At 53.5% G+C, this 52,379-nt stretch carries 55 protein-coding genes and 1 pseudogene; 21 read left to right on the top strand and 35 right to left on the bottom strand.

Going from position 1 to position 52,379, the window contains the following annotated elements; genetic code table 11:
- Positions 1 to 318 precede the first annotated feature (318 nt).
- The 4 genes from OCL06_RS01360 to OCL06_RS01345 all read left to right on the top strand — a co-directional run bounded on the left by OCL06_RS01360 (position 319) and on the right by OCL06_RS01345 (position 3,201).
- Positions 319 to 780 carry a copper chaperone PCu(A)C gene (locus tag OCL06_RS01360; RefSeq protein WP_262991946.1) on the top strand — a complete coding sequence of 154 codons (462 nt, stop codon included), beginning with the start codon at positions 319 to 321 and terminating at the stop codon, positions 778 to 780.
- Between the two features lie 172 nt (positions 781 to 952).
- Positions 953 to 1,426 carry a Dps family protein gene (locus OCL06_RS01355; protein ID WP_262991945.1) on the top strand — a complete coding sequence of 158 codons (474 nt, stop codon included), beginning with the start codon at positions 953 to 955 and terminating at the stop codon, positions 1,424 to 1,426.
- 10 nt (positions 1,427 to 1,436) lie between these two features.
- Positions 1,437 to 2,543 (top strand): PQQ-dependent sugar dehydrogenase, encoded by a 1,107-nt coding sequence (locus OCL06_RS01350; RefSeq protein WP_262991944.1) that lies wholly within the window; start codon positions 1,437 to 1,439, stop codon positions 2,541 to 2,543.
- Positions 2,544 to 2,694: 151 nt separating this feature from the next.
- Positions 2,695 to 3,201, top strand: a complete 507-nt coding sequence (locus tag OCL06_RS01345) for a superoxide dismutase family protein (protein WP_262991943.1) — start codon at positions 2,695 to 2,697, stop codon at positions 3,199 to 3,201.
- Positions 3,202 to 3,288: 87 nt separating this feature from the next.
- On the opposite strand, the gene OCL06_RS01340 is transcribed toward OCL06_RS01345, so the two are convergent.
- Together OCL06_RS01340 and OCL06_RS01335 are read right to left on the bottom strand one after the other, a co-directional pair.
- Complete coding sequence (locus OCL06_RS01340; protein WP_262991942.1) at positions 3,289 to 5,352, bottom strand: S9 family peptidase; 2,064 nt, start codon at positions 5,350 to 5,352, stop codon at positions 3,289 to 3,291.
- Positions 5,353 to 5,419: 67 nt separating this feature from the next.
- On the bottom strand, positions 5,420 to 5,767 hold the full coding sequence (locus OCL06_RS01335; protein WP_262991941.1) for an Mpo1-like protein: 348 nt from the start codon (positions 5,765 to 5,767) through the stop codon (positions 5,420 to 5,422).
- A 159-nt stretch (positions 5,768 to 5,926) separates the two neighbouring features.
- On the opposite strand from OCL06_RS01335, the gene trxA reads away from it, so the two are divergent.
- On the top strand, positions 5,927 to 6,796 hold the full coding sequence (trxA, locus tag OCL06_RS01330) for a thioredoxin (protein WP_262991940.1): 870 nt from the start codon (positions 5,927 to 5,929) through the stop codon (positions 6,794 to 6,796).
- Here the strand turns inward: trxA and OCL06_RS01325 are convergent.
- A complete protein-coding gene (locus OCL06_RS01325) occupies positions 6,793 to 7,227 on the bottom strand; it encodes a hypothetical protein (protein ID WP_262991939.1) in 435 nt (144 codons plus the stop codon). The two genes, trxA and OCL06_RS01325, sit on opposite strands and share 4 nt — an antisense overlap.
- Positions 7,228 to 7,498: 271 nt before the next feature.
- Between OCL06_RS01325 and OCL06_RS01320 the strand changes: the two genes are divergently transcribed.
- The 6 genes from OCL06_RS01320 to OCL06_RS01295 all read left to right on the top strand — a co-directional run bounded on the left by OCL06_RS01320 (position 7,499) and on the right by OCL06_RS01295 (position 15,284).
- Positions 7,499 to 8,659, top strand: a complete 1,161-nt coding sequence (locus tag OCL06_RS01320; protein WP_262991938.1) for an aminotransferase class V-fold PLP-dependent enzyme — start codon at positions 7,499 to 7,501, stop codon at positions 8,657 to 8,659.
- Positions 8,660 to 8,691: 32 nt separating this feature from the next.
- Positions 8,692 to 8,877: a DUF2065 domain-containing protein gene (locus tag OCL06_RS01315; protein ID WP_262991937.1), complete on the top strand. Its 186-nt coding sequence runs from the start codon at positions 8,692 to 8,694 to the stop codon at positions 8,875 to 8,877.
- 132 nt (positions 8,878 to 9,009) lie between these two features.
- Positions 9,010 to 10,308 carry an adenylosuccinate synthase gene (locus OCL06_RS01310; protein ID WP_262991935.1) on the top strand — a complete coding sequence of 433 codons (1,299 nt, stop codon included), beginning with the start codon at positions 9,010 to 9,012 and terminating at the stop codon, positions 10,306 to 10,308.
- Between the two features lie 152 nt (positions 10,309 to 10,460).
- On the top strand, positions 10,461 to 13,352 hold the full coding sequence (locus tag OCL06_RS01305; RefSeq protein ID WP_262991934.1) for an ATP-binding protein: 2,892 nt from the start codon (positions 10,461 to 10,463) through the stop codon (positions 13,350 to 13,352).
- Positions 13,353 to 13,422: 70 nt separating this feature from the next.
- A complete protein-coding gene (locus tag OCL06_RS01300; RefSeq protein WP_262991933.1) occupies positions 13,423 to 14,829 on the top strand; it encodes an aldehyde dehydrogenase family protein in 1,407 nt (468 codons plus the stop codon).
- Positions 14,830 to 14,867: 38 nt separating this feature from the next.
- Positions 14,868 to 15,284 (top strand): VOC family protein, encoded by a 417-nt coding sequence (locus OCL06_RS01295; protein WP_262991932.1) that lies wholly within the window; start codon positions 14,868 to 14,870, stop codon positions 15,282 to 15,284.
- Positions 15,285 to 15,304: 20 nt separating this feature from the next.
- Here OCL06_RS01295 and OCL06_RS01290 read toward each other — a convergent pair whose 3' ends face one another.
- Entirely contained in the window at positions 15,305 to 16,681 is a 1,377-nt protein-coding gene (locus OCL06_RS01290; RefSeq protein ID WP_262991931.1) for a Na+/H+ antiporter NhaC family protein, read from the bottom strand.
- Positions 16,682 to 16,910: 229 nt separating this feature from the next.
- Here OCL06_RS01290 and OCL06_RS01285 point away from each other — a divergent pair, with 229 nt between their 5' ends.
- Both OCL06_RS01285 and OCL06_RS01280 read left to right on the top strand, forming a co-directional pair.
- Positions 16,911 to 18,767, top strand: a complete 1,857-nt coding sequence (locus OCL06_RS01285) for a glycoside hydrolase family 3 N-terminal domain-containing protein (protein WP_262991929.1) — start codon at positions 16,911 to 16,913, stop codon at positions 18,765 to 18,767.
- A gap of 84 nt (positions 18,768 to 18,851) precedes the next feature.
- Positions 18,852 to 19,895 (top strand): mechanosensitive ion channel domain-containing protein, encoded by a 1,044-nt coding sequence (locus OCL06_RS01280; RefSeq protein WP_262991928.1) that lies wholly within the window; start codon positions 18,852 to 18,854, stop codon positions 19,893 to 19,895.
- Positions 19,896 to 19,901: 6 nt separating this feature from the next.
- On the opposite strand, the gene OCL06_RS01275 is transcribed toward OCL06_RS01280, so the two are convergent.
- Together OCL06_RS01275 and OCL06_RS01270 are read right to left on the bottom strand one after the other, a co-directional pair.
- The gene (locus OCL06_RS01275) at positions 19,902 to 21,245 is read right to left on the bottom strand and encodes a M14 family zinc carboxypeptidase (RefSeq protein WP_262991927.1); all 1,344 of its coding nucleotides are present in this window, start codon (positions 21,243 to 21,245) and stop codon (positions 19,902 to 19,904) included.
- Positions 21,242 to 24,091: an FAD-binding and (Fe-S)-binding domain-containing protein gene (locus tag OCL06_RS01270; RefSeq protein ID WP_262991926.1), complete on the bottom strand. Its 2,850-nt coding sequence runs from the start codon at positions 24,089 to 24,091 to the stop codon at positions 21,242 to 21,244. The genes OCL06_RS01275 and OCL06_RS01270 overlap by 4 nt, the downstream gene beginning before the upstream one ends.
- 103 nt (positions 24,092 to 24,194) lie before the next feature.
- On the opposite strand from OCL06_RS01270, the gene OCL06_RS01265 reads away from it, so the two are divergent.
- A complete protein-coding gene (locus tag OCL06_RS01265; protein ID WP_262991925.1) occupies positions 24,195 to 25,010 on the top strand; it encodes a MurR/RpiR family transcriptional regulator in 816 nt (271 codons plus the stop codon).
- A gap of 1 nt (position 25,011) precedes the next feature.
- On the opposite strand, the gene OCL06_RS01260 is transcribed toward OCL06_RS01265, so the two are convergent.
- Together OCL06_RS01260 and murQ are read right to left on the bottom strand one after the other, a co-directional pair.
- A complete protein-coding gene (locus tag OCL06_RS01260) occupies positions 25,012 to 26,187 on the bottom strand; it encodes an exo-beta-N-acetylmuramidase NamZ family protein (RefSeq protein WP_262991924.1) in 1,176 nt (391 codons plus the stop codon).
- Complete coding sequence (murQ, locus tag OCL06_RS01255) at positions 26,184 to 27,110, bottom strand: N-acetylmuramic acid 6-phosphate etherase (RefSeq protein ID WP_262991923.1); 927 nt, start codon at positions 27,108 to 27,110, stop codon at positions 26,184 to 26,186. The genes OCL06_RS01260 and murQ overlap by 4 nt, the downstream gene beginning before the upstream one ends.
- Before the next feature lie 177 nt (positions 27,111 to 27,287).
- Here murQ and alr point away from each other — a divergent pair, with 177 nt between their 5' ends.
- Together alr and OCL06_RS01245 are read left to right on the top strand one after the other, a co-directional pair.
- Positions 27,288 to 28,361, top strand: a complete 1,074-nt coding sequence (gene alr, locus OCL06_RS01250) for an alanine racemase (protein ID WP_262991921.1) — start codon at positions 27,288 to 27,290, stop codon at positions 28,359 to 28,361.
- Between the two features lie 78 nt (positions 28,362 to 28,439).
- Positions 28,440 to 29,222 carry a ZIP family metal transporter gene (locus tag OCL06_RS01245; RefSeq protein ID WP_262991920.1) on the top strand — a complete coding sequence of 261 codons (783 nt, stop codon included), beginning with the start codon at positions 28,440 to 28,442 and terminating at the stop codon, positions 29,220 to 29,222.
- 1 nt (position 29,223) lies between these two features.
- Here OCL06_RS01245 and OCL06_RS01240 read toward each other — a convergent pair whose 3' ends face one another.
- A complete protein-coding gene (locus tag OCL06_RS01240; protein ID WP_262991919.1) occupies positions 29,224 to 30,195 on the bottom strand; it encodes a GGDEF domain-containing protein in 972 nt (323 codons plus the stop codon).
- A gap of 294 nt (positions 30,196 to 30,489) precedes the next feature.
- Between OCL06_RS01240 and OCL06_RS01235 the strand changes: the two genes are divergently transcribed.
- Positions 30,490 to 31,383 (top strand): glucosamine kinase nucleotide-binding domain-containing protein, encoded by an 894-nt coding sequence (locus tag OCL06_RS01235; RefSeq protein ID WP_262991918.1) that lies wholly within the window; start codon positions 30,490 to 30,492, stop codon positions 31,381 to 31,383.
- Between the two features lie 27 nt (positions 31,384 to 31,410).
- On the top strand, positions 31,411 to 32,535 hold the full coding sequence (nagA, locus tag OCL06_RS01230) for an N-acetylglucosamine-6-phosphate deacetylase (protein WP_262991917.1): 1,125 nt from the start codon (positions 31,411 to 31,413) through the stop codon (positions 32,533 to 32,535).
- A 44-nt stretch (positions 32,536 to 32,579) separates the two neighbouring features.
- Here nagA and OCL06_RS01225 read toward each other — a convergent pair whose 3' ends face one another.
- From OCL06_RS01225 to OCL06_RS01215, 3 genes are all read right to left on the bottom strand, one after another.
- The gene (locus tag OCL06_RS01225) at positions 32,580 to 33,239 is read right to left on the bottom strand and encodes a YitT family protein (RefSeq protein WP_262991916.1); all 660 of its coding nucleotides are present in this window, start codon (positions 33,237 to 33,239) and stop codon (positions 32,580 to 32,582) included.
- A gap of 195 nt (positions 33,240 to 33,434) precedes the next feature.
- Entirely contained in the window at positions 33,435 to 33,962 is a 528-nt protein-coding gene (locus OCL06_RS01220; protein WP_262991915.1) for an LURP-one-related family protein, read from the bottom strand.
- 23 nt (positions 33,963 to 33,985) lie between these two features.
- On the bottom strand, positions 33,986 to 34,288 hold the full coding sequence (locus OCL06_RS01215; RefSeq protein ID WP_262991913.1) for a hypothetical protein: 303 nt from the start codon (positions 34,286 to 34,288) through the stop codon (positions 33,986 to 33,988).
- 376 nt (positions 34,289 to 34,664) lie between these two features.
- Here OCL06_RS01215 and OCL06_RS01210 point away from each other — a divergent pair, with 376 nt between their 5' ends.
- Positions 34,665 to 34,976, top strand: coding sequence for a hypothetical protein (locus tag OCL06_RS01210; RefSeq protein ID WP_262991912.1), 312 nt, complete (start codon positions 34,665 to 34,667; stop codon positions 34,974 to 34,976).
- Positions 34,977 to 35,156: 180 nt separating this feature from the next.
- On the opposite strand, the gene OCL06_RS01205 is transcribed toward OCL06_RS01210, so the two are convergent.
- Positions 35,157 to 35,465, bottom strand: a complete 309-nt coding sequence (locus tag OCL06_RS01205; protein ID WP_262991911.1) for a hypothetical protein — start codon at positions 35,463 to 35,465, stop codon at positions 35,157 to 35,159.
- Between the two features lie 237 nt (positions 35,466 to 35,702).
- Here OCL06_RS01205 and OCL06_RS01200 point away from each other — a divergent pair, with 237 nt between their 5' ends.
- Both OCL06_RS01200 and OCL06_RS01195 read left to right on the top strand, forming a co-directional pair.
- Positions 35,703 to 36,821, top strand: a complete 1,119-nt coding sequence (locus OCL06_RS01200; protein ID WP_262991910.1) for a porin — start codon at positions 35,703 to 35,705, stop codon at positions 36,819 to 36,821.
- Between the two features lie 9 nt (positions 36,822 to 36,830).
- The gene (locus OCL06_RS01195) at positions 36,831 to 37,631 is read left to right on the top strand and encodes a substrate-binding periplasmic protein (protein ID WP_262991909.1); all 801 of its coding nucleotides are present in this window, start codon (positions 36,831 to 36,833) and stop codon (positions 37,629 to 37,631) included.
- Positions 37,632 to 37,655: 24 nt separating this feature from the next.
- On the opposite strand, the gene OCL06_RS01190 is transcribed toward OCL06_RS01195, so the two are convergent.
- The 22 genes and pseudogenes from OCL06_RS01190 to OCL06_RS01085 all read right to left on the bottom strand — a co-directional run bounded on the left by OCL06_RS01190 (position 37,656) and on the right by OCL06_RS01085 (position 51,971).
- Positions 37,656 to 38,624, bottom strand: coding sequence for a calcium/sodium antiporter (locus tag OCL06_RS01190; protein WP_262991908.1), 969 nt, complete (start codon positions 38,622 to 38,624; stop codon positions 37,656 to 37,658).
- Between the two features lie 21 nt (positions 38,625 to 38,645).
- A complete protein-coding gene (locus tag OCL06_RS01185) occupies positions 38,646 to 39,059 on the bottom strand; it encodes a DUF6691 family protein (protein WP_262991907.1) in 414 nt (137 codons plus the stop codon).
- 10 nt (positions 39,060 to 39,069) lie between these two features.
- A complete protein-coding gene (locus tag OCL06_RS01180) occupies positions 39,070 to 39,489 on the bottom strand; it encodes a YeeE/YedE family protein (protein ID WP_262992331.1) in 420 nt (139 codons plus the stop codon).
- Between the two features lie 175 nt (positions 39,490 to 39,664).
- Positions 39,665 to 40,012 carry an antibiotic biosynthesis monooxygenase family protein gene (locus OCL06_RS01175; RefSeq protein ID WP_262991906.1) on the bottom strand — a complete coding sequence of 116 codons (348 nt, stop codon included), beginning with the start codon at positions 40,010 to 40,012 and terminating at the stop codon, positions 39,665 to 39,667.
- A 122-nt stretch (positions 40,013 to 40,134) separates the two neighbouring features.
- Complete coding sequence (locus OCL06_RS01170; RefSeq protein ID WP_262991905.1) at positions 40,135 to 40,599, bottom strand: GNAT family N-acetyltransferase; 465 nt, start codon at positions 40,597 to 40,599, stop codon at positions 40,135 to 40,137.
- 94 nt (positions 40,600 to 40,693) lie between these two features.
- Entirely contained in the window at positions 40,694 to 41,083 is a 390-nt protein-coding gene (locus OCL06_RS01165; RefSeq protein WP_262991904.1) for a DUF1761 domain-containing protein, read from the bottom strand.
- A 183-nt stretch (positions 41,084 to 41,266) separates the two neighbouring features.
- Positions 41,267 to 42,121, bottom strand: coding sequence for a sterol desaturase family protein (locus OCL06_RS01160; protein WP_262991903.1), 855 nt, complete (start codon positions 42,119 to 42,121; stop codon positions 41,267 to 41,269).
- 42 nt (positions 42,122 to 42,163) lie between these two features.
- On the bottom strand, positions 42,164 to 42,322 hold the full coding sequence (locus OCL06_RS01155; protein WP_262991902.1) for a PEP-CTERM sorting domain-containing protein: 159 nt from the start codon (positions 42,320 to 42,322) through the stop codon (positions 42,164 to 42,166).
- Between the two features lie 158 nt (positions 42,323 to 42,480).
- The gene (sugE, locus tag OCL06_RS01150; protein ID WP_262991901.1) at positions 42,481 to 42,798 is read right to left on the bottom strand and encodes a quaternary ammonium compound efflux SMR transporter SugE; all 318 of its coding nucleotides are present in this window, start codon (positions 42,796 to 42,798) and stop codon (positions 42,481 to 42,483) included.
- A gap of 144 nt (positions 42,799 to 42,942) precedes the next feature.
- Complete coding sequence (locus OCL06_RS01145) at positions 42,943 to 43,527, bottom strand: YceB family lipoprotein (RefSeq protein WP_262991900.1); 585 nt, start codon at positions 43,525 to 43,527, stop codon at positions 42,943 to 42,945.
- Positions 43,528 to 43,611: 84 nt separating this feature from the next.
- Positions 43,612 to 44,064 carry an ASCH domain-containing protein gene (locus tag OCL06_RS01140; protein ID WP_262991899.1) on the bottom strand — a complete coding sequence of 151 codons (453 nt, stop codon included), beginning with the start codon at positions 44,062 to 44,064 and terminating at the stop codon, positions 43,612 to 43,614.
- An 85-nt stretch (positions 44,065 to 44,149) separates the two neighbouring features.
- Positions 44,150 to 44,965 (bottom strand): DUF4198 domain-containing protein, encoded by an 816-nt coding sequence (locus OCL06_RS01135; RefSeq protein WP_262991898.1) that lies wholly within the window; start codon positions 44,963 to 44,965, stop codon positions 44,150 to 44,152.
- Positions 44,966 to 45,200: 235 nt separating this feature from the next.
- Positions 45,201 to 45,578, bottom strand: coding sequence for a DUF1428 domain-containing protein (locus OCL06_RS01130; protein ID WP_262991897.1), 378 nt, complete (start codon positions 45,576 to 45,578; stop codon positions 45,201 to 45,203).
- A gap of 153 nt (positions 45,579 to 45,731) precedes the next feature.
- The gene (locus tag OCL06_RS01125; RefSeq protein ID WP_308445985.1) at positions 45,732 to 46,313 is read right to left on the bottom strand and encodes a GNAT family N-acetyltransferase; all 582 of its coding nucleotides are present in this window, start codon (positions 46,311 to 46,313) and stop codon (positions 45,732 to 45,734) included.
- Between the two features lie 20 nt (positions 46,314 to 46,333).
- On the bottom strand, positions 46,334 to 46,837 hold the full coding sequence (locus tag OCL06_RS01120) for a hypothetical protein (protein WP_262991896.1): 504 nt from the start codon (positions 46,835 to 46,837) through the stop codon (positions 46,334 to 46,336).
- 41 nt (positions 46,838 to 46,878) lie between these two features.
- Positions 46,879 to 47,211: pseudogene (locus OCL06_RS01115) on the bottom strand (hypothetical protein); the annotation flags it as partial.
- A 442-nt stretch (positions 47,212 to 47,653) separates the two neighbouring features.
- Complete coding sequence (locus OCL06_RS01110) at positions 47,654 to 47,872, bottom strand: VF530 family protein (protein WP_262991894.1); 219 nt, start codon at positions 47,870 to 47,872, stop codon at positions 47,654 to 47,656.
- A 168-nt stretch (positions 47,873 to 48,040) separates the two neighbouring features.
- On the bottom strand, positions 48,041 to 48,790 hold the full coding sequence (locus OCL06_RS01105) for a VOC family protein (protein ID WP_262991893.1): 750 nt from the start codon (positions 48,788 to 48,790) through the stop codon (positions 48,041 to 48,043).
- A 165-nt stretch (positions 48,791 to 48,955) separates the two neighbouring features.
- On the bottom strand, positions 48,956 to 49,333 hold the full coding sequence (locus OCL06_RS01100) for a hypothetical protein (RefSeq protein ID WP_262991892.1): 378 nt from the start codon (positions 49,331 to 49,333) through the stop codon (positions 48,956 to 48,958).
- A gap of 46 nt (positions 49,334 to 49,379) precedes the next feature.
- A protein-coding gene (locus OCL06_RS01095) for an IS3 family transposase (protein ID WP_262991891.1) occupies positions 49,380 to 50,542 on the bottom strand; the annotation gives its coding sequence in 2 pieces (ribosomal slippage) (positions 49,380 to 50,287 and positions 50,287 to 50,542; 1,164 coding nt in all).
- Between the two features lie 160 nt (positions 50,543 to 50,702).
- The gene (locus tag OCL06_RS01090) at positions 50,703 to 50,966 is read right to left on the bottom strand and encodes a DUF4282 domain-containing protein (RefSeq protein WP_262991890.1); all 264 of its coding nucleotides are present in this window, start codon (positions 50,964 to 50,966) and stop codon (positions 50,703 to 50,705) included.
- Between the two features lie 606 nt (positions 50,967 to 51,572).
- Positions 51,573 to 51,971: a hypothetical protein gene (locus OCL06_RS01085; RefSeq protein ID WP_262991889.1), complete on the bottom strand. Its 399-nt coding sequence runs from the start codon at positions 51,969 to 51,971 to the stop codon at positions 51,573 to 51,575.
- Positions 51,972 to 52,379 lie beyond the last annotated feature (408 nt).

Raw genomic sequence — 52,379 nt, 5'->3', positions numbered from 1 at the left:
GCAGTTCGATTCCGGCAGTCGGCACCATTTTCCCCTATGTTTGTAAGCTAACCTTCTCCACTTTTTTCAGTGTTCCCACGAACTGCAACCTACTGATAAATCAGTAGCTACATAGCAGAGCGGGCAGTCCGATTCCGGCAGTCGGCACCATTTTTCCCCTATATTTGTAAGCTAACCTTCTCCACTTCTCACAGCCTTTTTAGAATCTTTCACAGCACCGTCAGCACGCCGCTGATACACCTATGCATTTTCTGCTTTGTTCCGTTCTTTAGCTACCGTACACTGGTTGTAATTACATTCCAGAGAAGCATAAAACCTATGATTATCCGTACCTTGCTAACCATTGCCGGATTAGTGCTGGCTACGCAGAGCTTTGCGGCATCTGTGACCGTTCATGATGCCCATGCCCGTGCCACATTTCCCATGGCTCAGTCGGGCGCGGTCTACCTTGCGCTGACGAACACCTCCGATAAACCTGTCACCGTGACTGGGGTCACGGTAGATGCTGCTGTGGCTGACGATGCACAAATTCACACCACCGACATGCAGGGTGACGTAATGCAGATGCGGGAAGTGACCGACGGTGTCACCCTGGCGCCAGGCCAGAAGGTCGCATTTGCACCAGGTGGCTATCACATTATGTTACTGGGGCTTAAGAACGGGCTGGACGAAGGTAACTCAGTGGATCTGACGCTACAATTAACCAGCGGTGAGACTGTTGACGTCACTGCTGCGATCAAAGCCATTGATAAGCAGACCGGGCACCACCATCATCATTAATGTATTCGCATTCCGTTTACGCTTCGTATTTTAGCACTTGTGCCGGGTGATATAAGTCCAAGTGCCGCAGTTTGGCGTATAGCAGTAATCCAAAACGGATGTGTTTTGGTATTGAAAAATAGATTACAAAATTAGTTTTTAATCTGTTTTTATATTGCACAAGGAGTAAGCTATGACAAAGATTGATATTGGTATTTCTGAAGGTGATCGTACCGAAGTGGCGGAAGGCCTGAAAAAGCTGCTGGCAGATTCTTATACGCTATATTTGCAAACGCATAACTTTCACTGGAATGTAACCGGTCCGCAGTTTCGCGAGTTGCATCTGATGTTTGAAGAGCACTATACCGAACTCGCGGTAGCCGTAGATGAAATTGCTGAACGTATCCGGACATTGGGTATTTACGCGCCCGGCACATACAAAGCGTTTTCAGAACTGAGCTCTATTGCTGAAGTTGACGGCGTGCCCGCAGCCTCAGAAATGGTTGGGCTGCTAACCCACGGTCATGAGCAGGTAGTTAAGACCTGTCGCCAGGCGTTGAAACTCGCTGAGCAGGCCGACGATGAATCGTCTGCAGCCCTAATTTCCGACCGCATGCGTGTTCACGAGAAAACTGCGTGGATGCTTCGTGCGACCTTGCCAAACTAAGAGTAATTAAATGAAGAACTTGCAAAAAGCAGTGGCTTTCGCCACTGCTTCGTTATGTCTGAGTGCCCCCGCAGTGGCAAATGATCATGAAAACCTGACTGTGGAAACCCTTGCCGACGGTCTAACGCATCCGTGGGGTATGGCATTTATGCCCGAAGGTGAGATGATTATTACTGAACGGGCCGGCGGAATTCGGGTGTATTCACCCCAAACCGGGCTGGGCGAACGTCTGACCAATGTGCCTGAGGTGGCGGCGAATAATCAGGGCGGCATGCTGGATATTACCCTGGACCCGGATTTCACCAACAATAACACCGTGTATTTCTGCTACAGCAAGCCTGGCGATGGTGGCAGCAGCACCAGTGTTACCAAAGCGGTGCTGGGCGACGGCGAGCTGACTAACCTGAATACGATATTCTCCGCCGAACCACTGGTTAACAACGGCTTCCATTTTGGTTGCCGGCTGGCGTTTGACGATGCCGGGATGTTATTCGTGACACTGGGCGACCGCTATAAGTACATGGATGAAGCACAAAATACTGACAACCATTTCGGTAAGATTGTGCGCATTCATGCCGATGGCAGTGTGCCGGAAGGCAACCCGTTTGTTGATGGCGATGCACCTGAGGTATATACCTATGGCCACCGTAATGTGCAGGGCTTGACGATTCACCCGGAAACCGGCGATGTGTGGGCCATGGAGCACGGGCCAAAAGGCGGTGATGAAATTAATCAGCTTGAATCGGGCGCCAATTATGGCTGGCCGAAAATTACCTACGGCATCGATTACTCGGGTGACATTATCTCAGACAAAACCGAGATGGAAGGCATGGAACAGCCCTGGCTTTACTGGGACCCGTCTATCGCGCCCAGTGGCATGGAGTTTTATCAGGGCCAACCGTTCGCCGAGTGGCAGGGTGACCTGCTGGTGGGCTCGCTAAAATTCACTCACCTGCGCCGCATTGAAATGAACGACGGCCAGCCGGGAGAACAACATGAGTATCTGCGCGCTCGTGGCGAGCGTATTCGTGATGTAGAGGTTGGGCCGGATGGCTTTATCTACCTGTTAACCGATGCACCCAACGGTAAACTACTGAAAGTATCGCCTGCACAGTAAACCGGGCACCTACAGTATTAAACGCGGACCCGGGTCCGCGTTACTGTTTCTCTGCCTGCAACATTAATTCTCCCGCATTTGCCTGCCTGTGATCTCAAGGTGTCACCCAACCGTTACCATTGCTGAACTCAGCCAGCAAGGAGCATGATCCATGAAAGCAGTTCTTACAGGTCTCATGATGGCCACCGCGGCCTTAAGCGCATCGGCCACCACCATTGATATGATGGACGCCCGCACCGGTGAACCGGCGGGAACGGTAGTCATTGAAAACAGTAGCTACGGACTGGTATTTACGCCCTCACTGACCGGCTTACAGCCCGGTGGCCATGGCTTCCACGTGCACGAAAATCCCTCATGTGAAAGTGCCGTGAAGAACGGCGATACCGTGCCGGCCGGCGCGGCTGGCAGTCACTACGATCCCCAGCAAACTGATAACCACGGTTATCCCTGGAGCGACGATGCGCACCTGGGTGATTTACCCCTGCTGTATGTCAATGAAGAAGGCGACGCCAGACATTCCGTGCTCGCCCCGCGCCTGACGGTAGAAAAAGTCACCGGTCGTGCATTGATGGTTCATGAAGAGGGTGATAACTATTCTGATGAGCCGGCCAAACTCGGTGGCGGCGGCCCGCGGGTACTGTGCGGCATTATTCGCTAGGCTTCTGAGTAGCACCACGTTTCGTCAGTCAATAAAAAACGCCGGCTTCACAGCCGGCGTTTTGCTTATCCACTTAACGCTAAACGGTTACTCTTCTGACTCACCGTCGTGGCGGTAGCGCTCAAACCAGGCCACGATATTGCCCACTTTCTGGATCAGGCGTGACGGCTTGCCAGCAATGCCGTGTGGCGCGCCTGGAATACGCACCATCGCAGACTCCACGCCCTGCAGACGCAACGCCTGATAGAACTGCTCCGATTCACTGATAGGCGTACGGTAATCCGCTTCACCCGTCAGCAACAGTGTAGGCGTGGTCACATTGCCTACCAGTGACAGTGGGGAGCGATCCCATAGCTTGTCCGCCACTTCCCAGGGCATGGCTTCCATCCAGTACTGGCTGAAATACGGGTACGCGTCCGCCGTCAGGGCGAAACTCACCCAGTTAATCACGGGCTTGGCCACGACGGCTGCAGCAAAACGATCCGTTTTACCAATCGACCAGGCCGTGAGCACACCGCCACCGGAACCGCCGGTAATAAACAGGTTTTTGCTGTCTACAAACCCTTTCGCCACCGCAGCATCGACCACATCCATCAGATCGTTGTAGTCCTCAGACGGGTAGTTGTGATGGATAAGGTTACCGAAGTCTTCCCCGTACGAGGAGCTGCCCCGCGGGTTAGACCACACCACCACATAGCCCTGTGCCGCCATTAGCTGCACTTCCATAGAAAAGTGCGGACCGTAAGCGGCATGTGGGCCACCGTGAATTTCCAAAATCATCGGGTAAGATTTGCTGGCATCAAAATCCGGCGGCAGGGCCATCCACGCATCAATCTTCCGGTCATCGACACTGGAGGTCACTGGCAGAGTTTCGACTTTCGCCAGCTTAAGGTGATCCAGTGCGTCGCTGTTTAAATCTGTCAGGGTGGTGGTATTCCCCCGGCGTGAGTACAGTGCCAAATCTGCCGGGCGCATGGTTTCAGCCGTCGTAAAGGCAATATCCCCTTTGCTGCTTACTGCGAAGCTGCCCGAGGTATACGGTCTGCCCATCGACTGGCCACCAATAGTCACATCCAGTTTGTCGATATCACCGTCCAGATCGACTCGCGCCAGACGGTTATTACCTTCATCCAGGTAGGAGAAAATCAGTTCATCGCTGTCATCATTCCACACGAAGCGGCCGATGCCACGGTCAAGGGACCCGGTTAAGCGGGTGGTGTTACCATTGTTCAGGTTCATCACCACAATATCGCCGGTCTGGTAGGACAGTTTGCGGTCATCAAGCTGCGAGAAGGCCAGCCATCTGCCGTCCGGGCTGATGAGCGGGGACGACTCCGGCCCTTTCATGTCCGTGACCTGCTCCACTTTGGCAGTGGTGGTGCTGACCCGGTATATGTCACTGCCCAACGGACGCAACGCATAGCCGTCCTGTTTGTCAGCGGTGAAATAAATCCAGTCGTCTTTTTTACTGAAGGTCAGGCTGCCACCGTGAGGATATTCCGCCGTCGTCAGCTGGCGGGGGGTGCCGCCGGTCACCGGCAAAACGTAAATTTGTGAATAACCATCAGGCAGGTAGCCGGCGCCGTCTGCGCGGTAGCGGGTTTTCTCAATATACTTAGCGGGTTCCGCCCACTTGGCGCCATCAGGTTTTTTTGGCATGCCGGTGAACAGCGAGTCGGGTTTAACCGGTGTAAACATGGTAAATGCCAGGTGCTGACCGTCATTGGACCAGGTCAGATTTCCCGGCGCGTACGACACATTGGTCAGTCTGGCGGTCTGGCCGCTGTCCATGTAGCGCACATACAGCTGGGCACTGCCCGACGCGTTGGAAATATAGGCCAGCATACTGCCGTCTTTGGATAACACGGCGTTGCGCACACTGTCATCGCCGGCCAGTAACGGGCGGTGCTGCTTTGATTTAATATCTATCTGCCAGAGACTGCTGTGGGTACTGTCAGACATAATATCCATGCTGCGACGCTCGTACACCAGTTTGTCGCCGTCTGGCAGGAAGAAGGGGGCCGCCGGGTATTCCAGGTTAAACGTATCCTTATACGTCAGTTTGTCAGGCAACGGGGCAGACTCTGCCTGTGCGCCGGCGCTGAGTACACCAAACGCTGCCGCGAGTGACGCAATTCGTAGTCGTAACATGGTCATCCTTACTTGTTGATTATTCGATTAACGCCGCCCGCCGTGCTGCGAAAACCCGGGCGGTCAGTTACTGTTTCCGGACCGTAAGCCGACCCAGTAAAATATCTTTGAACATAACCCAGTCGCCCATCAGACTGTACAGCGGGTGACTGAATGTGGCCGGCCGGTTTTTTTCAAATATAAAATGTCCCAGCCAGGCAAAACCATAGCCAATGACCGGCAGTAACCACAACAGTACCCACATTTGCAGTACTACCGACAGCCCTAATACGGCGAGTACCAGCCAGGAGCCGATAAAGTGTAGTAACCGGCAAGTGGGGTCAGCGTGTTCATTAAGGTAATACGGATAAAATTCTTTAAAGCTGCGGAAATGCACAGGTTTATCCTGTGTGGGAGGGGTGGTGTCCGGGGCCATGGCAATCTCCTGAAATGATGGGTTAACATTAACATTATATTAACCGGGCGCCAATTGAGTGCCCGGCAGATTGCGAACAGGGGGATGAACCACCACGACTTGTTTTCTCGCACAAGTCCCCCATATCACTTTGCAAATACGTTTTAACAGGCCAACGCTATGGATAATTTAGTCGCGAACACCGGCGCCACCATCGTCGATATCACCACGCAGAACTTTCAACAGGTGATCCTGCAAGACTCACAGGAAAAGCTGGTACTGGTTGATTTCTGGGCTGACTGGTGTGAACCCTGCAAAGACCTTATGCCTATTCTGGAAAAGCTCGCCAATGAGTACTCTGAACACCTGATCCTGGCGAAAGTCGACTGCGACGCCCAGCAAGAGGTGGCGGGTCAGTTTGGGATCCGCAGTTTGCCCACGGTGATGCTGGTAAAAGACGGCCAGCCCGTCGATGGCTTTGCCGGCGTGCAGCCCGAAGCGCAAATTCGTGAGATGCTGGCGAAATACCTGCCCAATCCAGAAGATGAAGCCTTACAGGAAGCCGCAAAACTGGCCGCAAGCGGCGATTATCAGGCCGCCTTTCCGCTGGTAAAGCAGGCATTTGATATTAATCCGGACAATCTGGACGCTAAGTATCTGTATATAGACTGCCTGCTGGAAACCGGTTCGGTTAGCCAGGCCAAAGAGCTATTGGAAACCATTAAAATGGTGGATCAGGACTCCCGCTACCAGGCGTTAACCGGCAAGGTTGAACTGGCTGAACAGGCGGCGGAATCACCGGAAATTAAACAATTGCAGGAGGCAGTGGCGGCCGAGCCTGACAATTTACAGCTGAAAGTGGATTTGGCCGTGCAGCTGCAACAGGCGCATAAACCTGATGAAGCGCTGGCGTTGTTATATACCGTGCTGAAAACCGAATTAAGTTTTGGTGAGGCGCGCAAAATCATGTTGGATATGATTAATGCCCTGGCCGACGGCGACCCGCTGAAATCCGAGTACCGTCGTAAGGTCTACGGCCTGCTGTACTAACGTTCAGGCTGTGAGGGAAGGGGAGAGTACCCTTCCTCATGCAGCCACTTAAGGGCATCGAAATAACTGGTGAAATATTCGCGCTGGTAGTCGGGCTCATAAGCCGCATCATCCTGATGCGGATGGGTGCGTTCCAGCTGCGCTTTTTTCACCATGCTGTTTTCCATCACATAGGCTGAACGCCGCAGGCCGTGACGAATATTGAATTTGATTTGTTCGCTGAGCGCTTGCTGGCAGTCCGGCGTGGACAATACCCAGCGACGGCCGTCCATTAGCGCCGCCCAGGGTGTATCACCAATACGATGCACCAGTTCCTGCATGTCAGAACTCAGGCTCTGCACCGTGTGCAGGTTCCAGCTACCGGTAGCAAATACCTCCATCACGTTGCCTGAAAAATCCAACGCGTAGTGGCCATATTTAGGAAATTTCACTGCTGACTCCTTGCGGTATCGGCTGTATTCGTAGTCCATGTATAGCAGATAAAGACCGCCAGGGGGAATATAAACGGTCAGTGTCCTGCTCAGTGCGCTAACGGCCTCAGTGAAGCGCCGTCAGCCCTGTTTCGCCCCGGCAGCTGACAACAAAGCACCGCGGCAGTACAGCTTCGCTGCCACTTCAGCGGAGGTAAATTATCGTGCTTGGCTCCCATCCGCCCGGGTTTTTGGTACAGTCAGCATTCTTTCAGCGTCTGTGGATTGAAACATGTACCAGCAGTATTACCAGCGGTTCCTGAAGGCCAATGCCGGCAAACAGCACTTTTCCCCGCACAGCCACTACTACTGGCCTGATGTGACCCGCCAGGCCATGCTCGACTACTGGGACGACAGCGCCAGACTGGCTGATCAAAAATGGGCGTACTTCTTTGAAGATTGCGTGCCCGGCTTGCAGCAGCACATCAGTCGCCTGCTGGGCACCCAAGACCCTGAGCAAATTGTATTTGCACCGAATACCCACGAATTATTGTTTCGCATTCTTAGCTGCAAGGACTGGACGCAGTCATTGCGCATTTTGTCTACCGACGCCGAGTTTCACAGTTTCTACAGGCAGGCGAACCGACTCGCTGAAATGGACACGGTTAGCCTGAACAAAGTGCCCGCGCAACCCTTCCAGAGCTTCAGCGACCGGTTTATAGAAGCTATTCAGGGCGGCCAATATGACGTGATTTTTCTGAGCCATGTGTTTTTCAATTCCGGTTTTGTGGTCAGCGACATCGAACGTATCGTCGATGCAGTCGCTGATCAGGAGACCCTGGTGGTGATTGACGGGTATCACCACTTTATGGCCCGGCCAACCGACATCAGCGCCATTCAGGACCGGGTGTTTTATTTGGCAGGCGGCTATAAGTACGCCCAGGGCGGGGAAGGGGCGTGTTTTGTCCATGTGCCTAAGCCCTGCAAGCAGCGGCCTTTGTATACCGGCTGGTATGCCGAATTCGGGCAACTTGACCAGCCCCGTGACGGACAGGTGCAGTATAGTGAAGACGGCATGCGCTTCGCCGGCGCAACCATGGATTTCTCGCCCCTGTACCGGTTGCGGGCCGTGCTCGACCTGTTTTCAAGGGAAGACATTACGCCCGCCAACATTAATGCCCATGTGATGAAGGTGCAGGAGGCATTTTTAAGTCAGCTCGACACACTCGCCCATCCAATGGTAAATCGCCAGGCGCTGTTGGTTGAGGATGCTACGGAGCGCGGGCACTTTCTCACCTTCGAACTACCCGATGCGCAAACTACCGCGACCATTGCCCAGAACCTGGAACGTCATCACATTATGACTGACTATCGCGGTAACCGGCTGCGCTTCGGGTTTGCCTTGTATCACAGCCCTGACCAGCTGGATATCTCTGCGCTGAGTTCATGTTAGACTGACCCGGTATCGGCAACTAAGGACACGGTATGGATTGGCTTTGGCAGGCGCTGGCACTGGTGTTAATCATTGAGGGGATCGGGCCATTATTGTTCCCGAATCGGTGGCGCCTCTATTTGCAGCAGGTCAGCCAACACCCCTCCAACAAATTACGCCAGTTAGGCGGCGTACTCGTGGTCACCGGTCTGGTCAGTTTATTCTATCTTGCCCGCTGACACCCGGTGTGACGTTCTGGGTGGTTATGAAGATGAAATATCCGCACTGCTGACTTTTTACGCATAAAAGAGGTGATCCCCGGGGTCACTTTTTGATAGAATCCACGCCTAATTTTTTTACGCATTTGATTCATGGCAAAGAACGTTGTGGTTCTCGGCACCCAGTGGGGTGACGAGGGAAAAGGTAAGGTAGTAGATCTTCTCACTGATCGCGCAAAATATGTGGTCCGTTATCAGGGTGGCCATAATGCCGGTCACACTCTGGTTATCGACGGCGAGAAAACCGTCCTGCATTTAATTCCCTCAGGCATTCTGCGTGATAACGTCACCTGCATTATCGGTAACGGCGTGGTACTTAGCCCTGACGCGCTTATGACCGAAATTACCATGCTGGAAGAGCGTGGTGTGCCGGTGAAAGAACGTCTGAAAATCAGCGAAGCCTGCCCGCTTATTCTGCCTTATCACATCGCCCTGGATGTGGCGCGTGAAAAAGCCCGCGGTAAAAAAGCAATTGGTACCACCGGACGTGGCATCGGGCCGGCATACGAAGACAAAGTATCCCGTCGCGGCCTGCGGGTAGGTGACCTGTTCAACGCAGAAGATTTCGCGGCCAAACTTAAAGAAGTGCTGGATATTCACAACTTCACGCTGACCCAGTACTACAACGAGCCTGCAGTCGATTACGAAGAAACGTTGCAAGGCGCACTGGCCGTGGCGGATATACTGAAAGCCATGGTGGTCGATGTAACTGACGAGCTGGATAAAGCCCACCATGCTGGCTTGCCTATCATGTTTGAAGGCGCGCAGGGCACGTTGCTGGATATCGATCACGGGACTTATCCTTATGTGACCTCTTCCAACACCACCGTAGGCGGCGTAGCCACCGGTGCCGGCTTCGGGCCGCTTAAGCTCGACTACGTGTTGGGGATAGTGAAAGCCTACACTACACGGGTGGGTTCAGGCCCGTTCCCTACGGAGCTGGATTGCGATGTGGGCCAGCACCTGGGAGTCAAAGGGCATGAGTTTGGTGCCACCACCGGGCGTAAACGCCGGACAGGCTGGTTTGATGCCGTGGCAATGAAACGGGCGGTGCAAATTAATTCTATCACCGGTTTCTGTTTAACCAAGCTGGATGTACTGGACGGTCTGGATACGCTGCAAATCTGTGTGGGCTATAAAGACGCCGACGGCAACGTGAAAGATGTGCCGCCCATGGCGGCAGACGGTTACGACCTGGTAACGCCAGTTTACGAAGAAATGCCTGGCTGGTCAGAAAAAACCTTCGGAGTAACCCGTTACGAAGAGCTTCCCCAGGCTGCCAAGAATTATATACAGCGGCTGGAGCGGATTACCGGCGTGCCTGTGGATATTATCTCTACCGGCCCGGACCGAAACGAAACCATTGTCCTACGGCATCCGTACGACGCGTAAGACATCGTTTATCCAAACGTTATCCACAGCCTGCGTCATGCAGGCTGTGTTGTTTATGGCCCCGGAAAAAGGACGTTAATTCCTGCTTGCCAGGGTGGCAGTGAGATTCCAGACCCGCTATCGTAGGGCCTGGCTAACAAGAGCAGAGAGACATGCAGCAGGCGCCTGACGCTCGTTCAAACATGCACTGGAAAAAATACCTTAGCGCGTTAGTACTGACGGCGCTGGGCTATTTCCTGTTGGGGCTGGTGGGCAAAAGCGCGGCGATGCCACCGGAGCATGTTGCGATTTTCTGGCCGGCTGCCGGCCTGGCGCTGGCCGCGGTACTGGTGTACGGCAGTGCGGGCTTGATCGGGGTCTTCATCGGCTCCCTTGCCGTCACGTTCTATACCACCTCGGTGTTTATCGCTTCGCCCAACGATCTGGTGCTGCCGGTGGTGCTGGGCATTGGCGCCACCTTACAGGCGGCCGTGGGTTGTTGGTTAGTTTGCCGTACCTGTGGCTTTCCGTTTGCCTACCACCGGGCCTCTAAAGTCGTCACATTCTTAACCTTTGGTGCGTTACTGAGCGCGCTGGTTAATGCTACCCTCAGCACGCTAACCATTTGGTTCGCCGGCTATCTGCCCACTGAATCTTTACTGGTGGTGTGGATGAACTGGTGGGCCGGCGATGCGGTAGGCATCATTTTTCTGTTGCCCTGGCTGGTGGTGTCTTTCCCGCGAGTCATGCACGCACCGGCACAAAAATCCCGCCTGGTTCTGTTGTCGCTAACCGGCATTACCGCGGGAATTGTGGTGTTGTCGCTACTGGCCACCCAGATGGAACAGAACCGTCAGGAACAGGCGTTCGCGAATAACGCCGAGCGGATCGCCAGTACTCTGGACGGCGAACTGGGCAATATTATTGATATTCTGCACGGTCTGGCTGGCTTTGTAGCCTCTCATGAGACACTGATACCGGAAGAATTCGAAGAGTACACCGCCACAATTATGTTGCGTAACCCGTTACTCAACGGACTGTCGTGGAACGCCCGGGTGGCAGGCAGTGACTTGCGTGAATTCGAAGCCTTTATGCAACAGCGTTATCGCGACAGTGGCTATGAGCCGGGCTTTACGGTCAGCCAGCGCAATAGCGCCGGGCAGGTGGAGCCGGTCACCCTGCGTGATAATCATGTGGTGATCAGTTATCTGGCGCCATTCGCAATCAACAAAGATGTGCTGGGACTGGACGTTGCCTCGCAGACGTCACGCAAGGAGACGCTGGAAGCTGCATGGGTCGCCAAAAACGCTATTCCCACTCCGCCTATTACGCTGTCCCACGGTGGTGAAACACAGCTTGGCGTATTGCTTTTTTTACCGTATTCAGCAGGAAACTATGGCACCAGCGGGCTCTTGTCAGACGGCTATGCGACAGCCGTCATTCGCTTACAGGAGCTGGCCGAAATTGCCCTGAGCGGGGAAATGCTTAGCAATACCCACCTGGCCCTCATCGACCCGGATGCCGGGACCGAGCCTGCGGTGCTTTATCACACGCCTATGGCGGACGACACGCTTCGCTCACTGGTGGCTTCCCGCCAGTCAATGCTGAGCGATGATGCAGCCCTGTTTCCGATGCAAGCCCGCCACGTGCTGAGAGTAGGTGGCCGGGCGTGGGAGCTTATTCAGGTCAGCGACCATGAATTCCTCAGTCAGCCATGGGGCGTACACTTGCTGCTCATCGCCGGACTGTTGTTTACCGGCCTGCTTGGCTGGTTCATCATCATTCTTGCCGGTCATACCCGGGAAGTAGAATATCAGGTGGAAAACCGTACCCGTGAACTGACCAATGCCAATGCGCGGTTGCAGGAGTCGGAAAAGGAACTGCAGGAAGCCCGCGACATTGCCGTGCAGTCGGATCAGGCGAAAAGTGATTTTCTGGCCAATATGAGCCACGAGATCCGCACCCCTATGAACGCCATCATCGGACTCAGTAGTCTGGGGATCCAGCAACATGGTAACCCTGACAGCTATGAAAAGTTTTATCGCATTAATCAGTCTGGCGAGATGTTGCTGGGAATCATCAATACCATTCTGGATTTTTCCAAAATAGAAGCGGGTAAACTGGAGCTTGAATCTGAGGTCTTTTCGTTACCCGATATCCTGCGGCGCCTCGACAGCATGTTCCGCACCCAGGCACAGGAAAAAGAGCTGTCGCTGGTGTTTAAGTTTGCCGGTAAGTGTGACAAATATTATGTGGGTGATGCGCTGCGACTGACCCAGGTGCTGGTGAATCTGATTGGAAATGCCATTAAGTTCACCCCCCAGGGCGAGGTGGAGGTCACTGTGGGCGCGCAAAACCTCGATGAAAATGAAGCCCGGCTGACCTGGTCAGTTAAGGACACCGGTATTGGTATGTCCGAAAATCAGCTGGAACATCTGTTCGATGCCTTCTCTCAGGCTGATACGTCTACCAGCCGGGAGTATGGCGGTACGGGTCTGGGAATGACTATCAGTCAGCGACTGGTGGAAGCCATGCAGGGCTGTTTCTCTGTACACAGCGAGCTTGGGAAGGGCACCGTCATGTCGTTCACGGTGCCGTTGCAACGGGCCAGTAACGCTCAGAAATCCGCCGCCAAGGCGCAGCAGCACATTGACTCGCTCCATCCGGTGGGCGAAAAAGTGCAGCTGGCGGGTCGGGTGCTGCTGGTTGAAGATAACCCCATTAATCAGACTGTGATTGAAGAGCAACTCAGGCACCTTGGCGTGTCAGTTGACGTGGTTGAGAACGGCCAGCAGGCGGTGGAGGCTGTCGCGGCACACGATTACGTGCTGGTGCTGATGGATGTGCAGATGCCGGTGATGGACGGTTATCAGGCCACCCGTGAAATTCGTCGCACCGGCAACACCATTCCTATTATCGCGCTCACTGCGGCGGCGATGGTTGAAGATAAACAGAAAGCCCGGGCGGCAGGTATGGACGACCACCTCGGTAAGCCCTTCCGGGAAAGGGAGATGCGCCATCTGCTGGCGAAGTGGGGGCAGCGCCAGCACGCGGACCGAGATTAGATTGCCAGCGGTGCACTCACTTGCCTATACTGCTCCTATCCCCCGCAGATAATCGCAAGGTATTATGGGCATGGCAGATCAGCAGGACGCGTCACTCACCGCACACCAGCAACAGGCAACACAGGTGCAGCAGGCCTTAAGGGCCACCTTTGCAGCGGGGAAAACCCGTGATCTGAGCTGGCGGCGCCAGCAATTACGCGCCTTGCAAGCCTTACTGAATGAGCATGAGAGTGAGATTACCGAGGCCCTGCATGCAGATTTAGGTAAGTGTCGTTCAGAAAGTATTGTCGCCGAGGTGGGGTTTCTGCAGGCCGACATTAAACATACCCTGAAGCACCTGGAGCGCTGGAATAAACCCCGCCGGGTAAGCACGCCCATGGTGGCCTGGCCCGGCAAGAGTTACCAGTACCCCGAGCCGCTGGGGACCGTGCTTATCATCGGCGCCTGGAATTATCCTCTGCAATTACTACTGGCCCCTTTTATTGCCGCTGTGGCCGCGGGTAACTGTGCCGTACTGAAGCCCTCAGAGCTGGCAGCAGCCACCTCTGCCCTCGTAGCCAGACTTATTCCGGCGTATCTCGACAACGATGCGGTGCAGGTGGTGGAAGGCGGTAAAGACGAAACCAGTGCTCTGCTGGCCATGCCCTGGGATCATGTGTTTTATACCGGCGGTGAAACCGTAGGTAAAATAGTGATGGCCGCAGCAGCCAAACACCTCACCCCGGTGACCCTGGAGTTGGGCGGTAAAAGTCCCTGTGTGGTTGATACCAGTACCCATCTGGCGGTGGCTGCGCGGCGTATAGTGTGGGGAAAATGGATGAACGCAGGCCAAACCTGCATTGCCCCTGACTATGTGCTGGTGGAAGCCGGCTTATTACCGGCATTGGTGGCGGCAATCAAAAGTGAAATTATTGCTCAGTACGGTGAGTCAGCACTTACTAATAACGATTATGGCAGCATTATCAACGCCCGGCATTTGCAGCGCTTACAAAGTTATCTGGCAGAACAAACTCTGGAGTACGGTGGAGAAGTGGACGTAAGTGCCTGCAGGATGGCCCCTACCCTGGTGGTGAACCCCGCGCCGGACAGTGCATTAATGCGTGAGGAAATCTTTGGCCCAATCCTGCCTATTGTTGCAGTGGATACCATGGAAGAAGCCATGGGCTTCATAAATGCCCGTCCTAAGCCGCTGGCGCTGTATTTATTTACCGACGACAAACACCTGGAAGAACGGGTACTGGCCAATACCAGTGCCGGCAGCGTGTGTATTAACGATACGATGATGTTTATGACCAACCCGAACCTGCCTTTTGGCGGTGTCGGCAGCAGCGGCATGGGCAGTTACCACGGTCAGGCCGGCTTCGATACGTTCAGTCACCTCAAAACGGTAATGCGGCGGGCATTTGCCTTTGATGTGCCGTTCCGGTATCCGCCTTATACTGATCTTAAGCTGAAAATTCTCAGGAAATTGCTATAGTGCCCGCTCGCTAGTCACTGAGCCGAGAGGTAATCCCTATGCCAAATCCATTTCATCTGGCCATTCCGGTCACCTGCCTGACCAAGGCGAGAGCCTTTTACGGTGAGCTGCTGGGGTGCCGTCAGGGGCGCAGTGCCAGTCAGTGGATTGACTGGGACTTCTTTGGCCACCAACTGGTTACCCACTGCGTAGCCGCAATGCCTTCGGCTCCCTCTTACAACGCGGTGGATGCCCAGGCCGTGCCCGTCCCCCACTTTGGCGTGGTGCTGGATATGGCTGACTGGCAACAACTGGCAGACCGGCTGGAGAGCAAAGGAACTGAATTCATAATCAAACCCTATGTGCGGTTTGCCGGTCAGCCGGGAGAACAAGCCACCCTCTTCTTTGCTGACCCGTTTGGAAATGCGCTGGAGTTTAAAGCGTTTGCCGATATGGCACAGTTGTTCGCCACCTGATCACAGGCGGCGACAATACCCTAGCCGAGCATCATAAAACTGGCAATCAGGTAAGCCACCAGCGTCGCGCCGCCGGCAATTAGTGCATACGGGAACTGGGTCTTCACATGGGTGAGGACATCACATCCCGCCGCCAGTGAGGACACTGCAGTGGTGTCAGAAATCGGTGAGCAATGGTCACCGAAGATCCCGCCGCCAAGGATAGCCGCGACCACCAGTGACGGGGGCAAGCCCAGTGACTGAATAAGCGGCACGCCGATGGGGATGAGAATAGCGAAGGTGCCCCACGAAGTGCCGGTCGTAAACGACATCACCGCACCGGCCAGAAATAACATGGGCACAATCAGTACCAGCGGCAGATATTCACCCACCAGGCTGGCGACGAATACGCCAGTGCCCAGGACCTTTAAGCTGTTACCCAGGGTCAGCGACAACAGCACAATCGTCACCAGTGGCAGCAGCTCGCCCATACCCCGAAAGCCTACCTCTACCGCCTGATGGTGCGTAAAGCGGCGATGACCAATGAGCAGCAGATACGCCACGGCGGTAGCCAGTACGGTGGCGTACAGTACCGACTTGCTGCCACTGCCGTCAGCCAGTGAGCCGTTGCCGGTCCACAGCATAAAGCCCACCATGCTCACCACCATCACAATTAATGGCAGCAGCATAAAGCGGGCGCGGGTGGCCGGCTCGGTCGCCAGCACAGTGTCGCTTTTGCGGCTCAGTGCCTCTTCATCGGCCATGGGGCCGTGTACTTTGTCGGTAACAATGGTATACAGCACAATGGCCAGCGTGAACAACGCATAGAAGTTCAGGGGCACGCTGCCCCATAAGATAGCCGCCGAACTGCTGTTAAGTTCGTACGTATCCAGCAGCCCCAGCACGAACGCGCCCCAGCCGTTCAGCAAAATGAGGATACACACGGGCGCACTGGTACTGTCGATGATGTAGGCCAGCCGGGCCCGGCTCATGCCGAATTTATCAAACAAACCACGGGCAAAAATACCTGAAGTCAACACACTCAGATTCGACTCGATGAATACCGCGATACCGGTAAACATGGTGAGTCCGCCCACCTGCTTGCGGCCGCGCGCCACGCCTTTGCCCACCAACCAGTTAACCGTGGCGGTGACGCCCCCGGAATCTCTGATGAAAGCCAGCAAGGCACCCACCAGCACACTGAATATCAGCACCCGGGTATTGCCCGGACTGGCGGCAGTATCAATAACCCGCTCAATGGCGGTGATGGGGGTCATGATCACACTGCTGTCGGCATGTTGTAATAACAGCAGGGCTTCGGCGCACAATACCGCCAACAGCAGCGCCAGAATGACTTCCTTTTTCCAGAATACAACAATGATTGCCACCAGTGGCGGGAGGATGGACAGCCAATCCATAAATGCTTCCTGTGTTTTATTCGTTATTCTTAATCAGAGGTGGCCAGAGGGACCGGAAGGCCAGTGCGGCACAACGGCCTAAGCGTACCGCAATGTGACCCCGCGGCGCCAGTTTAATTGCCTTGACGGCACGCTGTGTCTACCGATAAATACGACCACCATGATGTAACTTCGTGGGCTTATTCTGTAGCATGCTGGTATTCGTCGGCTTACCCGTTTCAGGATTTTTATGCATTACAGAATGTTCAGCCGTGCCTGGCGATGGGCGCTGGCAGGCCTGCTGCTCCCCGCCTTTGTCAGTGTTGCTGACACGCCGTCTCCCCTCATGCGCCAGCTGGGCCAGAAAGTCATGCTGGATTTGCGCTATTTCTGCGCCGATGGCACGACATCGAAACGTTGCCGGACGCCGGTGCGCACACTCCCGCCAGCGCTGGCAGACATGCTGGTGAGTCAGCAGGTGGGCGGGGTGATCTTATTTGCTGAAAACCTGACCGACCTCGAACAGGTGGTCACGCTTAACTATCAGTTGCAAACGCTGATGCGCAAGCATGGGTTACCGCCGCTGTTCATCGCGGTTGATCAGGAAGGCGGTCGGGTCGCACGGCTTAATGATCATCTGGCCACCCGCTTTGTGGGTAACATGGCCATTGGGGCTACCTTTCCTCGTCACGGGACGGCATTTGCGAGTCAGGTCGGCAAGGGCATTGCCCGGGAATTAAAGTTGCTGGGTTTTAATGTGAATTTTGCCCCCTCGGTAGACGTCAATAACAACCCTGATAATCCGGTTATTAATGTGCGCAGTTACGGGGAAGATCCGCGGCTGGTCACGACACTGGGCCAGGCTACCGTGACAGCCATGCAGCAGGAAGGGGTACTGAGCGCCATTAAGCACTTTCCCGGTCATGGAGATACGCACACCGACAGTCATGTGGGCTTACCCCGTGTAACGCACAACCGCGCGACCATCGACAAGCTGGATCTGTTTCCGTTTACCCGCATCATTACCAGCGACACACCGCCTGCCATGGTAATGAGTGCCCATATTCAGTATCCGCAACTGGACAGTACCGAATTACCCACCCGGGATGGAACTCCGGCAGTGGTGCCGGCAACGCTGTCTAAAAAAATTCTTAGTGGCCTGTTGCGGGGCGAACTCGGCTATGAGGGGCTCATCGTCACGGATGCGCTGGACATGGCGGGTATCGCGCACTTTTTCACCCCGCGCCAGGCGCTGATCCACACCTTTAATGCCGGCGCGGATATCGCGTTGATGCCGGTGCCGGTGCGCACGCCGCAGGATATTGCGGCGTTCAGACAGCTGATGGCTTCACTGGCAGATGCCGCCACCGAAGGTGAGCTGGATCGGCGACAACTGGCTATGTCTGCCGCCCGCATTGCCAATACCAAAGCGGTATTCGGGCTGGGACAGTATCTGGAGACGCCCCTCGCATCACGAGTATCGCAGGCCACCGCCAAACTGCCGCTGGCAACCAACAAACAGGTTGAGCAGGCGCTGGCCAGGGCGGCCATCACCCGCATCCATGGCAAGTTGCCATTGCCAGAGGCACCAAGCGGCGGCTGGCATTTCGTGATGCCGGATAAGGCCCGCTGTCTGGCGATGCTGTCGGCCATGGCCAGAGAAGTGGCTGGTACACCCGCCTCCTGTCAGTCGCTGGCAACCTTGCCTGCACTCCCCCCGTCGGGGTTATTGCGGGGGCTGGGGGCATTGATTGTGACCGACATCACTCCACAATATAGTGTGGCGGAAATGGGGGGGCTGGATAATCTCAGCAGTGTATCCGCACGCAGCGACAAAGCCGCCCAGCATGTCTGGCTGGAACGTGCGATGAGCGCGGCCAGGCAAGCGGGGGTACCGGTAGTCATGGTGGCATTACGGGCACCTTATGTGCTCACACAGTTTGACCGGTTAGCGGATGTGAGTCTGGCAACCTACGGGTACAACGTTACGGTACATGCCGATGGCAGTGCCAGCGGTGCGGTCTATGATGCGCTGGCGGAAGTATTGAGTGGACAGGAGCCGGCGCAGGGCAGCTTGCCGGTAAGTCTGCCAAAGACGTCACGCTGAATGTTTACAGGCTGCGCGCAGGGTATATCCGTGGCTGGTTTAGTACGCTAGTATGCTATTACTACCTAAATACAAAACCTTAGCATGACTGACGACGCGTTGACTCTGATTACTGCTTTTTATCCGCTGGTGGCCGCCATTGCGGGGGCTGCACTGATACTGGGGTTATCTCATTATCTGCTGATAGGACGTCATGAATTCCTGTCCGGCGATAAAAAGCTGCCCCGCCAGGCAACTATGCTGGTACTCACGCTGGTGGCGTTGCTGGTTATTGTCTTATCCCTGCCGGTACCAGAAAGCACCCGTAATCAAATCATTGCGCTCATTGGCGTGTTGTTGTCCGGGGTGATTGCCTTCTCCTCCACCACCGTGGTCACGAATATCATGTCAGGGCTGACCTTACGGGTGAACAAACCGTTTCGGGTGGGAGATTTTATCCGGGTAAACGGTTTTACCGGCCGGGTGACCCAGATGGGGCTGCTGGACACGGAAATTCAGAATGAAACCCGCGAGCTGATCGCCTTTTCCAACAGTCAGCTGGTGAATTCGCCGGTCAGCGTGGTGCGAGCCTCCGGCGCGATTATTTCCGTCGATCTCAGTTTAGGCTATGAACTGCATCACAGTACCGTGGAAACACATCTGCTGGAGGCAGCGGCGCGCTGCGAATTGCAGGAGCCGTTTGTTCAGGTGATTACGCTGGGCGACTATTCTGTTACCTACCGGATCGCCGGTTTGCTTACCGAAGTAAAAAGCATGATTTCAGCCCGTTCTAACCTGCATAAGGCGGTGATGGACAGTCTTCACGAAAATGGTATAGAAATAGTGTCGCCTGCCTTTATGAATCAGCGGCCACAGGCGGAGGGCGTGCAGATGATCCCGGCAGGACGCCAACAGGCGGAAAGCCAGCCCCGGCCTGCCAGCGCCCCAGAGGATATCCTGTTCGATAAGGCAGAAGAAGCCGAGTCGGAACTGAAATCCCGGGAGGCAATGGAGAAGCAGCTTGCACAGCTTAAAGAGCAACTGGCCAATGCCTCGGGCGAGCAGAAGGATAAGCTGGAGATGCGTATAGACAAGCTGGCCGAGCGCCTGGCTGCGTCAGAAGCCAGTCAACAGGACGCCAGTTCTTAACGGCCCTTACAGGCGCTGCCAGTGCGACCCCAGTATTGCCGCCAGTCGGCCGCTGTCATAGCGTAGCAACATCACTGCGGCATCGCCCGGCTGAACACAGGGTGGAGGGTGTTTTCCTGTAGTGACTACCACATTTACCGGCAAGCAGGTCTCTATAGTGAGCAGCCCGTCTGGATCATAAAAGCTCGTAACGCCCAGGCGTAACCAATTAAGATAGCGGGCATCTGTCAGCGTAAACGCAGTAGTGATACACACCTGTTTGCCACTCAGCGCCGTCCAGTCGTTACATTGGTGAGAATAAAAGGCGCCCAGCCCGGTTAAGTCGCCAATAGCCACGATCTGACCAGGTTTGCCGGCGTCAGCGTTAATCCCAATGTCGCAGCGAAACGGCGCGCCGTGTTCCGGATGCTGGGTTACACCTTTAAGCAAAAAGTCATACAGCCCGTTTTCACGATTGACGGGAATAGCCTGATACTGCGCGGCGCTGTAGCGGTCGGCAGCATTGGCCAGAAGCGTGCACAGTGCGGTATGTAATGCCACCACTGTCAGCGAGCGCGCCTGCTGGCGATGGGGATCTTTTCTTGCCGCACCACTTTCAATCAATATGGTACTCACGCCCCGGGCAGCTACACTGTCACCGAAACAGCGGGCGCTGAACGAATCTTCATAGCGGCTCACGTGGCCGGGCACACAGGCATTCACTGCCTGAAACATGGCCGTAATTAACTGCATGGCTTGCAGCCGGCTGGGGTTAATATCATCCCCGGCATTGAAAGGCGGTGCCAGAAACGCCAGCGTGGCCGGTAGACCACTGTTGCCCGCCGCATAGTAGCGACTCTGATCATGCAAATTAAACGCAATGTCCGGCGACAGTGCCGTGACCTGTGCATGCAGTAGCTGCCCCTCGGGTGACTGCAACGCCCGCGCGTCCCGGTTGATGTCAATGCCCTGCGCATTAACCCGGGTGCGCCGCTGGGCCCCATCCGGGTTCAGCATGGGAATAATGTGTAGCGTAACCTGCGAGGCCCAGCCCGCAGGTAACCCCGGCCCGCCGGTAGTGCTCAGCATATTCAGCCAGTCCAGTACCGCTGCGGTGGTGGTGGGTTCATCGCCGTGCATCTGTGTCCATGCCAGCACCGTAAGGGGGCCGTGGCCCACCGTGATGCGATGAATGGGCTTGCCTTCATAGCTATTGCCAATGTGCTGTACCCCGACCCCTGCCTGCTCCTCGAACTGAGCAATGAGTGGCGCGATATCAGCGTAATAAAGGTGGGGTTGGTCGAGCGTCGGCCACTGATAGTGGGGCAGGGCGTCGGTAATCAGGTAGGCCAGCGAAACGGGCAGCATCATGGCTTTGTCACCTGTGACAATGGCTGACTGACAGCATCCAGTAGGTACGCAACATGCTGAAAGGTCACGCCACTGTGCTCACTCAGACCTATTTCACAGCCCCGGCTATTGGAGATGCCCCAGGTGCACTGTACTGGCACATATCGCTTGAGGGAGGCCAGCGCGCTGGCGTTGAGGCCGGGCTCAAACAGCCCTTTATCGCCGGCAAAGCCGCAACAGGCAATATCGTCTGCTTCCACAACCTGACGGCTGCACACCCTGGCAAGCGTTCTTAGTGCCTGACCGTTATCCAGTTTAGTAGAGGCGCAGGTCACATGCAGCAGTACCGGTTCCTCCAGCGGAGTGATACTCAACCGCGGCACTACATGCGAAAGTAAATACTCACTTAGCTCGATAGTGCTAATGGGGTTATCGCCTGCAGAAGATAATGCAGCGCAGGGACTGGCATCGGTGACCACCGGCCAGCGTCCGTGCTCAGAGGTGTGGGCTATGGCCTGCTGCCAGCTCCTCTGTTGGGTATGTGCATGATGAGGGTAGCCTTTGCTCAGCATAGACTGCCCGCAACACAGGGTGTTGGCGTTAGCGGGGGTGATAATTTCTATGTCTGCTTTCTGGCATAACCTGGCGATGACCTCCTGCAACGCCGGGCGGTTTGCCGGCGCACCGAATACCCGGTTCGGACAGGCGGGCACGTAAACCATTTTATCTTGTAACGGTGGGGTGCGAGGCACCGCTGTTTTGGCCCCGGCGGGCAATGACGGATACCACACCGGAAACCGCTTACCTGAGGTGGTATGCAAGTGCTTACTTATTTTAGTGAAGCGGGCTTCACCAAACCGCTTACCCAGCGCATGACTGACCGTAAGTCCGCCTCGCAGCACCGCTGACAGCGCCGGCCAGCTGGCTAGCGCGGCCTTGGCCAGCAACGGGTGAGAGGCGTTGCGCGCGCGCAGGGTGGTTACCCATTTACCGGTATCAATGCCCACCGGGCACGTGGTGGCACACATGCCGGTGGCAGCGCAGGAGTCGATACCCAGGTGTGCAAAGGCCGTATCAATCTCGGTGCGTTCAGGTAGCGTCACGTCCTGCTGCCGGCGACGCAGTGCGATTCGCTGGCGGGGCGTGAGTGTGTAATGCCTGGACGGGCATTGGGGTTCGCAGAAACCGCATTCAATACACTTATCTACTTCTGCATCTACCGTCGGCAACGATTTGAGGTGGGCCAGGTGCGCGTCACCATGCGGGTTTATGATAACACCGGGGTTGAGGATCCCGGCAGGATCGATCAGGCTCTTTATTTGCTGCATTACCGCGACCCCGGCGTCACCCCACTGGTCGCGCAGGAACGGGGCCATGTTCCGACCGGTACCGTGCTCAGCTTTCAGCGTCCCGTCGAATTGCACGGTTACCAGCCGGACGATGTCACGCATAAAGTTGTCGTAGCGGGCAATGGCTTCCGGGGTATCGAAGCGTTGGGAAAACACAAAGTGCACGTTACCATCCAGCGCATGGCCAAAAATAATCGCGTCGGCATAACCGTGTTTTACGAAGCTGGCACGGAGACTATCCAGCCCGTCAGCCAGTTGCCCGAGGGGAAAGGCCACATCTTCAATGATGACCGTGGTTCCACCAGGCCGGTTTGCCCCTACCGCAGGAAACAGCCCCTTACGGATTTGCCAGAGCTGTTCAATCACTACCGGATCAGCGGTAAAAGGCTGCATGGGCGTCATACTGTCTTCACCGGCTAACTGCTGCGTCACCGTCTCCAGCCGGGTGGCGAGCGCCGCGGAGTTATCGGCACTGACGTCTACCAACAGGGCTACCGCGCCATCGGGAATGGGCAGGGCATAGAAGGGTAGTAATAAGTCGGTGACACTGTGCAGCGCACGGGTGTCCATTAACTCGACGGCATCAACATTGAGGGCGGCCAATGCAGGAATGCATTCACAGGCATGGCGCGCAGAAGGAAATAAAAACAGCCCGCTTTGCCTGGCTGTGGGGACTGGCAGCGTGCGGTAGGTGATATCGGCAATAAAACCCAGCGTACCCTCAGAGCCAATCATGAGGTGGGTGAGCATATCCAGCGGATCATCAAAATCGAGCAGGGCGTTGATCCCATACCCCATGGTATTTTTGAGCCGGTACAAGTGGCGAATTCGCTCTGCCAGCACTGTATCTGCATGCACTTCGGCCGCTAACGCAGATAACTGGTCAAGTAGAGGCGCCTGCTGCTCCCGAAACCACTTTACGCTGTCGGGGTCAGCGGTATTCACCTCGCTGCCATCTGCCAGCAACAGATGCATATGGGTCAGGGTGTGGTAGCTGTTATGGGCAATGCCGCAGCACATACCCGACGCATTATTGGCCGCAATGCCGCCGACTTTACAGGTATTGATCGAGGCCGGATCCGGACCTATCTTTCGCTGATAGGGTGCCAGCATCCGGTTGGCATGCGCGCCGATTATGCCCGGCTGCAGGCGAATATAGTTGCCGTCTTCCAGTATCTCGCTGGCCGTCCAGTCACGGGTCAGCATGACCAGCACCGAATCAGAAATGGCTTGTCCGGATAAACTGGTGCCGGCGGCACGGAACGTCACCGCAATGCCATGTCGATGGGCCAGAGTGAGCAGGGCGCGCATGGCGGCCACGTGGGGTACGGTAACTACCAGCCGGGGTGTTTGCGTATAGCAGCTGGCATCGGTACCCAGAGCCACCCGCCGGGGCAGGTCGGCGATAATCTGTTCAGCACTGAGAAATGCGGTCAGGCCATCGGAAAACGCCTGCCATTGGGCGTCTGACGGTGAGTCTGTAGGGGAAATAGCCGGTTCCGGCAAGGCGTCCGTCATCACAGCTCCGCAGGTGGACGATAAGGGTATTTAACGGGTTTTTATTAATCTTATCAACTGGTTTATAGTAGACGAACCTTTTCCCTGCGCGCTGTTATATTGCATGTCTGTGTTCGATTCGCTTCGCCGGTTACGCCCTGAACTGTCTGCCAGTCACGCAAAGCTGGCTGCATTTACGCTGGATCGCCCGGCTGCACTGCGGGACTTGTCTTCCCAGGCGCTGGCTGAGGCGGCGGGTGTGGGCCAGTCCAGCGTAGTGAAATTTGCTCAGAAACTGGGCTTTGCCGGTTATCCTGCATTCCGTCAGGCGGTAACCGATGCGCTGGCGCAAACCGTCAATGATGTCAGTCTCGGCGCCGATATCAGGGCGTTCGATGCACTGCCACCGGTAGGCGACAAATGGCTGACTGCCTGTACACAGGCGCTTAACGCTACTCATCAGGCTAATTCGCCGGTGGCGCTGGAACGGGCGGTAGTGTTACTTAAAGGGGCCCGGCAGGTGGTATTAGTCAGCCCGGGTGCCTGCCTGCCGGTGATCAACGATTTCGCCCGGCATTTACAGCGTGTCGGCATTATTACTCAGACCAGTGCCGATACGTATCAGCAGCAACATCTGCTGGCAGGATTAGGTGAGGGAGACGTGCTGGTGGCGGTCAGTGACGCCGATGACGCAGAGAACGTGCGGCAATGGTGCTCGCAAGCTCACACGGCGGGCGCGCAATGTGTCAGTCTAACCCTGAACAACGCACAGACTGCTACCCTGCCGGCTGACGTAAAGTTATTCTGTGTGGGCGAGGAGCCTGCACTGCCGCTCGCCCCGCTGCTGTTACACACCTCTCAGCAGTTCGTCCTGCAGTGGGTGTTAGCCGGGCTTGCTCAGGCCAGCGTTAACCGGGCTGGCAGTACCGGTCTGGCGTAAGCTACGGCGTCTGGTCGTTATCGGGATATAACAGGTAGGGCTGGCGCTGCTTGCGAAACGCCACCAGCCCAGGTTGCCATCCGGCGCGGATCTGCGCTTCGCTTTCCCCCCGTAAAATTGCCTGGCGCAATGCATCAGTCCCGGCCAGTTTGTCGAAAAAGTCCGGCCGGGTGAAGAAAGGCTGTTGCGCTTCGGCGAAGGCCCGGTAGGCCGACAGCAGGTAGGCTAAGTCCAGCCCTGTCTCAGGCGGTTGAGTCAGACGCGTAGCGAAAAGCTGTTCGCCGGCCAGTTTCGGGGAGGGGGCTGCGGGCACAGATTCCGGTACTACCCGGGTGTCACCCAGCGGTACCCGGTGATGGCCGATGAGCTGAAAAGGCCAGGCCGTACCCCGCCCAATACTCACGGCCGTGCCTTCAAAGAAACACAACGATGGGTACAGCCGGATGGCTAAATCATTGGGCAGGTTGGGGCTGGGTGGCACAGGAAGTGACCAGGTCGCATTGCGGTGGTAGTTGGCCACGGGCACTACCTGAAGGTCCAGCTTATCGGCGCTGCTAATCCACCCTTCCCCTTTCATCATCTTCGCCAGTTCGCCCACCGTCATCCCGTGTAACACCGGCAGGGGATCAACGCCGACAAAGCTGGCAAAGTCAGGCGCCCGCACCGGGCCATCCACGGATGCAATATGTGGGTTGGGACGGTCGAGCACAATCACCGGCACAGCCTGTTCGGCCGCGGCTTCAAGTACATAATGCAGTGTGCTGATGTAGGTATAAAAGCGTGCGCCCACATCCTGTATGTCGAAGATAAGCATATCCACATTGGCCAGCATGGCCGCCGTGGGCTTCTTGTTCGCGCCGTATATGGACAACACCGGGATTCCGGTGTCTGGATCTACCCCATCATCGATAACTTCACCGGCGCCGCGGTTACCGCGAAAGCCATGTTCAGGTGCCATCACTGACACCACGTTAATGTTTTTTTCCAGCAGATAATCGACCAGGTGGGTCCGGCCCACCCGGGACGTCTGGTTCACCACCAATGAAACCCGCTGTTGTTTCAACGCCGGTAAATAGTGGCCGGGTCGCTCCGCGCCGACGGTAATGGTGTCTGCAGCCCGTAACGGTAACGCAACCCCCTGCACGACCAGCACTACCAGTGAAAGCCACAGTTTCATGAAGGGGTCGCCGCCCGGCGCAGAAAGCCATCATTAGCGGCCAGTCGCGACCGGGCTTCGTCAGCGTCGATGTCGGTGAGCAGCATAAGGATCGCTACCTTGGCTTGTTGATTTGCCTGTGCCAGTGCGTGCTCTGCACTCGCTTCATCGCACTCTGTGGCTTGCATCACAATGCGTTTGGCGCGGGCGCGAAGTTTATGGTTACTGGCGTTAACGTCGACCATGAGATTTTGGTAGGTTTTGCCTAACTTGATCATGGTGGCGGTGCTAAGCATATTCAGCACCAGTTTTTGCGCCGTGCCGGCTTTCATTCGCGTGGAGCCGGTCAGGCATTCGGGACCGACCTCGGGGCAAATCGCCATGCTGGCTTCACGCAGCACCGGGGCCTGGGGGGTACAGGCGACGCCTACGGTGGCGCACCCGATGCTGTTAGCATAACGCAGCGCACCCAGAACGTAGGGGGTGCGACCGCTGGCCGACAGACCGACGACAACGTCGCTGGCTTTGAGATCCAGCTGCTCAAGGTCACGCTGGCCCTGCGCTTCGTCATCTTCAGCCCCTTCAACCGCCTGGGTAATTGCAGTATCGCCACCGGCGATGACGCCACGGACCAGGGTGTCGGGGACACTGAAGGTAGGGCGGCATTCCACTGCATCCAGGATGCCGAGGCGCCCGCTGGTGCCGGCGCCGGTATAAATGAGTCGTCCGCCCTGCTGCAATTTACTGACAATAGTATCTACCGCCTCGGCAATAGCCGGTAACTCGCTGGCTACGGCTGGTGCCACTCTGGCGTCTTCGTGATTTATACAGGCCAGGATCCCTTCGGTCGACAGCACGTCGATGTCCATGGTTTCCGGGTTGCGGCCTTCGGAGACAATACGGTCCAGTTCTGCCAGCAGAGAGTGAGCGTCGGGTGTAGTCATAGGTTACCTGTGGTTGCTCCCGCGGCCGGGCAGGCGTGCCTTAATGCGTCGCAGGAAAAGGGCTGCTGTGGCCGAGAATAGGGGATCTGCGGAGAATTGTATAGCCTGGAATTTTATAATTATACGGGCGTGGTACACTTGCCCGAAACTCGTTGCACAGACAGGACGCCTTGCCAGGTGAGCAGACAAACTCAGGCTATCATTCACGCCGATGCCATCGTAAACAACTTTAAAACGCTGCAGGCACTGGCCCCGCAGAGTCAGAGTATGGCCGTCATCAAAGCGGATGCGTACGGCCACGGGGCAGTCAATGTCGCGCGGTTGCTGCGTGATCTCAGCCCCCGGTTTGCTGTGGCCATCATGGAAGAAGCCATGGCGCTGCGGGACGCAGGGGTCACAGTACCGCTGGTGGTGCTGGAAGGCCCGCATCAGATGCGGGAATGTGCCCTGGCTCACGCAAATCAGTGCATTTTAGTGGTGCATCACCGCCAGCAGCTGGAATGGCTCATGGCCACACCACCGGCGCGTCGTCCGCACATCTGGCTGAAAGTAGACTCCGGCATGCACCGGCTGGGCTTTGCCGTAGAGGAGGTGCCGGATTTATTACATGAGTTTGCCGCCCTGATGACCGGCGAGACCGTGCTGGCTACCCACCTGGCCTGTGCAGATGATACCGCCAACCCTTTTACCCGCCAGCAACTGCATGCCTTTGCTCAGTTAACCCGCCAGACAGACTTGCCAGTGAGTATTGCCAATTCACCGGCTACGTTAGTCTGGCCACAGAGTCACGCGAACTGGAACCGGCTCGGTGTGGTGGTGTTTGGCAGTGCCCCTGAGGCCGTAAGCGACACGGTAACGCTGGCTGCAGCCATGACCCTGCGTTCTACTGTTATGGCAGTACGCACGGTGGAGGCGGGCGAATGGGTAGGCTACGGACAGGGCTGGCAGGCAGCACGTCGTTCCCGCATTGCCACCGTAGGGATAGGGTATGCTGACGGTTACCCCCGCCATTGCCCCAATGGGACCCCGGTAGCGGTAAACGGACGCCTGGCGCCGTTAGCCGGGCGGGTCTCTATGGATATGATTACTGTGGATGTCACGGAGCTCCCCAGTGTGACGCCGGGCGATCGGGTGGAACTGTGGGGCGAGCAGGTGTCAATTGACACGGTCGCTCACCATGCCGGTACTATAGCGTATGAATTGATGACCCGTGTGTCCGCCAGAGTACCAAGGATAGTCCGCCACCGGTAGCCTGCGCGGTGCTTCGCAAACTGACCGAAAACCGGTGGCCTACGGTATCAATCTGAATAGTAAACCGCAGGAGTCGTTATGGAGCCATCGCAGGTAGTCTTGATGGGCGTTGTGGCCAGTGGGTGCGCGAGTCTGGGCACGGCTGCCGGTAGTCTGGGTGTGTTCGCTATTCGTAAATTATCCCGGCGCATGGAAGACGGTTTACTCAGCCTTGCCGCAGGGATCATGCTGGCCGCCACCTTCTTCTCACTGTTGTTGCCAGCGCTGGAATACGCTACTGAAAGCTATGGGTCTGAATATACCAGTGCGGTGGCCATTGCTCTGGGTGTGTTGGTGGGGGCAGGTACATTATTGATCATTCATCAGCATGCACCACACGAGCATTTTACCAGTGGCCGTGAAAGTGCCGACAATACTAAGCTCGGACAAATCTGGTTGTTTGTGATTGCGATTACCCTGCACAATTTCCCGGAAGGGCTGGCCGTCGGCGTGGGATTTGCGGGCGGTGAAATATCCAACGGAGTCAGTCTGGCATTAGGCATTGGCCTGCAAAATATCCCCGAAGGGCTGGCAGTGGCGGTGGCGCTGCTCTCAGTCGGCTATACGCCCTTACGGTGCGCGCTGATAGGTATTGCTTCGGGCCTGGTGGAGCCGGTGGGCGGTTTGGTAGGCGCCCTGGCGGTGTCCAGCGCGGCCATGCTGATGCCCCTGGCGCTGGCCTTTGCCGCCGGTGCCATGCTGTTTATTATCAGTGATGAAATTATTCCCGAAACCCATCAGGGCGGAAATCAGAACCTGGCTACATTCACCCTGTTGATCGGCTTCGTGATCATGATGATTTTAGATGTGGTGGTGGGCTGACTCAGGCTGTGCAGCTGACATTGCGGCCTGTTTGCTTGGCACGGTAGAGGGCAGCATCTGCACGCCCCAGCCATTGATAGCTGGACTCACCGGGGCTGTACTCGGCCACCCCCAATGAAATTGTCAGATTCACGCCGTCGTGAACGCTACTCTGCTCAATCGCCAAACGCAGGGTTTCGGCCAGGTGATGCGCTTCTTTCAGCGAGGTATGTTCTGCAATAACAACAAACTCCTCACCCCCAAAACGGTACAGCCCATCTGAGGCCCGGATACGGCTTTGAATGGTTTCAGAGAAGCTTTTGAGCACCGCATCACCCACGCCGTGACCAAAGGTATCGTTAATAGTTTTAAACTCGTCCAAATCAATCATCAGAACTGAGGCTCGCTGTTCCGGATAGCGTGACAGCCGCCCGGTGACAGACAACAAGGCTTCTTCCAGGGCCCGCCGGTTTTCCGCGCCGGTAAGGGCATCTACTGTGGCCAGACTACTTAACTCCTGCTGCTGTTTGCGCGCCCGGTACGAAAATGCAAAGCAAAATAACAACAGGCTGATAGTGGTGACCAGAAACTGCGCCAGCACCGCTGGGGTAACCTGGGGCCACACCATAATGGTGACTATCAGCAGAAATACGCTGCCAATTGCCAGCGCCACATTAGGGATAAGCAGGAAAAACAGTGCGGCCAGGCCTGGGTAAATCCACATCAGGTTCTCTATACCTTTGATATGAACGGTCAGAAACATGACCACCACGCACAGAATAGCCACCAACCAACGGGCGACAGCCGTCTTACGGGTAACGTATACGTATAGAAATAGCGTCAGGGTAGCGAAAAATGCGCCAGCATCTAATGCGAAGATCAACCACTCTCGTGAAAGGTAGCGTATGATCAGAAAGGGCACCATCCCCAGACTCATAGCACCACTTAAAATAAGGACGACCAGTACATCGGTGTCATCTTTAATAGTTTTCATGGATTAATCGTATTACCGCCACACGTTAATCAAAGGAAAATGGCAACACTGGAGGTGCGCCAGTCCAGCGGCAAACTTTGCCAACACCGGCACGGATAAGTGATGTCCTGCGTATAGTTAACTTTATGCACAAACCGGCGATTACGCCTGAGTAATTACCTCTGGTCTTACCAGTGGGTGGCGTGACTCGGGGCGCTCATGAACCGCATCGATTTAGTCATGCAGATCTCATCCCTATTTTGTACACTGACGGGCAAGCAACGCAGTAACCGAATAGTCACGGGATCCAGCAGCATGGAAAAACTTATCGTAGGCGTGGATGGCGGGGGGACCAGCTGTAAAGCGCAGGTCTTTACGGCCGATGGAAAGCTGGTGGCCGCTGCGCACGCCGGCCCTGCTAATGCGGCGCAAAACTTCGCGTTAGCCTGCCAGTCGCTGGTGGACGCGGTAAGTGCCGCGCTCCGCCAGGCCGGGTATCCGTCCGCCAGTGCCTTATCACACGCCACCGTGTGCGCCGGGCTGGCGGGTGCCAACGTGCCGTCGGTGCTTCAACGCCTGGTTGGCTGGAAACATCCGTTTGCAGACTTTCACTGTATTTCTGACTTGCAGGCTGCCGTTACCGGCGCTCACCAGGGTAGCAACGGTGCTACTCTGGTAGTCGGTACGGGTTCATGCGCCGCATCGCTACACAACGGCCAGTTCAGCCAGTTTGGTGGCCACGGGTTGTTGCTGGGGGATAAGGGCAGCGGGGCCTGGATAGGCCAACAAGCTGTGGCTTACACCCTGCGTGCCCTTGACGGCCTGGAAGAGAAATCAGACGTTGAAAGAATAGTGTGTACTCACTATGAATGTAGCAGTGCGGTTGAGCTAGTGGACAAGCTGCATGTTAGTACACCGGGCAGACTGGCCGAACTCGCACCTGCAATTATAAAGGCGGCTACTGCGCAAGACCCGGCAGCCGTTAGCATCGTCAAAGACGGTACAGCTTATCTGTCGGCGCTGGCCAGACAGGCTACGTACAATGAGCTGCCGCGGACACTCATGGGGGGCGTCGCCTCGGCACTGTTACCCTGGCTCGATAAAGACATTCAGCAGGGCGTGGTCGAGGCTGCCCAATCGGCGCAGTGGGGGGCGTGCTATCACTTTGGGCAGATACATAAGCATGCACCGTCCGATAATCCGCTCTGAAGCTCTCAATATGAAGGTAATTTATTCATGCAAATAATCACTGGTAAGCAGGTGCTTACTGACGGGAACGTGTACAGAAATACCAGTATTGAAATCCAAGATGGCAGGATTGCGCAGGTGCGCGAGGCGACCGAGGCTGAACTGGCCAATGCCCATTCCGCCCTTATTCCCGGGTTTATTGACGTACAGGTGAACGGGGGCGGGGGTAAATTATTTAATCAGGACCCCAGTGCGGCATCGCTAACCACAATTCTCCACGCTCACCGCCAGCACGGCACCACCGCCATGCTGCCTACACTCATTACCGACTCATTTGAGACCATGAACCAGGCTGCCACTACCATCGCGCAGGCGCGCCGTGCACAGATGCCAGGTGTCCTGGGCGTCCATTTCGAAGGGCCGTGGCTGAGTACGGCGAAAAAAGGTGTACACAGTGAAGCGTATATCCGTGCACCAAGTGACAATGAACTGGCCGTACTCGAGACGGCGGATCTCGGCGAGGTGATGATTACCGTTGCTCCGGAAACAGTATCCCCGGCATTAATTCGTGACCTGACCGCGCGGGGCGTACGGGTCTTTCTGGGTCACTCCAACGCTACCGCAACCCAGGCCCAGGCCGCATTGGACGCCGGGGCAGTGGGCTTTACGCACTTATTTAACGCTATGTCTGCCATGGCCTCCCGGGCGCCGGGGATGGTGGGGGTGGCGCTGGCCGATGCCGATAGCTACGCCGGTATAATAGTCGATGGTTACCATGTCGATCCCATCGCCTGCCGCGCCGCATTTCGCGCCAAAGGTAGCCAGCGGATGATGTTGGTAACGGACGCTATGGCCTTGGCGGCCACGACGCTCACCGACGTGCCTTTCTTCGATACCCGTATTCAGCGCGAGGGACACCGCCTGACCACACCGGACGGCACACTGGCGGGATCCTGTCTGACTATGATTGAGGCCGTACGCAATACCGTAGCACTGTGTGGTATGTCGTTAGCCGATGCTGTGGCCATGGCCACCTGTACACCCGCTTCGATGCTGGGCCTACAAAATCAATGGGGAAGTTTGCAAAGCGGGGCGGTAGCCGATGTACTGGCGTTAGACGATAACCTTGCGCTTACCCATGTGTGGCAGGCAGGAGCACTGGTGGAGAGTTAAAGGTGGCGGGCTGCACGGGCAGCCCGTCCGGCTTCAGCTGATAGTTAGCTGTTCTGCGGGTGCATGGAGTCTGATAATTCCGGCTCACTGGATTTTGTGACTCCCCGTGGCGGCGAATAACGCTCCGGGCGATGATTCAGTGATATCACCATATTCAGACAAAACGCCGCTAGCACAGAAATAATCACCAGAGGCACGGCAATGTAAGCCAATGCAGTTAGCAGAATAAGGCTGTCCACGGCCAGCTGGAACGAGCCCGCGCGAATATTGAAACGCGCTTGCAGGTAGAACGCAAGAATACCCACACCGCCCAGGCTGGAGGAATGCCGGAACATAATTAACATGCCCATGCCAATAAGCAGACCGCCAAATACCGCGGCAAACACCGGGTTCACATGGCTGATATCGACAACGCGGTGCACTTGTTCGCTTAGTACCGACACGGTAGTCACCGAAATAAAGGTATTAAACGTAAAGCGTTTACTGATTTGCGTCCAGGCCAGCGCGTAAAAGGGCAGGTTAATAACAAAAAACAGCACCCCGAAGTCCACGTCAAACGCGTGGGTGCCCAGCAGCGCCAGACCGGCGGCACCACCTACCATCAGGTCCTGAGACTGAAACAAATAAACCCCGAACGCAACGAATAAGCCTGCGCAGAGCAACGCAAACATGTCTTCTATGACACTGTGATTGGTTTTTTGCATAGGTAATAAAGTGTGTTAGGGAATTAGAGCCGTATTATACGGTTGCTGGCGGGGGATAGCAGTGCGGTGGGGAGGATGCAAATCTGCCATTCAGGGTAAGAAGGTATGCGCCGCTTTACGACTTTTGTCACTGTGGTGAACACGCTGTTGCCAGCGTGTAAACGTTGCACCACAATGGTTAGCCGATGAGGTAATTCAGAGCGCCGGCCACGGAGTTTCCTTCTCGCCGGGCTGAAGCCGCTTGTGACCTATAGGACGATTGGTGTGTGCCACGATCATCATTAGCGATAAAAACAGTACCGTGTCGGGGGCGTCATCGGCAATTTCTACCTGATATTTATCTGGCAGACATAACGCAGGGTTAGCTGCAGTCGCCAGCATTTCCCCGCCCTTCAGAACCTGGAATGTGCGGTCGGCCACATTGCCACTCATTTCTGTGCCGCAAAAAGGCCCGCCTTCAATATGAAACCGTTTGTTGAATGGATTCAGGTTCTGCTTTATCAGGTAATCCTGCATATTGCCGGACACATGCCAGGCCGTCCGTGGTGACAACAGACTGTTACGCAACGTCAGCACCGGGCAATGCTCCCGACAAACGTGCCAGACAAGACGCCAGTTTTCCATTTCTGCAAACGACTCGTACCGTAACTTCTTATGGTAGTCGTGAATTTGCATCCGGAATTGAAAACTCAGCCTGTGCCTGCGAATAGTGAGGTATTTCATAACGGCCTGCGGTCCTTAAAAGATCAGTTTGCGGTGGCCTCCGCCACCCGCCCCTGCCGGGTAAATTCCACCGTGCACGTAAATACACCCAGGTGCAGATAGCTACTGGCTACCAGCTTGCTGCCAGTGGCATAAAATTCGGTGTCATGCTGCAACAGATTACTGGTGTTAAGCTGACGGACTACCTGTTCCCGGGTGTCCCCTTGCATAAAGTTGCCACACAGGTAAAGGATGTCTTTACGGGCCTCGTTCCAGTAGATCCCCCACGTGACCAGCGCCGCCACCGCTAGTACGGCTGCGATATCGCGATAAATTGCTTGTTTCATAAAGTTAACCTGATTTTATTCGGTTACTGATACAAAACATTTTACCCTACTGGCGAATCTCCATCATAGCGAGTAAAAATTACTGAACAAACTGGTCGCGGGTACAGGTTTGCGACGCCTATTAGCCTTTTGCATGTTCTGCGCATCGTAAATAAAAGTGTGGCAAATAAGCAACAGCCGTAATCCTGAATGAGTCACGTAGCCCTGCTATGGCAAGGGTTTACGCATGACCCGGTCAGGCAGGAACCGCAGTGCGAAGAAAGACGTTCACTGTGCAGTGACCGTAATTTACCGCCCTCAGTTTGGAGAAAGTAGGAAATCTGGCATGGCATCTGCTTCACTATTATCGACATAAGCGACAATCAGGAGAGAGAAAATGCTGAAGCTAGGTAAATTATTCGCTATATCGAGTGTCGCGTTGGCACTGGGTGCATGTGATGTAGATAAAACAGAACAAGGCGATATGCCCGATGTAGAAGTCGAGGGCGGTGAAGTACCTGAGTACGAAGTAGTGAAGAAAGAAGACGGCGAAATGCCGGACGTTGATGTGGAAGGCGGCGAGATGCCTGAATACGACGTAGACACTGCTGACGTTGAAGTAGGTACTGAGAAGAAAGTCGTAGAAGTGCCTGAAGTTGACGTTGAAATGCCGGAAGATGATGACGAGCGAGATTTAGACGATAACTAATCCCGTGAGTTTATCGAACAGCCCCATAAGGGGCTGTTTTTGTTTGTGCATCATTACAGAGCATCTTGGGAAAATCTCAGTGACAAGAATTACTTGCCTGTAAGAATTTCAGTACGATGTAATATGCTCACATTATAGACACTCAGCAATCAGCTTTACCGGGACTGACCACCGCAGGGGCTAATCAATATATTCGTCATCCTCAAACAGAAACTCGTAATCGTCCAGGTTAATTGCCTGTAATCGATCATAAGTGCGCTTCAGGACAAACCATTTCACACAGGCATAACCACAGCCAAGCGCGATAAACATCAGTACGTATTCTACCAGATCCTCGTCCAGAGGAAGGATCCCGAACCAGTCGAAAATAAACTTACCGGCGATACCTACAGGCAGGCTCCAGCTCAGGATGCCGGCAGTTAACATAAACCGCCATAGCCCACCATTTACACTGTCTTCCATGTAATCCACTCTGTCGAACGGGTGCATTTGTTATCCTTATTCGTTAACCCCTTCGCATCATACTGCGCCGGCTTGCGGCCGGTAAAGATGAACCAAGGTACAGGTTGGTGGCTTGTTCCCTCTTTATTGCGCTAAAGGCGTGGCGGTGATCTATATTCATTAAGAGTTAGTAACTTATTGTCAGACAACAATTAACCTTCTTTTGGCGGTAGCGCCCGCGTAATGCAGGCAATTCACCACGAAAGAGTAGGCAAGGACTGCGGTATGAAAAAAACAGCCTGTACCCTGTTAACCCTCGCGCTACCAGCCACGCTGGTCGCTCCAGCGGGTGCTGACGAGTTGCCTTTCGAGCTTGGCGGTCACGTCCGGCTCAACTACGGGCATGTTGACTGGGGCGAAGAAGAACTGCGTGATGGTCTGGAGTTTGAGTCATTTCGACTCAACATCTCCGGAGAGTACGAGAAATTCAGCTATAAAGCAGAATATCGCTGGTACGAAAATATCGATTTCACCACTGTGCGCTATGCGGATATCACCTACACCCACGATGAATACTGGAAGCTGACTGCGGGCGTCACCAAGGTTCCGTTTGGTTTGCTCCCCTTCACGTCAAACAGCTTTTGGTTTTCGGCGAACTATTACATAGGCTTCGAAGACGACTATGACGCGGGAGCCGTGTTGCACTACGAACGGGGCGACTGGGATGTGCAGGCCGGCTACTTCATGAATGACGAGTATAACGATGCATCACGTTTTGGCCGTTATACCTTTGATGTGGCCGATGACGGAGAGTTCCGGAATCAGGAAGATGGCCAGTACAACCTGCGCGTGAATTATACCGGCAAGTTTATTCGCCGGGCGATCACCGAAGTGGGCGCGTCATATCAGCATGGTAAGATACTGAATTTAGATACCCTGGATGAGGGAGATATGCACGCGTATGCTGTGCACCTGCGCCATACCCAGGATCCCATTAAAATCGACTTGCAGTATACCGAGTTCGACTACGATCTGGCTGCGCCCGAGGGCCAGGCCACCGACAGAATGGCAATGTCCTCCTTTACCTTTCCGTTTTTGGCCACCACCAAAGGAAACAGTGTAATAGCGAATTTGGTGTACACCCTGCCGTTTAAATTTAAGGCGCTTTCACCCATTAAATGCTACACCGAATATAGTCGTGTTAATCCGGATGATGACGCCGCACTGGCGTCCTCGCAATGGGTGAATGGCTGTAGTTTCGGCTGGTCGAAACTGTACGTATACGTAGACAGTATCCGCGGCGAGAACATGTGGTTCTCAGGCGGTCCCGGTGTGGGGCTAGACCTGGGCGGCCGTCAGGATACTACCCACCGTTTCAATGTGAGCTTAGGCGTTTACTTTTAGAGGATGACTATGAGATTTTTTACCCTGATACTGAGCCTCACCTTACTCATCCTGCCCGGCTATAGCGAAGCCCATGCCTGGCTGAAGGTGAAAATTGCCACCACCGAGTATGCCCCGTATACCTCCACCGACATGGAGCATGGTGGCTATATTAACCATGTTATATCCCGGGCGTTTCTGGAAACAGGGGTGATTGTAGAATACACCTCCATGCCATGGGACGAAGCGCTGGAGCGCACCCAAGCCGGAGAGTTCGATGCAATTTCCTACGGTAACTTTGTGCGCTCCAGAGAGGACGAATTTTGGCACAGCGATCCTATCTCTGTGGAAAACCTGGTGTTCTACACCAACAAAGAAAGTGGTATCGATAGCTGGTCAGAGCTGGAAGGTCTGAAATCCCATAAAATGGGGGTTACCAAAGGCTACCTGTATACCGATGAGCTGTCGGCTTACATCAAAAAGTCAGACAACATCGTGACCAAAGAAGATGACCATGCCAACTTCAATGCGTTGGTTGATGGCGAAATTGATGTATTTCCGATTGATGAGCTGACCGGCTGGTACATCCTGCAAAGCGAGTTCAGTGAGGCAGAGCGCAACGATTTACGTCAGATGTCCCCGTTCATCTCCACGGTAACCACCCACTTGCTGGTGCCAAAGGGGAAAAACAACGCCAAGCTGGTGCTGGCCCTGTTTAACAAGGGGCTGGAAGAACTTACCCTGCAAGGTGAAATGAAACGCTTCAAGCGCCTGCTCAAACAAGGCTTTTACCAGCATCCTGAAAAGCCGGTTAATTACGACCGCCGATAGTCAAGGGGCGGGTTGTTACACACGTTACAACCCGCCAGGCGCTCCAATAAAGCTAACCGTGGCGTAAGCGATATAGCCAAGTAACAGAATACCGCCTTCCACACGGCTGAGCCGTTTACCGGTCAGTAGCATCACCAATAACAGCAGAGAGGCCAGTAGCATTACCCATTGGTCAAAGGCGGCAATACGGGCGGTTACCGGTAATGGCTGCAACAGTGCGGAGACGCCCAGAATACCTAACGCATTAAAAATATTACTGCCCAGTACGTTACCTACCGCCACATCAGCCTGACGGCGCAAGGTGGCAATAACCGAGATCGACAGTTCAGGTAATGAGGTGCCTACGGCTACCAACGTGAGGCCAATCACCGCTTCAGAAACGCCCCATTGCGTAGCCAGACCTACCGCGCCGGCTAACAGTACCTGGGAGCCCGCTATCAATAGCAGCAATCCCGCCAGTGTAGCCAGACAATTCACCCAGGTGCTGGTGGGCAGGCGGCCGGTGACGGTGGCCTCCTGCTTATGCATATCAGTGATAGGTGACGTGTGCGCGCGCTCCGTGATCACGGCAAAAACTAGATAAGCTGTCAGCGCCAGTAAGAGTAATAACCCATCATAACGGCCCAGTACTCCATTCGCGGCCAGCCCTATAAACAATACACTGGCGGCAATCACCACTACGGTATCCCGGCGCAGCGCTAGCGGCCGTACAGCCAGAGGGTGCACGAGGGCGCATACGCCCAGGATCAACAGAATATTGCCAATATTGCTGCCGACCACATTGCCAATGGCAATATCCGGCCTCGCGTGAATGGCCGCGTCTACCGACACCACCAGTTCCGGTGCTGAGGTGCCGAACCCCACAATGACAAGCCCGCTCAGCAGGGGCGAAACACGAAATTTAGCTGCCGCCCCCAACGAGCCACGAATAAGTGCCTCCCCACCACCGGTAAGCAGGGCAATGCCGGTGAGAATAAGCAGCGCGTCTGTCATAGTGGGCCTGCGATTGTGGTGTTAACGGGTTAACCTGCCGGCGATGAGCATGCCAAGGATCATAGTGGCTACGAACACGAAAATACCGGTAAGTCCGCCGCTTAAGTTACTTAACGCCGGGCCCGGACAAATGCCGCTTAGTCCCCAACCCAGGCCGAACAATACCGAACCGCCGAGTAACTTGCTGTCTACCTTAGTCGCAGAGGGCAGATCGCAGGACTCACCAAATACGGTGGTTTTACGGGGCTTCACAACAAAGTGGAAGATTGGCAGGTATACGGCCAGACCGCCGCCCATGACAAACGCCAGAGTAGGGTCCCAATCACCAAAAATATCCAGGAAATCGAGCACTCGTTCCGGATCTACCATCATGGAAATAGTCAGACCGGCACCGAATAAAAGGCCGGCAATCAAAGCAGTAAGTAATTGCTTCATGAATTGCTCCTTACAGCAGATGACGGGTAACGGTCACGGTCGCAATTGCCGTGGCCATGAAAGTGAGGGTGGCAACAATAGAGCGTTTTGATAACCGCCCAATACCACAGATCCCGTGGCCGCTGGTACAACCCGAGCCCACCCGGGTACCAATGCCAACCAGCAGGCCACCTGCTGCCAGCACCCACATGCTGCCTGGAATGGCATCAGGCAGAGTAAGGCCAAACGGAGCCACCAGTAACGGTGCGACGATTAAACCTACCAAGAAACACCAGCGCCAGCCGCTGGGGCTGCTTGTCAGCGAACGGAGCGCCTGGTGAGTAATACCGGATATACCGGCAATTTTGCCGTTAGCGAGCATCAGCAAACTGGCGCCGAGACCCAGTAGCATCCCGCCCAGCAGTGCCTGTAAATAGGTGTCTGTCATAATGTGTCCTCATTCTGTGTGAACATGGATAAGAGTACTGCGCCGTGCAACACGGCAAGCTTTGCATAACTACAGAATAATACGCGCTTTTTTAACTACTGAAAGAAAATTCAGTGGCTGTGACAATGCATACGAGCGGGCTCAAGCAAGGCTCAGTTGGATTAGTGGCAAGAGCTTCTCACACCGCAAACGGACGCCGTTGCAGGTAATCCACCTCTACTTCCATCTCATGCAGAATTTCGGTTGATTCCAGGTTCAGCGCAGCACGCATATCTTCACGGGACTGCTCGTAATCCTCAGACATCTCGATTGACGCAGCCGCCTGCCAGGTTGCTTCATCAGGCCACTGCGCATACGCAATAAACTCCCCGTTTTTATTGCGATGCAGACGCGACCCCAGACTGCCTTTAAACAGGTAAATACCCTGAGTGGTGGTTGGCCATGCAGCAAGAAACTGGGCTTCTTTTCCCGGCTTCACCACAAATCTGAACATCACGATATACATAGGCTGCTTTTTCCCTGTCATTAGTGCACCCGGTAGTCATTCGGTGCGTCCCTTCGAAAAGATAAGAATAATGATTCTTCTGGCTGTCTGGCAAGCAATAAAAAACGGCTGTCTTGGATATTGTGGAAAAAGCGCAGATCGCGCTAGCGGGCGCTGGCTGATTCAGCATCATCCATATGCTCGGCCAGTGACAACTCCTTTACCATATAAAAGAAGCGGTCGTCCTGGCGTTCGGTCACAAAGCCATTACGAAGGTATAACGCAGCAGCCGGGCTGCTCTGAAACACTTTGAGTTTCAGTTCACTCGAGTTTGCTGTTAACGCCAGCTGGCTAATCGCGTGGAGGGTTTGCGTACCTAAGCCGGTATTCTGAAACGCCGGTTTTATTTGTAAGTCGCGCAAGTGGCAAACCGAATCCTCAAAGCTCAGTCTGACCACGCCCACACGTTGCCCGTCGCTAATAATGTCTAAGTTGTTCAGGCCAGCGGTCATGGCAGCAATTTGCCCGGCATCCCAGCTAACAGAATAGCGCTGGTAATAGGACTGCATGTTGGCAAACGTCAGCTCGGCGGCCGCAATTTCATCGGCAGTAGGCTGAAAGGTGATCACAGAGCGGCTCCTTTGTTTTTAAATAAGTGGTCACGCGCCCAAAAAACGGTTGCGCAGGCACGCCAGTTAAAACTTTCCTCTTCGCTGAATGAACTCAGGGCCACAAGCCTAGTACCAGCCCATACACCACAAACTGGACAGTGTGATACCCGCCATCAATGGCCAGTAGGGTCATACTGCGCTGGGCAAACTGGTAGTTAATACCAAAGCTGGCAGCCACAAAGCACAGCCCGACCATCAACCCCGCGCTTACCGCGTGGCCTAATTCGGGCGCAGGCCCTAAATACACAGCAAAGGCGGTGGCAGAAACCAGGCAAAACAGAAAACTGAGCCCGAATACCTTACCGGGGTGACCTGGCTGAGACGGCGCGCCACTTTCACGCAACCAGGCCTGCTCGAACAACAGTTTGGAGTACCATAGGCCACCCAGTACAAAGCTGGAGATGGCCGCGACAATCACGGCGAAAATATTAACGTCACCCATTTTCTTATCCTTATTATTCTTGTAGCAGTGATCTCATGGGCAATACGTACCCTTAAAACCATCACCCTGTAGTTTTAAGTAAACGCGCAAACCTATGATCTTGCAACTATTAAACGTAAGTGTAGGGAGAGGGCCGCTAAGTTGAAGAAGTCATACGGCGTGGGCTAGAAGAAATATGTAATATCAGGGTGCTTTTGAACGTAATATTTCAGTCTTACTGTGTTTTTCAATCAGCTTTTCATCTTTCGACGGGCGCAACAGCGGGTTTATCAGCATCCAGTGGATACGGGAATGCTTGGGGGCGTGATAACTTTTCAGTCCGCATTGTTGCTGCTGTGCCTGCGCCAGCGACTGTGACTGAAACGAACCAAATAGCTTGTCCCAGCATACCCAGAAACCACCTAAATTCATAAGATAGTTTTGCGATTGCGCGTCGTGATGGACGGCATGCAGGCGTGGCGTGAATATAAAACGGCCGAGCCGGCGCTCCCACTTATCCCCTAAGTTGATATTGCTGTGATTAAAATTGTTTATGCTGATCGCCACCACATCGTACGCAAATACAATGAGTACCGGGATCCCCAACGCGTATATGGCAGTAGCATTCAATGCCGCGGCGCATACTAATTCAATGGGGTGAAACCGCAAGGCAGTGAACACATCCAAATTCTGGTCGGTATGATGAATGCGGTGTATGCGCCACAGAAAGGGCACACGATGACATAAGTAGTGCCAATACCAACGAATGAAATCCAGCAGCAATATGCTTACTACCAACACCAGCAGCCATTGCCAGCCTTCGACCTGACTTAGCCCTCTGTTTTGTGACTCCGCCAGATATGCCGCTGTGAGACAGGTAAAGGGAAATACAAACTGATACAGACTCAGACCAATAAAATACAGCAGGCCGGTATGGCCCCAGCGTCTGCCAATGGCGTGGTCTTCCCGTCTTAACTCCCGGCCACTTTCCAGCAGCAATAACAGCGCAACGCTGATAAACAGTGTCAGGGAATAATATTCAGCAAGTGAATAGGTCATAGAAAGGGCCCGAACACATACAACAGTCCGGGCTAACCCATGTTATTTTTTGAAAAAGCGTTTAGCAATAATAACGGCTAATACGCCGGCACCAATTAGTGAAATGCTGCCCGGTTCAGGGACAGGTATTACACTGGCAGATGCCGCGCCGGATGCCAGCACCATGGTTGTCGCTAGTACTACTTTCGTTGTTTTTTTCATTACCCCAATCCTTCTTTTTATGATCATGGGAACCAAGCATAAAATAAGCCATAACATCATATGCTTAAAAAACATACAGTTGTGGTGCAAAGTTTTTAACTATGTAAAGAAAGCCGACATTAAGAAGGTGTTATTCGGGGAAAAGAGACTGTACGGTTTCAGCCGTGAGCCAGTTTTAAACCGGCGATGCCCGCACAAATCAGGCCTAGGCTGACCAGTTTCAGCGTATCGGCAGACTCCTCAAACAGGAAAATCCCCAACACTGCGGTGCCGACCGCGCCTATTCCGACCCAGATTGCGTAGGCGGTGCCGACAGGCAGGGATTTAACCGCAAGCCCAAGCAGCACAAAACTGGCCACCAGGGAAATAATGGTTCCCACCGACGGCCAAAGTTTCGTGAAGCCGTCGGTGTATTTCAGCCCAATGGCCCAGCCCACTTCCAGCAGACCGGCAATAAACAACATCACCCAACTCATATTTTTTATACTCTTCGCTGTGGCATGCTTATTTGTTTATACCGCCAGTAATTTTTAACCCGCTCCCTTGCTCAGTCAGGGAGACGGAGCAGAAGCATGCTGTAGCTACGAGAAACAAGCGCGCAATTCTATGGGTATCGGCGTCTATTTAGAAACAGGCGCAAATACCAGCTGATCTTGCTCTATTCGCAGCTCAACCGGTAACTCCGAAAGGTAACGAATAAGCTGCTTGCTGGTGTCGAGTTCATACACGGGGGTGCGCTGAAGGTAGCTATTAACCAGCATCATCAGCCTGTCACTGACGGGCGCCAGATTACCCCGGTAACCGTTGGCTTCAATTTCACTGTCCAGCAGCGCCAGGTTATGGACATATACCGCTTTCTTCTCAGCGTTATACACCGGTTTGCCTTCCAACATTAAGCGCACGGTAGCGGGATATTCAATGCCGAACACATTCACAGACGCGGTAGCTGATGTGCCCAGCTGAATGACATCGCGACCTTCCGGGCCAATGTCCACCTGCATTGAGTCCACATTCAGGGTCATCGGGATCCCCGACACCGACACTTTCTCCTGTAACTGGGTGATGCTGCCGGCCAACTGGCGTTGAATATCTTCTTCGCTCACCGTATAGCGCGATAACTCCGCGATATTGCTACAGCCTATCAGGGTGAGCGTCATCAGCGCGCAGCACCCGAACCTCAATAACGTCATTAGATGTGTGTGCAAGTCAGCCTCCCTTGGCGGATACGTGATAAATACAATTACCTTAATAGTACGGCAAACCTCAGAAAAGGTGCGGGTCAAATGCTGCTAACCGACAGATAAAGAGGGGTCTTTGAATACCACGGTAAACTGATGGCACACTATAGGCATATCGTGTTGCGGCGCAAAGGCGGTGCCTGTCAGTTCGCGGTGGTAATAATCCCAGTGTACCTGCTTCCAGTACGTCAGGCTTTTATCACCTTCCCCTTCCAGTGCAGCATACTCGTCTGAAATTTCGTTAAAAGGGACAATTGATACCTGCGTAGTTTCGATGATGCACACGGCTTCCCCCTGCCAATTGGTCACCACATTCAGTTCGCCCACCTCGGGTAATGGTTCGTTGTGCGCCTGATGCCACCACAGCGAGGGGGAGGTAGCCTGTTTAATATTACGTAAAACGAGCTCTGCACATTCATTGGCGTCGTGTTCGTTATCGCAGAAATGCCAGTACGTCAGCGGCCGTGCGGGCTGGGCACTGGCCTGGAAATACGCGTTACTCATTTTGAGTACGGAAGGATGCATGTGTGGTGAACCCCAGAAGTTCGTTGCGCAGCACGTCCTATTACTTACTGCGCCATTATATTAACTACCTGACTGTAAAGGTGAAACTGGAAAAATAACTTTCGTAATCGGCCTGCTGATTGTTACGCAGTGCCACCCCCCAGATCACGTTGAGCTTCACAGGGCCTTTGCCGGTAAGCCTGAACGTGGCCTTGCCCTCATTATCAGTGGTCAGGGCCTGCTCTTTATGATCTGCCCCCGCCAGCGGCGTGGCGTCAATCAGTGCATTGGCCAGCGGCTCGCCTTTAAACAACACCTGAACGGGTAGCGTGTCACCGGGCTCAATGGCAGCAGGATGCTGCAGCGGCACAATTTCCAGGGTATGGCCAATGGGAGTGGTGGCGATATCTGAAAGCGCGTCACCAACCTGTATCATGGTTTTTGCTTTGCGTGAAAACAGCTCAGTGCCAGGGGTGGTGGTCAGGCCTTTCTTCTCACGGTAGGCGATGATTTCAGCCAGGCCTTCTTCTTCCGCGTAACTATTAAATTTCTCGGCTTCCAGGCTGCTGAAACTGTGGTAGCTTTCAAAACCAATGAGATGGGTACCAGATTTGAGCTTAGCCGTTTTCGCCACCCCCGGCATAAATTCCGAGCGGGGAATGATGCTGGCCGCCATATCAGCGATACCACCCTCGCTGTAAGTGCGCAGTGCTACAATTTTATCCCAGCTGAGGTTCCAGTTGGCCGCATCTTCTTCATGACCCACTTTAAACTGCACCGACACGGCGGCAGGCTCATCAGAGTAATACTGACCGGGCGCCAGCCAGAAATCGTGGGCTACAGCGGTCGGGATAAAACCCAGTAACAGCCCTAAGCAGGCTAGCTTTTGTAATAATGTCATGCGGTGATTCACTCTTCATTTATCTGTTTTACTCTAAAGCTATTACAGAAAATTCAGTAATTTAGACTAACTCGACAGGAGATAAATAGTACTTCGATTTGTGCGAGGTGCAATGGGGGTCTACCCCCGTTTGCCTGCGTGGTGTTTGGCTATTTAACAAACATGGAAGAATACATCGTCGTAAATTGGCTTTCGTGAGCCGCTATTTCGCTTGCTCGCATCGCGTGCAGCGCGCTCAGCGGTTTGGTTTCGAAGAGGAAACAAGTGGCTTAAACCCACCATATGCCATCCGGCTGGCATCAAACTCAGCATCCGATGCATCTACCAGTGCCGCCATCCGCGGATCATTGGCCACCCTGTGGTTTGCCTGATCCCTAGCCTCACGGGAGGCAAATTCCACCCAGCCAAACACGATGGTTTCCTCATCCATGGCTGCTACGGCATCGGTAAATGAGCGTGTACCCTGTAAAGACAAATCGTCTCCGATGAATTCCTGGTAGCTGAGTGCCCCATGTTCCAGCCAAATTTCGGCCACCTCAGCAGCGAACTCTTTGTATTCTGCTATGCAACTGCGCTTAATGGGAAAAGCGAATCCATCGATGTAACTGGCCATAGTCTCTTCCTGATATTCATACTAAGTTTAGCTGTTTAGTGCCGGCACTCGCTTGTGTGTTCAAACGTGTGTTTCCCAGCCTGGTCTGCACTTCCGCTACACACGAAGTCTTTAAGTCAGGAGAGCCCATAGCCGGGTGTTGGTTAGTGGGCCTCATAACCATTTGTACATCACCAGTGCGTCGACGAAGCCCTTATGCGGATGATTAAACGCCTTTGGAAGCCGCCCGACGATATCGTAACCGAGCTTTTCCCACAGCCTGACAGCCCCGTCATTGGTCGAGGCGACATAATTAAACTGCATGGCTTTATATCCAAGCGCTTTCGCTGTTTGCTGCGAGTGCTCGCACATTGCGGTCGCCAAGCCCTTTCCCCTGGCATGGGCAGATACCATATAACCGCAGTTGCACACATGCTTACCGGGTCCGGCTTGGTTCGTTTTCAGATAGTAGGTGCCTAAGCACTGCCCGTCTTTTTCGGCGATAAACGTTTTGCGCGGGATGGTAAGCCAAACCTGTTCAGCGGCTTCTTTGGTTATGTCCGGTTCAAATGCATAGGTTTCTCCGGCACGGGCGATCTCTTTGAATAAAGGCCAAATTAGATCAAAGTCAGAAGCCGTTGCCTCCCTGATACGCATGCAATAATTCCTCTTATAAAAACTGACATTCGCACAACGCGCTGCGATACTCAGGCCAAGATACATGCCTAAGTGACGGCAGCCTGCGAAATCTGGCAATCAGGTTACATCAGGCGCCTTTACAACTGCAAAAAGTAGTAACTCACGAGCAGTGCTATCACAATGCAAATGCCGAACAAGGCACGGTTGTTAACCGGCTTAGGGGCAGGGTCCGCCGTTTTCATGCAGACTTCTACCCATTCGGTGCTATCCGTGATTATCTTTCCGTTTTTAAATGGAACAAACAGCTTATCACCATAAAATCCTTTTCTAAGCTCCAGCCAAAAATCACCTTTTAATATTTCATGTACTTCATCTGGCTCACTGGGAACAGGGCTAAGGGGGTATTCAAATTTAACCAGCTGTATCTCGCCGGCAGGTGTCAGTTCATAGTTAGCAACAAACCCTCGCCAGCAAGCCGTACAGTCTGAATACTTTGCACTGTCGGGCGTATGTTTAAGCGGGTAGCCCTGGTATTTGGTTAAACCCTTAGGGTCGTTAATACCAATAGCAAAAAGCGCGTAATCGTCGAATGATACTTCGCGCATATTGTTGGTAAGCTTTTCTGGGATTTGTGCAGTCATAGTAAATAATCCTGAGCAAGCGCAGCGAATAGCGAGCTGTATTACCAGTCAGCGCTGTATGTCTTGTTGGCTTGTGACGCTTCCACTTCTAACGGGGCTTTATCGTATCCGAATTCTGCCATATCAGAAAAATGCTGAGTTACAACGCTAGCTAAGCTGGCTCGTTCAACCTGCAGCACATGCACCAACTCGTGGGCCAGTTTCGGCCGGTCTAACTCAAATCCATTGCGAACGTAGATTGAGTACCCAAAAACCTGAGCATTATTAACGATCCCTTCACCCACTAGTCCCACTGCTTCGCCAAAGGTTTTTAACGCAAAGTTTTCATAGGGAAAAGGCACTTCATCGACGTGCACCACCCTTATTTTTCCGGGTGGGTAATACCAATTGTCCGCCAATCGCCGACTGCGGATCTGATGCGCTACCCAGGAAAACTAAAGCACTAGTGAAAATGACAAAGGCCAACAGGATCGCATTGGCCACAAGCAGATCCAAGGTCTTATGCTTTACATAATGCATGAGCGAAAAAACGACGAGGCAGGGAAAGCAAAGTAAAGCCAATCTACGAGGCTGGCTGAATCAAGCGCGAGGGAAGGCTGAAGCAGCGCTATAGTCACCAGGGGGCTATCCAACTCGTTCTTTTAATTAACGTTTCCAAATTATTATTCATAGAATTTCGTCTCGTAGCGCATATAACGTCTGGATAAGGGACGCAGGCACGTAGCGCATAATAGCGAAGCGACGCAGCCCACCTGTTAGTTTCCTAGCGAGCGAAGCAAGAGCTTTTAGTGGCTTGTGAAACGCAACTTCATACCATTATGAAAATGTATCTATGTACAACTTCTCTACTTTATCCCTAGCCCATTGTGTTTTTCGTAAAAATTTTAATGATGACTTAATTGAAGGGTCATTACTAAAGCAATTTACCCTTACCCGTTGATATAAACCATCCCAACCGTAGTGCTCTTGTAACCGAGTTAGAATCGTTTGCAACGTAAGCCCATGCAAAGGATTATTGAGTTGTTCCTGACTCATCAAATACCTTGGAAGTTAAATTAGATAAAGCAGTTTAACAAAGTAGAGGACTACAACCACTAAAGAAAACCAGACTGACAACTGTAGAGCTTTGCGCAGCAGCATAGTGATGCCATTCAGAGGCGGCCGAGCATTGTCTGTTGTAACGGCTTGTTAGGCCGCCGCGCATCACTTCTTGGACTGCAATGCTATGTAGACACCCACCGGGTCCCGAATGACGGCGTCTCCAGCTCCAGTTACTTCCTTGACGATCTCACCTCCGCCCGCGCGAACTTGTCGAAGGCTCTCGTCGAAGTCATCGACGGGCAGACTAAGTATCCAGACGGAAGGGATCCCCTCATTGACGTCATTCATTGTGCAGATTTCCGCCACGGCGACACCATCAGGTCGCCGCATTTCGAACCTACCTTCTGTATCGGCCGAGGCCGACGACCATCCAACGACCTGCTCGTAGAATTCACACATCATCGAAACGTCCGAGACCACGAGTGAGAGCCAGGAAATGCAACCAATACTGTCGAGATGACTTGCATCGTTCGATTCGTCTTCTACTACGGGGATTACACCGAATGCTGCGCCAGCGGGGTCAACTAAAACTGCCCACTGACGTTTCCCGTTGTCGCCTTTGGCGTGAAACAGCTCCTGACCTCCTAGCTCGAGCGTACGCGCCGCGCTCGCGTCGACATCGGAAACCTGGATGTGCGGCATCCACTGCAGTGGGAGGGCTTTGTACTCAGGTGTACGTACCCCTAGGCCGATGACCGGCGTGCCTTTGTTGTTGGTCAAATCGTCTCGCCACAGCGGAGCTGGCCCCGTCGTAAGAACCTGCGAGTAGAAACCGAGTTCCCGCTCGTGATCCGGCACCGCAATATCTGCGCTTAAAACTCCGCCAACGCCGTGGAAGAATGGATTTCGCATGACCACCTCATCTGGTTTGAGTTCGCGAGAGTCAAAATTGGGCCGTGTTTAGAACCACAACTTAGACATACCAACGCCGCCATAAGCGGCACAAAAGGCTTGGCTAAACTTAGCGACGAAGGAGCACAAGCCAAGCTTTTTGTGACCTTATGCTTAATGGCTTTGTTAGGCTTTCTTAAGCGCCAAACACGACTGCTCAAGCAAGTAACCACGAACTAATAAATTAATTTTATCTTTTAACCAGTCGGGGCCGTAATCCGAAATATCATTATGCCGAGAATCTGGAATTTTAACTACGCAAATGTTGCCTTGCGCTGATTCTGAAGGCAAAACACCTTTATCTGCTGGAAAGTCGCTAGCCCGAATAGACAATACTTTTAAATCTGTATCTCTAGGCAAAGGAACACGCCTATGATCTAAAGTAATTAATGATTTAATGTAAGGCTTATTTTCATTCCCTAACCAGGAAGAAATATCACCACCGTTTGAGTGGCCAACTAAGAGCAAATTATCAAAGTCATAATTAGCTAAACGTTTACTCAAAATTGACTTAACAAAATCCAGAGTTTGAGCGCCTCTACTGTAGTGGTCAATAAAACCCGGACACCATTTTAGCTAACTCTTCCGCCTTTGCGGGTGGTAGCCCATCGTTGAATTGATGCGGTCTTTCCCAGTTGTAGTAATTCATCAGGTAATAACCCACATCTCGTTTTGCTTCATTAGGCGAACGGTAGCCGGTTGATGGCATCCATTCAGATTTCAGGCTTCTAAACACTCGTTCCATTGGGCGATTGTCCCAACAGTTTCCTCGGCGACTCATACTTTGGCTCATCTTATACCGCCACAGCCTTTGTCTGAACTTACGAGCACCGTACTGGGAGCCCTGGTCGCTATGGAACATCACTCCTTTTGGCTTACCCCTCAGTTCATACGCCATATCCAAGGCTCTGGCAGCAAGTTCTGCATCTGGTCGATGTGACATGCTCCAGCCAATAACCCTGCGCCTGTGCAGGTCAATCACAACGGCGGCATAATGCCATGCCGAACCTGTCCAGATGTAGGTGATATCGCCACACCAAACCTGATTGGGCAGTGCGACATCGAACTGCCTGTCCAGTAAGTTAGGGATATCTGGCCGCTCAACCTGCACATTTTTATAAGCGTGCTTACCTGGCTGTTTGCTCATCAGGCCTTGCTCTTTCATTAGCCGACCCACTTTGAATCGGCCCATGATGATGCCCTCATCACGAAGCATATCAACAAGCGTTCGTGTGCCAGCGGATTGACGGCTCTTATCGAACAGGCGCTTCACTCTGGCGCGAAGAATACGCCGCTTAGCACCAATCAGCCGTTGACGCTTTCGCCGTTCGTAATAACTACTGACACCAACACCTAAAGCTGAACAGACCAATTCTGTTGATTCATGCACCCTCAACCGGTCTATCAGCGCGTGGACTTCAGGTCGTCGGACATTAAGAGTGCGGTAGCCTTTTTTAGAATGGTCTTTTCTCGTTCCAGGCGGTTCACACGAGCCTCCAACTCCTGAATACGCTGCTGCTCTTGTGAGAGCGCTTTGGACTTCGGCGTGCTACCGCTACGTTCAGACTCAAGCTGCCGAACCCACTTGCGCAAAGTATTTTCGTGAACGTCTACTGCGCGTCCGGCTTCGGAAGCACTATACCCCTGATCGAGTACCAGGCTGGCTGCATCATGTTTAAATTCCGGACTGAATGACCGTCTTTGTCTTCTCATTGAACACCTCGTAATTAAGTGTAATGCTACCACTTAAAACGGTGTTCGGGTTTAGTCTGCCACTACAAGAGGCAATAAGATAGCTGGCTGAAATTAGCGAGGCACTAGAAAAAGCCAGCTGTTTTTTGTCCGTTTGAAGGTCTTGTTAGGCTTTGTTCAACTATGCTTTAGGATTATCAGATATTTCCTGAATGTTAGCGTTAATTTTGAATAAGACAATCATTAACTCACACCAAATTCTTGCGCCTACAGCGCCACCTGCACCGATAAATAAACCGGACATAAATGTTGCAAAAGTTAAACCGCCATACCCACTGAACATCGTGCCGATTCCAGAAACTACAGCAGCTAACAATAATAACCAATATACAAAAGTTATTATTTTAGGGGTTAGCATTGATTCAAAGAAAAACATATTTTTCATTTTAATTCCTTTTTATTATTAATTGCTCCAATTTTAGTTAGAGTTAAGCTCGGAGCAGAAAAGCCTAACTTCCCACCAAGGGGCTAAAATTAGGAACGAAGTGACGCAGCCCATGTATTAGCGTCCCAGCGAGCAGCGCGAGCGCCTTTAGTGTTTTGTTAGTTGCCACTGTCAAATCATCTATAGAATGAGAAATAATAAAACACGAACAGCATCAAAAGAAAAGATGGTATTAGGAAAAATATTTTGAGTAGTTTATTTGCTCTCTGCATTGGCCATACGAAATAGTAAATTAGCGGAGGAATGAAGAAAGGACTTATAAAGACCGCAGGAGCTAAAAAATACCCACCCTCATAAGCAAAAAAGCCTCCAAAGTGAAGCCAATAAATCCCGAAAGTTCCTAATGTACAAACTAGCGTTGATATGAATGAAACAACGATAAGCACAAGAGGCTTGTGTTCAACACTTTGTCTAACTTCTTTGATGTTCAAACCTTCCATTGGCAACTAACGCTCCAATAACGGGCGCAAACGCGTAGGGCAAAATAGTGATGCGGCCCTGCGTGTTTGTGTCCCAGCGAGCGGAGCAAGTGAGTTTATTGGGTTGTTAGGCGACAACTGTGCTGAATTCCCTGTTTCGCAACTGAGTAATCTGTTGCTTCGAAATACCCTCTAGCCCAACAATATTTTCCGGCTCAACAAACATGATAAACGTTCTTTTATCCTTAGCGACCCAGCCGTAGCAGATGAACGATTTATCTTTTATAAAATCCTGCTCCTTCTCAATGAATCCGCCTGTTACGAGCGAAGCATTTGGGTCATTCGAAGATGTAGTAGTTAAGTGAATTGTTCCAATGTCACTTTTAACCAGCACTCTATCAGTGTGACCTGCTGAGTTTGATTGGTTGAATGCTAATTCAGCATTTTTCCCCAATTTCTTCAAATGGTCCTTCACTATTTCAGCTAGCGATAATTTTCTTTCGTGAACGGTGTCACCTTTAATCATAAGACATCCTTGTTATTGTCCCACTTACATGGTTTGTTATATTTTCAAATTACCATGAAATTATAGTTTTTTGGTAATAAATGAGATGATGGTTCATCTTCTGGTACTGCATATACAACCTCTCGATATTCCTTCGAATAATAGGTTGTACTTAGACATTGCCCATAACCCTCATGTGACACAATAAAGGTTACTTCTTCTGGAGCAATTTTTAGACGTTCAGACTCAATGCGCCACTCTCTCTCCCATGTAAAATCAATTTTCGGTGGTTCGAATGTGACATGTCTCCATTTTAGAGAGTTAGAAAGCTTTTCGTAGTCGCATTATGGTTCTTAGTATCAACTCCCAAGTGCAACATTGATCACGCATAATCATTCTTCATCTCCCAAGGTGTTTTAAATCCATACC

Origin of the sequence: Alteromonas salexigens, assembly GCF_025628895.1 — a bacterium.
In the GTDB taxonomy this organism is placed as follows: domain Bacteria; phylum Pseudomonadota; class Gammaproteobacteria; order Enterobacterales; family Alteromonadaceae; genus Alteromonas; species Alteromonas salexigens.
Note: the sequence above shows the minus strand (reverse complement) of the source record. Positions and strands in the feature narration are given on the sequence as shown.

Excerpts from the sequence above, each read along its gene's own strand:
- OCL06_RS01360 (WP_262991946.1), top strand. The coding sequence starts at position 319 with ATGATTATCCGTACCTTGCTAACCATTGCCGGATTAGTGCTGGCTACG.
- OCL06_RS01355 (WP_262991945.1), top strand. The coding sequence starts at position 953 with ATGACAAAGATTGATATTGGTATTTCTGAAGGTGATCGTACCGAAGTG.
- OCL06_RS01350 (WP_262991944.1), top strand. The coding sequence starts at position 1,437 with ATGAAGAACTTGCAAAAAGCAGTGGCTTTCGCCACTGCTTCGTTATGT.
- OCL06_RS01345 (WP_262991943.1), top strand. The coding sequence starts at position 2,695 with ATGAAAGCAGTTCTTACAGGTCTCATGATGGCCACCGCGGCCTTAAGC.
- OCL06_RS01340 (WP_262991942.1), bottom strand. The coding sequence starts at position 5,352 with ATGTTACGACTACGAATTGCGTCACTCGCGGCAGCGTTTGGTGTACTC.
- OCL06_RS01335 (WP_262991941.1), bottom strand. The coding sequence starts at position 5,767 with ATGGCCCCGGACACCACCCCTCCCACACAGGATAAACCTGTGCATTTC.
- trxA (WP_262991940.1), top strand. The coding sequence starts at position 5,927 with ATGGATAATTTAGTCGCGAACACCGGCGCCACCATCGTCGATATCACC.
- OCL06_RS01320 (WP_262991938.1), top strand. The coding sequence starts at position 7,499 with ATGTACCAGCAGTATTACCAGCGGTTCCTGAAGGCCAATGCCGGCAAA.
- OCL06_RS01315 (WP_262991937.1), top strand. The coding sequence starts at position 8,692 with ATGGATTGGCTTTGGCAGGCGCTGGCACTGGTGTTAATCATTGAGGGG.
- OCL06_RS01310 (WP_262991935.1), top strand. The coding sequence starts at position 9,010 with ATGGCAAAGAACGTTGTGGTTCTCGGCACCCAGTGGGGTGACGAGGGA.
- OCL06_RS01305 (WP_262991934.1), top strand. The coding sequence starts at position 10,461 with ATGCAGCAGGCGCCTGACGCTCGTTCAAACATGCACTGGAAAAAATAC.
- OCL06_RS01300 (WP_262991933.1), top strand. The coding sequence starts at position 13,423 with ATGGCAGATCAGCAGGACGCGTCACTCACCGCACACCAGCAACAGGCA.
- OCL06_RS01295 (WP_262991932.1), top strand. The coding sequence starts at position 14,868 with ATGCCAAATCCATTTCATCTGGCCATTCCGGTCACCTGCCTGACCAAG.
- OCL06_RS01290 (WP_262991931.1), bottom strand. The coding sequence starts at position 16,681 with ATGGATTGGCTGTCCATCCTCCCGCCACTGGTGGCAATCATTGTTGTA.
- OCL06_RS01285 (WP_262991929.1), top strand. The coding sequence starts at position 16,911 with ATGCATTACAGAATGTTCAGCCGTGCCTGGCGATGGGCGCTGGCAGGC.
- OCL06_RS01280 (WP_262991928.1), top strand. The coding sequence starts at position 18,852 with ATGACTGACGACGCGTTGACTCTGATTACTGCTTTTTATCCGCTGGTG.
- OCL06_RS01275 (WP_262991927.1), bottom strand. The coding sequence starts at position 21,245 with ATGATGCTGCCCGTTTCGCTGGCCTACCTGATTACCGACGCCCTGCCC.
- OCL06_RS01270 (WP_262991926.1), bottom strand. The coding sequence starts at position 24,091 with ATGACGGACGCCTTGCCGGAACCGGCTATTTCCCCTACAGACTCACCG.
- OCL06_RS01265 (WP_262991925.1), top strand. The coding sequence starts at position 24,195 with ATGTCTGTGTTCGATTCGCTTCGCCGGTTACGCCCTGAACTGTCTGCC.
- OCL06_RS01260 (WP_262991924.1), bottom strand. The coding sequence starts at position 26,187 with ATGAAACTGTGGCTTTCACTGGTAGTGCTGGTCGTGCAGGGGGTTGCG.
- murQ (WP_262991923.1), bottom strand. The coding sequence starts at position 27,110 with ATGACTACACCCGACGCTCACTCTCTGCTGGCAGAACTGGACCGTATT.
- OCL06_RS01245 (WP_262991920.1), top strand. The coding sequence starts at position 28,440 with ATGGAGCCATCGCAGGTAGTCTTGATGGGCGTTGTGGCCAGTGGGTGC.
- OCL06_RS01240 (WP_262991919.1), bottom strand. The coding sequence starts at position 30,195 with ATGAAAACTATTAAAGATGACACCGATGTACTGGTCGTCCTTATTTTA.
- OCL06_RS01235 (WP_262991918.1), top strand. The coding sequence starts at position 30,490 with ATGGAAAAACTTATCGTAGGCGTGGATGGCGGGGGGACCAGCTGTAAA.
- nagA (WP_262991917.1), top strand. The coding sequence starts at position 31,411 with ATGCAAATAATCACTGGTAAGCAGGTGCTTACTGACGGGAACGTGTAC.
- OCL06_RS01225 (WP_262991916.1), bottom strand. The coding sequence starts at position 33,239 with ATGCAAAAAACCAATCACAGTGTCATAGAAGACATGTTTGCGTTGCTC.
- OCL06_RS01220 (WP_262991915.1), bottom strand. The coding sequence starts at position 33,962 with ATGAAATACCTCACTATTCGCAGGCACAGGCTGAGTTTTCAATTCCGG.
- OCL06_RS01215 (WP_262991913.1), bottom strand. The coding sequence starts at position 34,288 with ATGAAACAAGCAATTTATCGCGATATCGCAGCCGTACTAGCGGTGGCG.
- OCL06_RS01210 (WP_262991912.1), top strand. The coding sequence starts at position 34,665 with ATGCTGAAGCTAGGTAAATTATTCGCTATATCGAGTGTCGCGTTGGCA.
- OCL06_RS01205 (WP_262991911.1), bottom strand. The coding sequence starts at position 35,465 with ATGCACCCGTTCGACAGAGTGGATTACATGGAAGACAGTGTAAATGGT.
- OCL06_RS01200 (WP_262991910.1), top strand. The coding sequence starts at position 35,703 with ATGAAAAAAACAGCCTGTACCCTGTTAACCCTCGCGCTACCAGCCACG.
- OCL06_RS01195 (WP_262991909.1), top strand. The coding sequence starts at position 36,831 with ATGAGATTTTTTACCCTGATACTGAGCCTCACCTTACTCATCCTGCCC.
- OCL06_RS01190 (WP_262991908.1), bottom strand. The coding sequence starts at position 38,624 with ATGACAGACGCGCTGCTTATTCTCACCGGCATTGCCCTGCTTACCGGT.
- OCL06_RS01185 (WP_262991907.1), bottom strand. The coding sequence starts at position 39,059 with ATGAAGCAATTACTTACTGCTTTGATTGCCGGCCTTTTATTCGGTGCC.
- OCL06_RS01175 (WP_262991906.1), bottom strand. The coding sequence starts at position 40,012 with ATGACAGGGAAAAAGCAGCCTATGTATATCGTGATGTTCAGATTTGTG.
- OCL06_RS01165 (WP_262991904.1), bottom strand. The coding sequence starts at position 41,083 with ATGGGTGACGTTAATATTTTCGCCGTGATTGTCGCGGCCATCTCCAGC.
- OCL06_RS01160 (WP_262991903.1), bottom strand. The coding sequence starts at position 42,121 with ATGACCTATTCACTTGCTGAATATTATTCCCTGACACTGTTTATCAGC.
- OCL06_RS01155 (WP_262991902.1), bottom strand. The coding sequence starts at position 42,322 with ATGAAAAAAACAACGAAAGTAGTACTAGCGACAACCATGGTGCTGGCA.
- sugE (WP_262991901.1), bottom strand. The coding sequence starts at position 42,798 with ATGAGTTGGGTGATGTTGTTTATTGCCGGTCTGCTGGAAGTGGGCTGG.
- OCL06_RS01140 (WP_262991899.1), bottom strand. The coding sequence starts at position 44,064 with ATGAGTAACGCGTATTTCCAGGCCAGTGCCCAGCCCGCACGGCCGCTG.
- OCL06_RS01135 (WP_262991898.1), bottom strand. The coding sequence starts at position 44,965 with ATGACATTATTACAAAAGCTAGCCTGCTTAGGGCTGTTACTGGGTTTT.
- OCL06_RS01130 (WP_262991897.1), bottom strand. The coding sequence starts at position 45,578 with ATGGCCAGTTACATCGATGGATTCGCTTTTCCCATTAAGCGCAGTTGC.
- OCL06_RS01120 (WP_262991896.1), bottom strand. The coding sequence starts at position 46,837 with ATGACTGCACAAATCCCAGAAAAGCTTACCAACAATATGCGCGAAGTA.
- OCL06_RS01110 (WP_262991894.1), bottom strand. The coding sequence starts at position 47,872 with ATGAGTCAGGAACAACTCAATAATCCTTTGCATGGGCTTACGTTGCAA.
- OCL06_RS01105 (WP_262991893.1), bottom strand. The coding sequence starts at position 48,790 with ATGCGAAATCCATTCTTCCACGGCGTTGGCGGAGTTTTAAGCGCAGAT.
- OCL06_RS01090 (WP_262991890.1), bottom strand. The coding sequence starts at position 50,966 with ATGAAAAATATGTTTTTCTTTGAATCAATGCTAACCCCTAAAATAATA.
- OCL06_RS01085 (WP_262991889.1), bottom strand. The coding sequence starts at position 51,971 with ATGATTAAAGGTGACACCGTTCACGAAAGAAAATTATCGCTAGCTGAA.